Origin of the sequence: Halomonas sp. H33-56 (assembly GCF_040147035.1) — a bacterium.
In the GTDB taxonomy this organism is placed as follows: Bacteria; Pseudomonadota; Gammaproteobacteria; order Pseudomonadales; family Halomonadaceae; genus Halomonas; species Halomonas litopenaei.
On sequence record NZ_JAMSHP010000001.1, the window covers coordinates 2,687,650 to 2,744,716 of the forward strand.

At 64.8% G+C, this 57,067-nt stretch carries 51 protein-coding genes (1 of these 51 cut by a window edge); 18 read left to right on the forward strand and 33 right to left on the reverse strand.

Features of this window, described 5'->3' with window-relative positions:
- Positions 1–179 precede the first annotated feature (179 nt).
- Both arfB and NFH98_RS11525 read right to left on the reverse strand, forming a co-directional pair.
- On the reverse strand, positions 180–590 hold the full coding sequence (gene arfB / locus NFH98_RS11520) for an alternative ribosome rescue aminoacyl-tRNA hydrolase ArfB (RefSeq protein ID WP_045992488.1): 411 nt from the start codon (positions 588–590) through the stop codon (positions 180–182).
- Between the two features lie 165 nt (positions 591–755).
- Positions 756–1,154, reverse strand: coding sequence for a DCC1-like thiol-disulfide oxidoreductase family protein (locus NFH98_RS11525; protein ID WP_348826551.1), 399 nt, complete (start codon positions 1,152–1,154; stop codon positions 756–758).
- A 111-nt stretch (positions 1,155–1,265) separates the two neighbouring features.
- On the opposite strand from NFH98_RS11525, the gene NFH98_RS11530 reads away from it, so the two are divergent.
- Positions 1,266–2,249, forward strand: coding sequence for a YihY/virulence factor BrkB family protein (locus NFH98_RS11530; RefSeq protein ID WP_083970369.1), 984 nt, complete (start codon positions 1,266–1,268; stop codon positions 2,247–2,249).
- On the opposite strand, the gene NFH98_RS11535 is transcribed toward NFH98_RS11530, so the two are convergent.
- From NFH98_RS11535 to NFH98_RS11625, 19 genes are all read right to left on the reverse strand, one after another.
- The gene (locus NFH98_RS11535) at positions 2,185–2,406 is read right to left on the reverse strand and encodes a LapA family protein (RefSeq protein ID WP_045992490.1); all 222 of its coding nucleotides are present in this window, start codon (positions 2,404–2,406) and stop codon (positions 2,185–2,187) included. The genes NFH98_RS11530 and NFH98_RS11535 overlap by 65 nt on opposite strands.
- 189 nt (positions 2,407–2,595) lie before the next feature.
- Positions 2,596–4,038 (reverse strand): phospholipase D-like domain-containing protein, encoded by a 1,443-nt coding sequence (locus tag NFH98_RS11540; protein ID WP_222516526.1) that lies wholly within the window; start codon positions 4,036–4,038, stop codon positions 2,596–2,598.
- 169 nt (positions 4,039–4,207) lie between these two features.
- Positions 4,208–4,822, reverse strand: a complete 615-nt coding sequence (locus NFH98_RS11545; protein WP_108133082.1) for a HupE/UreJ family protein — start codon at positions 4,820–4,822, stop codon at positions 4,208–4,210.
- Between the two features lie 56 nt (positions 4,823–4,878).
- A complete protein-coding gene (ureG, locus tag NFH98_RS11550) occupies positions 4,879–5,529 on the reverse strand; it encodes an urease accessory protein UreG (protein WP_045992492.1) in 651 nt (216 codons plus the stop codon).
- Between the two features lie 101 nt (positions 5,530–5,630).
- Entirely contained in the window at positions 5,631–6,326 is a 696-nt protein-coding gene (locus NFH98_RS11555; RefSeq protein WP_349622730.1) for an urease accessory protein UreF, read from the reverse strand.
- The gene (gene ureE / locus NFH98_RS11560; RefSeq protein ID WP_222516527.1) at positions 6,326–6,967 is read right to left on the reverse strand and encodes an urease accessory protein UreE; all 642 of its coding nucleotides are present in this window, start codon (positions 6,965–6,967) and stop codon (positions 6,326–6,328) included. The genes NFH98_RS11555 and ureE overlap by 1 nt, the downstream gene beginning before the upstream one ends.
- Before the next feature lie 55 nt (positions 6,968–7,022).
- Complete coding sequence (ureC, locus tag NFH98_RS11565; protein WP_045992494.1) at positions 7,023–8,726, reverse strand: urease subunit alpha; 1,704 nt, start codon at positions 8,724–8,726, stop codon at positions 7,023–7,025.
- On the reverse strand, positions 8,723–9,076 hold the full coding sequence (locus NFH98_RS11570) for an urease subunit beta (protein ID WP_045992495.1): 354 nt from the start codon (positions 9,074–9,076) through the stop codon (positions 8,723–8,725). The genes ureC and NFH98_RS11570 overlap by 4 nt, the downstream gene beginning before the upstream one ends.
- A gap of 74 nt (positions 9,077–9,150) precedes the next feature.
- Positions 9,151–9,453, reverse strand: a complete 303-nt coding sequence (gene ureA, locus NFH98_RS11575) for an urease subunit gamma (protein ID WP_045992496.1) — start codon at positions 9,451–9,453, stop codon at positions 9,151–9,153.
- 61 nt (positions 9,454–9,514) lie between these two features.
- Positions 9,515–10,438, reverse strand: coding sequence for an urease accessory protein UreD (locus NFH98_RS11580; RefSeq protein ID WP_108133077.1), 924 nt, complete (start codon positions 10,436–10,438; stop codon positions 9,515–9,517).
- Positions 10,439–10,694: 256 nt separating this feature from the next.
- Positions 10,695–11,393: an urea ABC transporter ATP-binding subunit UrtE gene (urtE, locus tag NFH98_RS11585; RefSeq protein WP_045992498.1), complete on the reverse strand. Its 699-nt coding sequence runs from the start codon at positions 11,391–11,393 to the stop codon at positions 10,695–10,697.
- Positions 11,394–11,532: 139 nt separating this feature from the next.
- Positions 11,533–12,366, reverse strand: coding sequence for an urea ABC transporter ATP-binding protein UrtD (gene urtD / locus NFH98_RS11590; protein ID WP_045992499.1), 834 nt, complete (start codon positions 12,364–12,366; stop codon positions 11,533–11,535).
- Entirely contained in the window at positions 12,363–13,538 is a 1,176-nt protein-coding gene (gene urtC, locus NFH98_RS11595; protein ID WP_222516528.1) for an urea ABC transporter permease subunit UrtC, read from the reverse strand. The genes urtD and urtC overlap by 4 nt, the downstream gene beginning before the upstream one ends.
- 3 nt (positions 13,539–13,541) lie before the next feature.
- Positions 13,542–15,176 carry an urea ABC transporter permease subunit UrtB gene (gene urtB, locus NFH98_RS11600; RefSeq protein ID WP_222516529.1) on the reverse strand — a complete coding sequence of 545 codons (1,635 nt, stop codon included), beginning with the start codon at positions 15,174–15,176 and terminating at the stop codon, positions 13,542–13,544.
- A 101-nt stretch (positions 15,177–15,277) separates the two neighbouring features.
- Entirely contained in the window at positions 15,278–16,633 is a 1,356-nt protein-coding gene (gene urtA / locus NFH98_RS11605; RefSeq protein ID WP_349622731.1) for an urea ABC transporter substrate-binding protein, read from the reverse strand.
- A 396-nt stretch (positions 16,634–17,029) separates the two neighbouring features.
- Positions 17,030–18,124 (reverse strand): isocitrate/isopropylmalate dehydrogenase family protein, encoded by a 1,095-nt coding sequence (locus NFH98_RS11610; RefSeq protein ID WP_348826553.1) that lies wholly within the window; start codon positions 18,122–18,124, stop codon positions 17,030–17,032.
- Between the two features lie 110 nt (positions 18,125–18,234).
- On the reverse strand, positions 18,235–18,804 hold the full coding sequence (locus tag NFH98_RS11615) for a GNAT family N-acetyltransferase (protein WP_348826554.1): 570 nt from the start codon (positions 18,802–18,804) through the stop codon (positions 18,235–18,237).
- 214 nt (positions 18,805–19,018) lie between these two features.
- The gene (locus NFH98_RS11620; RefSeq protein WP_222516532.1) at positions 19,019–19,687 is read right to left on the reverse strand and encodes an FMN-binding negative transcriptional regulator; all 669 of its coding nucleotides are present in this window, start codon (positions 19,685–19,687) and stop codon (positions 19,019–19,021) included.
- Between the two features lie 61 nt (positions 19,688–19,748).
- Complete coding sequence (locus NFH98_RS11625; RefSeq protein WP_045992505.1) at positions 19,749–20,210, reverse strand: GNAT family N-acetyltransferase; 462 nt, start codon at positions 20,208–20,210, stop codon at positions 19,749–19,751.
- A 183-nt stretch (positions 20,211–20,393) separates the two neighbouring features.
- Between NFH98_RS11625 and pdxR the strand changes: the two genes are divergently transcribed.
- Entirely contained in the window at positions 20,394–21,854 is a 1,461-nt protein-coding gene (pdxR, locus tag NFH98_RS11630; RefSeq protein WP_222516712.1) for a MocR-like pyridoxine biosynthesis transcription factor PdxR, read from the forward strand.
- A gap of 124 nt (positions 21,855–21,978) precedes the next feature.
- Here the strand turns inward: pdxR and NFH98_RS11635 are convergent, their stop codons facing one another.
- The 3 genes from NFH98_RS11635 to NFH98_RS11645 are packed head-to-tail and all read right to left on the reverse strand — an operon-like array spanning position 21,979 to position 24,943.
- Positions 21,979–23,502 (reverse strand): tripartite tricarboxylate transporter permease, encoded by a 1,524-nt coding sequence (locus NFH98_RS11635; protein WP_108133069.1) that lies wholly within the window; start codon positions 23,500–23,502, stop codon positions 21,979–21,981.
- The gene (locus NFH98_RS11640; protein ID WP_045994006.1) at positions 23,502–23,957 is read right to left on the reverse strand and encodes a tripartite tricarboxylate transporter TctB family protein; all 456 of its coding nucleotides are present in this window, start codon (positions 23,955–23,957) and stop codon (positions 23,502–23,504) included. The genes NFH98_RS11635 and NFH98_RS11640 overlap by 1 nt, the downstream gene beginning before the upstream one ends.
- Positions 23,954–24,943 carry a Bug family tripartite tricarboxylate transporter substrate binding protein gene (locus tag NFH98_RS11645; RefSeq protein WP_045994007.1) on the reverse strand — a complete coding sequence of 330 codons (990 nt, stop codon included), beginning with the start codon at positions 24,941–24,943 and terminating at the stop codon, positions 23,954–23,956. Before NFH98_RS11645 ends, NFH98_RS11640 begins: the two co-directional genes overlap by 4 nt.
- A gap of 252 nt (positions 24,944–25,195) precedes the next feature.
- Between NFH98_RS11645 and NFH98_RS11650 the strand changes: the two genes are divergently transcribed.
- Genes NFH98_RS11650 through NFH98_RS11665 form a run of 4 tightly spaced genes read left to right on the forward strand, consistent with a single transcriptional unit; the run spans position 25,196 to position 29,065 of the window.
- Entirely contained in the window at positions 25,196–25,801 is a 606-nt protein-coding gene (locus NFH98_RS11650; RefSeq protein WP_213227107.1) for a helix-turn-helix domain-containing protein, read from the forward strand.
- Positions 25,798–26,457, forward strand: coding sequence for a response regulator transcription factor (locus tag NFH98_RS11655; protein ID WP_349622732.1), 660 nt, complete (start codon positions 25,798–25,800; stop codon positions 26,455–26,457). Before NFH98_RS11650 ends, NFH98_RS11655 begins: the two co-directional genes overlap by 4 nt.
- A complete protein-coding gene (locus NFH98_RS11660; protein WP_222516534.1) occupies positions 26,454–27,863 on the forward strand; it encodes a sensor histidine kinase in 1,410 nt (469 codons plus the stop codon). The genes NFH98_RS11655 and NFH98_RS11660 overlap by 4 nt, the downstream gene beginning before the upstream one ends.
- Complete coding sequence (locus tag NFH98_RS11665) at positions 27,860–29,065, forward strand: ABC transporter substrate-binding protein (protein ID WP_349622733.1); 1,206 nt, start codon at positions 27,860–27,862, stop codon at positions 29,063–29,065. Before NFH98_RS11660 ends, NFH98_RS11665 begins: the two co-directional genes overlap by 4 nt.
- 134 nt (positions 29,066–29,199) lie before the next feature.
- On the opposite strand, the gene NFH98_RS11670 is transcribed toward NFH98_RS11665, so the two are convergent.
- The 5 genes from NFH98_RS11670 to NFH98_RS11690 all read right to left on the reverse strand — a co-directional run bounded on the left by NFH98_RS11670 (position 29,200) and on the right by NFH98_RS11690 (position 34,357).
- Positions 29,200–29,520, reverse strand: coding sequence for a septal ring lytic transglycosylase RlpA family protein (locus tag NFH98_RS11670; RefSeq protein WP_371931866.1), 321 nt, complete (start codon positions 29,518–29,520; stop codon positions 29,200–29,202).
- A gap of 179 nt (positions 29,521–29,699) precedes the next feature.
- Positions 29,700–30,542 carry a uroporphyrinogen-III C-methyltransferase gene (gene cobA, locus NFH98_RS11675; protein WP_045994011.1) on the reverse strand — a complete coding sequence of 281 codons (843 nt, stop codon included), beginning with the start codon at positions 30,540–30,542 and terminating at the stop codon, positions 29,700–29,702.
- Positions 30,543–30,743: 201 nt separating this feature from the next.
- On the reverse strand, positions 30,744–32,210 hold the full coding sequence (locus NFH98_RS11680) for a sodium-dependent transporter (protein WP_045994012.1): 1,467 nt from the start codon (positions 32,208–32,210) through the stop codon (positions 30,744–30,746).
- Between the two features lie 236 nt (positions 32,211–32,446).
- Positions 32,447–33,535 (reverse strand): 4-hydroxyphenylpyruvate dioxygenase, encoded by a 1,089-nt coding sequence (gene hppD / locus NFH98_RS11685; RefSeq protein WP_213227115.1) that lies wholly within the window; start codon positions 33,533–33,535, stop codon positions 32,447–32,449.
- Positions 33,536–33,751: 216 nt separating this feature from the next.
- Positions 33,752–34,357 (reverse strand): LysE/ArgO family amino acid transporter, encoded by a 606-nt coding sequence (locus tag NFH98_RS11690; RefSeq protein ID WP_108133064.1) that lies wholly within the window; start codon positions 34,355–34,357, stop codon positions 33,752–33,754.
- Between the two features lie 153 nt (positions 34,358–34,510).
- Between NFH98_RS11690 and NFH98_RS11695 the strand changes: the two genes are divergently transcribed.
- Positions 34,511–35,401: a LysR family transcriptional regulator ArgP gene (locus NFH98_RS11695; protein WP_349622734.1), complete on the forward strand. Its 891-nt coding sequence runs from the start codon at positions 34,511–34,513 to the stop codon at positions 35,399–35,401.
- Between the two features lie 91 nt (positions 35,402–35,492).
- On the opposite strand, the gene NFH98_RS11700 is transcribed toward NFH98_RS11695, so the two are convergent.
- Positions 35,493–35,795: an MTH1187 family thiamine-binding protein gene (locus NFH98_RS11700; protein ID WP_349622735.1), complete on the reverse strand. Its 303-nt coding sequence runs from the start codon at positions 35,793–35,795 to the stop codon at positions 35,493–35,495.
- Between the two features lie 215 nt (positions 35,796–36,010).
- Between NFH98_RS11700 and cfa the strand changes: the two genes are divergently transcribed.
- The 3 genes from cfa (at position 36,011) to NFH98_RS11715 (ending at position 40,507) form a co-directional block, all read left to right on the forward strand.
- Entirely contained in the window at positions 36,011–37,177 is a 1,167-nt protein-coding gene (cfa, locus tag NFH98_RS11705) for a cyclopropane fatty acyl phospholipid synthase (protein ID WP_349622736.1), read from the forward strand.
- 332 nt (positions 37,178–37,509) lie between these two features.
- Entirely contained in the window at positions 37,510–38,442 is a 933-nt protein-coding gene (locus NFH98_RS11710) for a GGDEF domain-containing protein (protein WP_213227121.1), read from the forward strand.
- Between the two features lie 106 nt (positions 38,443–38,548).
- Positions 38,549–40,507: a RecQ family ATP-dependent DNA helicase gene (locus NFH98_RS11715; protein WP_349622737.1), complete on the forward strand. Its 1,959-nt coding sequence runs from the start codon at positions 38,549–38,551 to the stop codon at positions 40,505–40,507.
- A gap of 113 nt (positions 40,508–40,620) precedes the next feature.
- On the opposite strand, the gene NFH98_RS11720 is transcribed toward NFH98_RS11715, so the two are convergent.
- A complete protein-coding gene (locus NFH98_RS11720; protein ID WP_349622738.1) occupies positions 40,621–42,183 on the reverse strand; it encodes a sigma-54-dependent transcriptional regulator in 1,563 nt (520 codons plus the stop codon).
- Positions 42,184–42,467: 284 nt separating this feature from the next.
- Between NFH98_RS11720 and phhA the strand changes: the two genes are divergently transcribed.
- The 3 genes from phhA to NFH98_RS11735 are packed head-to-tail and all read left to right on the forward strand — an operon-like array spanning position 42,468 to position 44,969.
- On the forward strand, positions 42,468–43,388 hold the full coding sequence (phhA, locus tag NFH98_RS11725; RefSeq protein ID WP_349622739.1) for a phenylalanine 4-monooxygenase: 921 nt from the start codon (positions 42,468–42,470) through the stop codon (positions 43,386–43,388).
- A gap of 38 nt (positions 43,389–43,426) precedes the next feature.
- Positions 43,427–43,777: a 4a-hydroxytetrahydrobiopterin dehydratase gene (locus tag NFH98_RS11730; protein WP_045994020.1), complete on the forward strand. Its 351-nt coding sequence runs from the start codon at positions 43,427–43,429 to the stop codon at positions 43,775–43,777.
- 1 nt (position 43,778) lies between these two features.
- Complete coding sequence (locus NFH98_RS11735; RefSeq protein ID WP_349622740.1) at positions 43,779–44,969, forward strand: amino acid aminotransferase; 1,191 nt, start codon at positions 43,779–43,781, stop codon at positions 44,967–44,969.
- 321 nt (positions 44,970–45,290) lie between these two features.
- Here NFH98_RS11735 and narL read toward each other — a convergent pair whose 3' ends face one another.
- Complete coding sequence (gene narL, locus NFH98_RS11740) at positions 45,291–45,935, reverse strand: two-component system response regulator NarL (RefSeq protein ID WP_045994022.1); 645 nt, start codon at positions 45,933–45,935, stop codon at positions 45,291–45,293.
- A gap of 92 nt (positions 45,936–46,027) precedes the next feature.
- A complete protein-coding gene (locus NFH98_RS11745) occupies positions 46,028–47,869 on the reverse strand; it encodes a histidine kinase (protein WP_108448820.1) in 1,842 nt (613 codons plus the stop codon).
- A 249-nt stretch (positions 47,870–48,118) separates the two neighbouring features.
- Here NFH98_RS11745 and NFH98_RS11750 point away from each other — a divergent pair, with 249 nt between their 5' ends.
- The 5 genes from NFH98_RS11750 to narI form a co-directional block, all read left to right on the forward strand.
- Positions 48,119–50,830, forward strand: coding sequence for a nitrate/nitrite transporter (locus NFH98_RS11750; RefSeq protein WP_222516543.1), 2,712 nt, complete (start codon positions 48,119–48,121; stop codon positions 50,828–50,830).
- An 82-nt stretch (positions 50,831–50,912) separates the two neighbouring features.
- A complete protein-coding gene (locus NFH98_RS11755; protein ID WP_348814389.1) occupies positions 50,913–54,680 on the forward strand; it encodes a nitrate reductase subunit alpha in 3,768 nt (1,255 codons plus the stop codon).
- A complete protein-coding gene (gene narH / locus NFH98_RS11760; protein ID WP_108133051.1) occupies positions 54,677–56,233 on the forward strand; it encodes a nitrate reductase subunit beta in 1,557 nt (518 codons plus the stop codon). The genes NFH98_RS11755 and narH overlap by 4 nt, the downstream gene beginning before the upstream one ends.
- Positions 56,226–56,981 (forward strand): nitrate reductase molybdenum cofactor assembly chaperone, encoded by a 756-nt coding sequence (gene narJ / locus NFH98_RS11765; protein ID WP_349622741.1) that lies wholly within the window; start codon positions 56,226–56,228, stop codon positions 56,979–56,981. The genes narH and narJ overlap by 8 nt, the downstream gene beginning before the upstream one ends.
- A protein-coding gene (narI, locus tag NFH98_RS11770; RefSeq protein WP_108133049.1) for a respiratory nitrate reductase subunit gamma crosses the window boundary here: on the forward strand, positions 56,978–57,067 show its 5' portion. It continues 588 nt past the right edge of the window; only the first 90 of its 678 coding nucleotides appear in the window; it begins with the start codon at positions 56,978–56,980; its stop codon lies off the right edge, out of view. The genes narJ and narI overlap by 4 nt, the downstream gene beginning before the upstream one ends.

The following is a 57,067-nucleotide window of genomic DNA, read 5'->3' on the forward strand; positions in this document are numbered from 1 at the left end:
GACTGCGGGCGCGTCAGGGGTGTGCTCCATCAAAAATACGCGCTAGCGAGCATTAGAAAATTGCCGTGTACCCTATCCGAGCATGTTTTCCGCAGAGCGTCGAGCCCCATGACCGAAGCGCAGGAGTCTGCGGAAAGCCGCCCTCACAAGCGTTCACGATGCAGCACCTGTTCGACGCACTACGTCTCCGGCTTGCCGCGTAGCGACTTGAGCTTGCCACGCTGCTTCTTGCCTTCGAGGCGACGCCGCTTGGCCGCCTTGCTGGGCCGGGTGGCGCGACGCGCCTTGGGAATCACCAGTCCCTGCTGCAACAGCGATTTCAGCCTCGCCAGTGCCGCTGCGCGGTTGGCCTCCTGGGTGCGTTCCGACTGGGCCTTGATGATCACCACTCCGTCCTGGGTGATGCGATGATCATTGAGCGCCAAAAGGCGCTCCTTGACGTCGTCAGGCAACGACGATGCCTGAATATCGAAGCGCAGATGAATCGCCGAGGCGACCTTGTTGACGTTCTGGCCGCCGGCTCCCTGGGCACGAATCGCACTCATGGCGATCTCGCTATGAGGGACCGACAGACGTCGACTTAGTTGCATCTTGCCTCCCTCCTGGTGGCTTGATAAATGACGGTAGATGAACGGCGTTGGTGACCAGTATCGCTGGTCGGCGCCGATGCCCGGCGCTGATGCCCGTTGCCGATGCTCAATGTTGATGATCAACGCCAGGCCGTCGGCGGCCCCATCCGGTGGGAGCGACACACTTCAAGGCCTGATCGGACCGACGCCGAGCCCCTTGAGCATGACACGACGAACGGCCTTGAGCAGCGGATAGCTGAGGCGTGCTCGCCGTCTCGACGACAGCCACCACAGCATCCCACGCGACAGCGGACCTCGACCTCGCCCGGCCAGTGCCGCCATACGTACCGCCTGATCACCGTGGTAGCGCTCGTCGCCGAGCTCCAGCACCATACCCTCGTCCAGGCGACAGCCCAGACGCTCCAGACGCCGGACCTCTTCGGGGTGATGGCGCGCATCAACGAGATCCAGCCGTCCCTTGGACAGTCCGTAGCGCGACACGAAGCTCCGACACAATGGACACTGTCCATCGTAGATCAGCCTGGCGTCGGATTCGGTGCGGGATTCCTGGTCTGCAGATGCCACTCGTTCCTCCCGGCGTACACCCGCCCTTTGACCATCTGGTTGGGCAAGGGTTTGACGCTGACACTGGCTCCCAGCGTATCATGCCCTATCCCTCAAGGACGATTCGGGCCCATGACAGCACCGCGCTGGTACCAACACGCCGTCTTTACTCTGCTGCCACGGCTCGCCTTCTTCATGTGGCGGGTGCTGACCCACTTTCTGCATAATCGGGGAATGCTGCTGGCGGGCGGGGTCGGCTTCAATATTCTGCTGTCCACCATTCCGCTGTTCGCACTGATGGTGGTGGCGATGGCTCAGGTCGTGGACGAGCAGCAGCTGCTCAATGTGATCGCCATGCAGGCACGCCACATCGCTCCTACCCACGCCGAAGTGATGCTGGAGTCGGTGCGCGCACTGCTGGACTCCCGCGACGCGATCGGCATCTACGGCATCCCGGTGCTGCTGATCTTCAGCTCCTTCGCCTTTCGCATGCTGGAAGACGCCCTGGCGCTGATCTTCAGAAAGCCCGACGTCAAGGACACCCGCAGCCTCTGGGTGTCCTTCCTGTTGCCCTACGCCTTCATGCTGGTACTGAGTGCGGCGCTGCTGGCGCTGGCCATGGCGGTCAGCCTGGCCAGCACCCTCAATGGACTGTGGATGGCGCTATACGGCCGTGAGCTGCCCATGGCCTCGTTGTCGGAGCCGGCCCTCAACCTGACCAGCTTCGTCGGCGTCTTCCTGCTGTTCAGCGCCATCTACAAGGTCCTGCCGGTGGTACGCATTTCCCTGAGGCGCGCCCTGGCCGGGGGCTTTGCCGCCGCCCTGATGTGGGAAGGGGTCAGGATCGCCCTGGTCTACTACTTCGCCAACCTGTCACTGGTAAGCGCGGTCTACGGCCCCCTGGCGACCCTGATCGTGGTGCTGCTGAGCCTCGAGATCGGCGCCGTGATCCTGCTGCTGGGCGCCCAGGTCATCGCAGAGCTCGAGCACAACTGCCGCCTCGGCCTGCCCTGGCACCAGGACCCTCGCAAGCGCTCGCGGGTCGATGCCCTCAGCGGCGCTGCGGCTCCTTGCCCTGCAGGCGACGAATCAGCCCCATCAGGCCGCGACCGCTGATCATGCCCAGCAGGTAGATCACCACCACCAGCAGGGCCATCGGCATGGCAATGGTCCAGCCGAGCAGTTTCACCTGCACCATCTCGATGTTCTGCACCACCAGGATGGCGATCAGCGCCAGAATCACGACCTTTACCACCAACCAGAACTTTTCCATCGAAGACTCTCCTTGTGCCCGACACGGGCGTTGCGATGTCGCCACGCCGAGCTCGAAATTGTGTCAAATCGAGCGTCGGCCAGCGTGTGAAACATGGTCGCGGGGTGGCGGACTGTCAAGCTGGCCGGTCGAGGCATATCCTGCTCCCGCGTCGGTATCTCCACCGTCCTGCACAGCCCACCAGCGAGGTCAGAAGGTGGACAGGCCGCTGGCCTCCATCAATCGATAGCGCCAGCCATCGAACCAGCCAGCCTCGTCCCGCGGCGCCCAGGCTCGGCTGGTTCGACGTCCGTCGCTCGAGTCCCAGCGCTGGTCGAACCAGGCGCCGATTTCGTCGATGGCGGCGACCCCTCGCCCTTTTAGCAAGACGCTGCTTTCAAGATTGAAATCGTCGAGATTGCGTCGGGTCAGGTTGGCCGAGCCCAGAATCACGGCGTCTGCCAGCTCGTCCTGCGCCGGACCCCTTCTCACCAGCACCACCTTGCTGTGGCACTGCTCACCGTCGGTGACACACCAGCGCACCTGAACGCCCGCGTCCAACAGCTCTTCGGCCACCGGCTGGTTGGGCAGGCCTCCCTTTTCGAAACCGAAGGCCTCACGATTGGGGTCAAGCAGCACCCGAACCGCCACTCCTCGCTCGCTGGCCTCCTTCAGCGCCTGGACCACCCCGCGGTGGGCGACGTAGAAAGCGGCGACATCCAGCCGATCGCCAGCGACGGTGTCATCGACCTGAGCGTGCACAGCGTCACGGATGGCGGCTTCGGTCAGCAGTTGCGCCATCGCGCTATCCGATGGCTCGGCCTCGGGCGCTGGCGACTGCGATACCTCGACGCCGGACCAGGACGCCACCTCGGCCTCGGAGGCGATGACGTCACGGGCCACCGGCCCATCGATCCTCAGCGCCACGTTGGAGTGCAGGCTGCTGCCGTCGTGAGGATTGGCCGAGGTGATCAGTGTCGACCACCCTTCGGCGTGATCCACCGTCAGCGTCTTGCGATGATTGGCGCGAAAATTGAGCAGCGCCAGGTAGCTTCTCAGGGTCACCGGCTCGCCACCGAAGGCATTGGGCAGCCAGCCCCCGTCCGGGTCGTTGCCAAGCCGATCCAGTCCCAGATGCCAAAGGCCTGACCACAGCGGGTTGGAGGCGCGCAGGCGATCGAGACGGGTGATGGCAAGCTCGACCCCCGCCGCCTCGAGGCGCTGATAGAGCGGCACCCGCTGGCCTCCATAGAGAGTATTTAGGGGGTCGGTGATCACTACCACTCGCGGCGCCGGTTGGCGCTGGCGGGCGGCGATCAGCGCATCGGCAAGGCGTTCGGCCAGGGGCAGAAAGTCGCCCCCGCCACTGCCCTCGAGGCGATTGAACAGGAACATGTCGACGACGATCAGCCGGCGGGCACCCTCGATCATCGCCACCGCTTCGTCAAAGATGTGCTGATCAAGATGACGGCGGCCACCCTCGTCATACCAGGTTCGATCGGCGAGAAATTCGACCTCGCCCACTGGCCGCTCGGGCCAGGCCTTGCCGACGTTTTCCGGTAGTGGCTTGATACTCTGCCACAGCCCCATCCCCGCCCAGGCGACCAGCAGTACTGCCCCGCTCCATTTGATCGTGCGTCCCAGCCTGGCCATAGCGTCCTCTTGGCGAATTCATCCGTGGCGCACGAGCATAGCCCAAAACGTTTCACCCACACACGTACCCGTCTCCGCCGTCGCAGGCGGGACGATGCAGCAGCCTCAAACGCTCGCGCCCGGCACAGGGCCGGGCGCGAGAGACCATCGACGGTCAGTGGGAGATCGCTCAGCTCAGCGCCAGCACCCCACCGCAGACCGCGATGGCGGCGCCGAGGGCACGCACCAGGCGCTGTTCACGGCTGGCCAGCCAGCCACCCAGCACCCGCGCCAGCATGGTGATGGCAAGCGTCGAGGCCGAAAAGCCCACCACGTAGGCGACGAGTGAGGCGGCTGCGGGCATCTCGGCGCCGTGGGCGATGCCATGCATCGTCATCAGGGCGATCACCAGGCCTCCGCCAAGCGCTGCCGGCAGACGCATCAGCGCCGCCACCATGACCCCGGCGATCAGCACCGACAGGGCAATTCCCCCTTCCACACCGGGCAAGGCGCCGGCGGGAAGCGCGCCGGACAGCGCCAGACCAGCCCCGGCCAGCATGCCAGCCAGTGCCATCAGCGGGGTAAAGCGTCGCATGGCTGCCCCCTGCCCCAGACTCCACAGGCCAATAGCCGCCATCGCCAGCAGGTGATCGAGCCCCAACCAGGGATGCATCAGGCCGGCGGCAAGGCCGCCATGCTCGACGCCGTGGCCGGGGTGCGCCAGCGCCAGCGGTGCGACAAGGCCAGCGGCCATGGCGCCGGCGATCGCCAGGGAACGGGAAGAAACACGAGAACGCTGTGTCATGACAGACTCCTTGTTGACTGAGAACGCAACGCTTCGGCTGCGTGGTAACGGGCGATTCAGGCTTCCACTGCCTCGGCTCGCCGGTCGGGCAACATGCCCCGCTCGAGAATGAAACCGATGATGGTGTCGAGACCGACGCCGTCATACAGATTGGTGAAGACGAAAGGACGTTCGCCACGCATCTTGCGCGAGTCACGGTCCATCACCTCCAGCGAAGCATGCACCTGCTCGGCAATGTCGATCTTGTTGATGATCAACAGATCCGACTTGGTGATGCCCGGCCCGCCCTTGCGCGGGATCTTGTCACCCGCGGAGACGTCGATGACGTAGAGCGTCAGGTCCGACAGCTCAGGACTGAAGGTGGCCGACAGGTTGTCGCCGCCGGACTCCACCAGCACCAGTTCGAGCCCAGGATGGCGGCGGTGCAGCTCGTCGATGGCCGCCAGGTTCATCGAGGCGTCCTCGCGGATCGCGGTGTGCGGACAGCCGCCGGTTTCGACGCCGAGGATGCGATCCGGCGACAGCGCCTCGTTGCGGGTCAGGAAGTCGGCGTCTTCCTTGGTGTAGATGTCGTTGGTCACCACGGCGATATCGTAGTGATCACGCAGGGCCCGACACAGCTGCTTGAGCAGCGCCGTCTTGCCCGAGCCCACCGGGCCGCCCACGCCGACGCGCAGGCACTGGGAGGGAGTGGTTGAAGTGGTCATGGTGTTCTCCTGCCTGTCATGTAAGGCCATTCCCCGACGTGTCGAAGACCGGAGAATGGCGCCGTCGATACCCCGGTATCGATGGCATCGTTGTCACTCGCTCAGCTGCGAAACAGCCGCGAGTACTGGGTTTCGTGCAGGCCGCTGGCCAGGGCGAGCCCCGGCAGCGCCGGCCCCATGTCGTCATCGTCGATGATCAGGGCACGCCCCACCGCCTCGACCAGCGCCGGACGCAGCCGCTCGACCAGTCGCTGGGCCGCGGTATGCCCGAGCGGCAGCGCCTTGCAGGCTGCCGCCAGCTGGTCCTCGAGCCAGGCCCAGGCAAAGCCCAGCATGGCCTGGCGCGGCGGCAACCCGCGGGCTACCGCCAGGGCGCTGAAGGCGGTCACATAGCCAGGCTCGTCAGGCAACCCGGCTTCGGGCGCCAGCCCCAGGCTGCGCATCAGGCGCACCAGCGACGCGCCCAGCTGGCGATCCTCCTCGCGCAGCTCTCGGGTCTCGCGTACCGCCCCCAGCCAACAGTCCCAATGCGCCACCCTATCCTCGTCGCCCTGCTGCCAGGCCTCGACGAGTCGCGCCAGGGCAGGCAGTTCCGCCACCGCCAGGCCATCCTCCAGCACGCCCTCGAGCCAGTCGCCAAGACTCTTTTCATCGTGAACCCAGCCCAGTTCGAAGGCGCTCTCGAGCCCCTGGGACCAGGCGAAGGCGCCGATCGGCAACGCCGGGCTGACCAGCTGCAGCAGCCCCAGCAGGGCCAGATCATCGTGCGCCTGTGACGCAGACTCGATCCCGGCCATCAGGTGATCCCCTGAGCGTGGCTGTGTGAGGAGCCATGTGAGGAGCCATGTGAAGAGCCATGTGGCGAGCCGTGTGAATGGCCATGCCCGTGCGAATGCCCGTGCCCATGGTCATGGTCATGAGAATCGCTGTGCGAATGACCATGCGAATGCCCACCCATGGTGTAGGCGCCCGGCTCGGGATCAAACGGCGCCTGGTGGTGCTCGAGCCGCGCACCAAGCCGCTCGGCCAGCTCTTCCAGCACATGGTCCGGCGCAAAGCGCACGTAGCAGCAGGCGTCACCCTGGTACTCGCCCTCGCCGATACCGAGGGTCACGTGGCGGTTGCCCAGGTGGTAGCACAACCGAGCCAACGCAAGGCCGGCGTCCGGCCCCGGCGCTACCCAGGCGGTAACCACCGGTTCCGGCGCAGCGATGACCCGGACGCGGCTGCCGTCCTCGGCCTGAAGACCGTCGCCGTGGCGCAGCACCGGACCGCGTTCGAGAAACAGACCCGCCGCACGCCCGCTGTCCAGGGTCACCCGCAGGCGCCCCTTGATGCGATCGTCGTAGCTCAGGGTCAGGGTGTCCTGGACGCCGTCTTGCCCATCGCCGACGGGCAACGGCCCGAGCCGGCGGGTCAGCGACAATAGCGAACTCATGGATGACTCCTTGGTACTGTCAGCGGCACTGTCGAAAACCGTCATCATCGCTGACTCAAAAAAGGTGATAGCGCTGGGCCAACGGCAGCACGTCCAGCGGTTCACAGGTCAGAAGCTCGCCATCGCAGGTGACCTCGTAGGTCTGGGCGTCGACCTTGAGATCCGGGCAACGGTCATTGAGCTTCATGTCGCCCTTGCGCACCGCACGCACATCCCGGCAAGCCACCAGGCGGCTTTGAAGCCCCAGCCGATCCTTGAGCCCCGCATCCAGCGCGGCCTGAGAGACAAAGCTCACCCGGGTCGCCGCGGCGGCCTGGCCCAGCGCCCCGAACATCGGACGGTAGTGCACCGGCTGGGGTGTCGGGATAGAGGCATTGGGGTCGCCCATGGGGGCCATGGCGATCATTCCCCCCTTGAGCACCAGCGCCGGCTTGACGCCGAAGAAGGCCGGATCCCACAGCACCAGGTCAGCAAGCTTGCCCACCTCGACAGAACCGATCTCATCGGCCAGGCCGTGGGTGATGGCGGGGTTGATGGTGTACTTGGCCACATAGCGGCGGGCACGCAGGTTGTCGGCGCCACGTTCTTGATCTTCCGGCAGTAAACCACGCTGCACCTTCATCTTGTGAGCGGTCTGCCAGGTCCTGCACACCACCTCACCGACGCGTCCCATGGCCTGCGAATCCGAGGCGATCATCGAGATGACGCCGAGGTCATGCAGGATGTCCTCGGCGGCGATGGTCTCGCGGCGAATGCGCGAATCGGCGAAAGCCACGTCCTCGGGAATGTTGGGGTCGAGGTGATGACATACCATCAGCATGTCCAGGTGCTCGTCGACGGTGTTGACCGTGTAGGGCCGGGTCGGGTTGGTCGACGACGGCAGCACATAGTCCTTCGAGCAGGCGGTGATGATGTCCGGTGCGTGGCCGCCCCCGGCGCCCTCGGTATGGTAGGTATGGATGCCGCGCTGCTTGAACGCCGCCAGGGTGTCCTCGACGAAACCGGACTCGTTGAGGGTGTCGGTGTGGATCGCGATCTGAACGTCGTAGCGCTCGGCCACGCTCAGGCAGGTATCGATGGAGGCCGGGGTGGTACCCCAGTCCTCGTGCAGCTTGAGCCCCATGGCGCCCGCTTCGATCTGGGCCTCCAGCGCCTCAGGCAGGCTGGCGTTGCCCTTGCCGAGCAGACCGATGTTCATCGGCAGGCTGTCGCAGGCCTTGAGCATCTGATGGATGTGCCAGGCCCCCGGCGTGCAGGTGGTGGCGTTCGATCCGGTGGCAGGCCCGGTACCGCCCCCCAGCATGGTGGTGATGCCGCTGGCCAGGGCCTCGTCCACCAGCTGCGGACAGATGAAGTGCACGTGGGCGTCGATGGCGCCGGCGGTGAGGATCTTGCCCTCGCCGGCGATGACCTCGGTGCCGGGTCCGATCACGATGGTGACGTCCGGCTGGGTGTCTGGATTGCCGGCCTTGCCGATGGCGGCGATGCGACCCGCCTGAAGGCCCACGTCGGCCTTGACGATGCCCCACCAGTCAAGGATCAGGGCATTGGTGATGACGGTGTCCATCACCGTCTGGTCGAGACGCTGGCTCTGCCCCATACCGTCACGAATGACCTTGCCACCACCAAACTTGACCTCGTCGCCGTAGTGGGTGGCGTCCTTCTCTACCTCGATCCACAGCTCGGTGTCTCCCAGGCGCACCCGGTCTCCGACGGTGGGGCCATAGATGTCGGCATAAGCCTGACGACTGATCTTCATCGGGCGTCCTCCTGGCCGCTGTCGCCGCTGGGTGCACCGGCATCGTCCAGCGCGCCCATGACTTCACCGCGAAAGCCGTAGATATGACGACGTCCGGCGAAGCTCACCAGGGTGACCTCACGGCTCTGCCCCGGCTCGAAGCGCACCGCGCTGCCGGCGGCCACGTCCAGACGAAAGCCCCGCGCCCTGTCGCGATCGAACGCCAGTGCCGGGTTGGTCTCGGCGAAGTGATAGTGGGATCCGACCTGAATCGGTCGATCTCCGCGATTGGCCACCTCCAGCGTGACCCTGTCGCGACCCTCGCACAGGGCGATGTCACCGTCCTTCAGTTGGTATTCTCCGGGGATCATCCCGCGCCCTCCCTATTGGTATCAGCGTATGAGCCTGTCGCGTCGCCCCCGGATCAAGCCGGGGCCTGGCAGCGTCACGAGATCGGGTTGTGCACCGTTACCAGCTTGGTGCCGTCGGGAAAGGTGGCCTCGACCTGCACCTCGTCGACCATTTCCGCCACCCCTTCCATCACCTCGTCACGCCCCAGTATCTGGCGCCCTCGGCTCATCATCTCGGCCACACTCAGGCCTTCCCGGGCACCCTCCATGATCTCGCAGCTGATCAAGGCCACCGCCTCGGGATAGTTCAGCTTGAGCCCCTTGGCGCGTCGCCGCTCGGCCACCAGGCCAGCGGTAAACAGCAAGAGCTTGTCCTTGTCACGCGGTGTCAGCTCCATCCTTTCATCCTCGATGTTGGTCAGGGTGGCCAGGGGTCGCCTGTCCCGCCCGGCATGACATTCAGGTAAACCAGATGCGTGGCACACAGGCCTCGCGATCCATCAGCATCGGACGCAGCAACGTCCAGGCCGCCTCGCACAGCGACCAGGCCTCGCGCCGCGAGTGACCGAGGTAGCGCAGCAGCAGGACGCCATCACGTACGGTGACGGCCCAGCGCTCGGCTTCACCAGCGCCGGGACTGCCGGCAAGGTCATTCCCTCCCTGCCCCAACCCTTGGCGCAGACGTTCGATCGCCGCGGACTCGTCTTCGAGCCCGACCGCCCACAGGGTTGCCTGGACGCTGCACCCTCGCTGCCCCCAGGCGCCGTGAAAACGACGATGGTCAGGGTCGAGGGGCTGGCGCTCGATCCACAGTGGTCGTCCGTCCCGGGATAACCGGAAGCGCTGTTCGAGGTGGCCGCTGGCAAACGGCAGATCACTGGCCGGCCGGCCCAGCGCCAGCACCTCCCAGCCCAGGCAGCGGGCGCTGCCGGAAAGCTCGATCTCGGTGGCCTGCACCCCTCGCGAGCCGTCGAAGGCGATGGTTTCCTGGGGCAACCACTCGAGCAGCCCGCCCTCCTCGACCACCAGACGAGTGCGCTGGGACCAGGCCACGGCGTTGCGGTCGGCCCGATACAGCTTGTTGGCCGCCGGTGTGGTCAGCAGCGCCCGCGCGCCCGCGCCCACCCGCGCCTGGATATCCAGGATATCGCCGCTGACCAGCCCCCCCGGGGGATGCAGCAGATAGACGTGGCAGGTGCCGTCGCGGCCTTCGGGGTAGAAGGGACGCTGCACCCGCAGGGGGCCGCGATGATCCACCCGATAGAGGCGAGTGGCCTGGCCATCATGGCGAAAGCCGAGATCGAGGCTGGCCTCCCAGCGCCGTCCCGCGTCGAAGCGATGGCCGTGCCGATCGGTCGAATCCTGTGTTGTCTGCGCGCTCATGGCTCTCCCGGGCGGTCCGTCGAGTCGGCGTGGCAAGCGAAAGTAAAAAAGGCCACCACCATTGCCCAATCAAGGTGCAAGCCCCGTACCAGCTTCTCGAATCTCTATTTTTCTACTTAATTTTCAATTTCTTATAGAACAACCAAGGATTGCACCAGAGAAAAGCACGCCTTTGGTCGCGCACAAAAAAAGTGCGCAACCTTACGATTGCGCACCATTGATGTGCAGCGATTCATCCTGATTGACGCGCTACCGCTCAGACGGTCAGGTAGCGCTTCACCACGGCGTCGTCGAGCTCACCGATATCACCGACGGCGACTCTCCGCCCGCGATCGAGGATGGCGAAGTGGTCGGCGAAGCGACGGGCAAAGGGCAGTTTCTGCTCCACCAGCAGCACGGTCAGCCCATCATCGGCGATCAACCGACGGATGACTTCGCCGATCTGGGCGACGATATTGGGCTGGATGCCCTCCCCCGGCTCGTCGAGGATCAACAGCTTCGGCTCGATCACCAGGGCGCGCCCGATCGCCAGCTGCTGCTGCTGACCGCCGGACAGATCGCCGCCACGCCGGTGACGCATCTCCTTGAGTACCGGGAACAGCTCATAGATCCGTTCGGGCACCTGGCGCAGGCCATCACCACGGGCGGCGAGGCCCGTGCGCAGGTTCTCCTCAACCGTCATCAGCGGAAAGATCTGGCGTCCCTGGGGCACATAGCCCACGCCCAGGCGTGAGCGATCCTCGAGGCGACGCTTCTCCAGCGCGACACCGTCGGCGTAGTGAAGCTCACCGCCGGTGATCGGCACCTCGCCCATGATCGCCTTCATCAGGGTGGTCTTGCCGACGCCATTACGACCCAGCACACAGGTACAGGCCGCCCTGGGCACGTCGAGATCGAGATCCCACAGGGTGTGGCTCTCGCCATAGAACTGATTGAGCCCGCGAATGCTCAGCATCGATCCACCTCCTTGCCTGTCTCTCGCGCCCACCGGCCGCAGACCTTCGCCCACAGCGTGGCCAGCCTGCCGCGGGATGCGCCGTCCGCCCAGTACAGCGCTCTTACCGAAGACTGCTGAGGTACTCGCTCCAGTCCGATCATGCCGCCTCCTCGTCGCCACCCAGGTAGACCTCGATCACCCTGGGGTCGCTTGCCACCTTGTCCATACTGCCCTCGGCCAGCACCGAACCCTGATGCAGCACCGTCACCGTGCGGGCGATCGAACGCACAAAGCCCATGTCGTGCTCCACCACCACCACCGAGTGCTTGCCGGCGAGGCTCAACAACAGCTCTGCGGTACGCTCCATCTCCTGCTCGGTCATCCCCGCCACCGGCTCGTCGACCAGCAACAGTCGAGGGCGCTGCATCAACAGCATGCCGATCTCGAGCCACTGCTTCTGTCCGTGGGACAGGATGCCCGCCTGGCGGCGACTGAGCGACGCCAGGCCCACCGTCTCGAGCACCTCCTCGATTCGCGCCAGCACCTCCCCGGTCATGCGCGCCTTGAGCGTCGGCCACAGACTCTTGTCCATGGCCATCGCCAGCTCGAGGTTCTCGAACACCGTCAGCGCCTCGAACACCGTGGGCTTCTGGAACTTGCGCCCGATGCCGAGCCGGGCGATCTCCGGCTCGTTCTTGGTCAACAGGTTGTGGCGGCTGCCGAACCACACGCTGCCCTGATCCGGGCGCGTCTTGCCGGTGATGATGTCCATCATGGTGGTCTTGCCAGCACCGTTGGGGCCGATGATGCAGCGCAGTTCGCCGTCGTCGATGGTCAGGTTGAGATCATTGATGGCCTTGAAGCCGTCGAAGCTCACCGACACGTCCTCGAGATAGAGGATCGGGCCGTGGCGCACGTCGACCGGCGATTGTTCCGGGACCAGGAAGTCGAAGACCCGATCGCGATCGGCCAGGCTCTGAAGAAAGCTCATGGGGTGGCCTCCCTGGGGGTTGCATCCAGCGTGTCGGTTGGCGTGTCGGGTTGCGTGTCGCTGTCATCGTCGCTGCCTTGCTGGCGAGAGCGTGACAAAAGCCCGGCGATGCCCTGGGGCAGCAGCACCGTCACCAGCACGAACAGCGCACCGAGCGCGAACAGCCAGGCCTCCGGCATCACCCCGGTGAACACGCTCTTGGCGTAGTTCACCGCCAGCGCACCGATCACCGCGCCATAGAGGGTGGCACGGCCACCCAGGGCCACCCACACCACCACCTCGATGGAGAACAGCGGCGAGAACTCGCTGGGGTTGATGATGCCAACCTGGGGCACATAGAGGGCGCCGGCGACCCCGGCCAGCATGGCCGAGACGACGAACACGAACAGCTGATAGCGCTCCACCCGGTAGCCGAGAAAGCGGGTGCGGGACTCGGCGTCGCGCACCGCCACGCAGACCCGCCCGAGCTTGCTGACCACGATGGCGCGGCACAGCAGGAAGCCCAGCGCCAGCGCCACGCCGGATGCAATGAACAGCCCCAGTCGTGTGGCGTCGGCGGACAGGTCGAAGCCCAGCAGTTCCTTGAAGTCGGTCAGGCCGTTGTTGCCGCCAAAGCCCATCTCGTTGCGGAAGAACGCCAGCATCAGCGCAAAGGTCAGCGCCTGGGTGATGATCGACAGATAGACCCCGGTGACCCGCGAACGGAACGCCAGGAAGCCGAACACCAGCGCCAGCAGGCCCGGCGCCAGCAGCACCATCACAAAGGCAAAACCGGCCATATCGAAGCCAAGCCAGTACCAGGGCAGACTGTCCCAGTCGAGGAACACCATGAAGTCCGGCAGCAGTGGATCGCCGTAGACACCGCGGTCGCCGATCTGGCGCATCAGGTACATGCCCATGGCGTAGCCGCCGAGGGCGAAGAAGGCGCCGTGGCCCAGGCTGAGAATCCCCAGGTAACCCCAGACCAGATCCACCGCCACCGCCAGCAGCGCGTAGCACAGGTACTTGCCCAGCAAGGTAACGGTATAAGTAGAGACATGCAGCGGATGCTCCGGCGCCAGCAGCAGATTTGCCGCCACCACCAGCGCCATGGTGGCACCGAGCACCGCCAGGAAGATCAGAGTCGACCGCTCGCCAAACGGGCGAGCCAGCCATAGTCGGGATGATGGCATCGCTCAGCCCTCCGCCGCGCGGCCCTTCTGGGGAAAGAGTCCCCTCGGGCGCTTTTGAATGAACAGAATGATGAACACCAGCACCAGGATCTTGGCCAGTACCGCCCCGGCCCAGGGCTCCAGCACCTGATTGATCACCCCCAGCGAGAGCCCCGCCACCAGGGTGCCCCACAGATTGCCGACCCCGCCGAACACCACCACCATGAAGGAGTCGATGATGTAGTTCTGGCCGAGGTTGGGACCGACGTTGGTGAGCTGTGACAGCGCCACCCCGGCAAGGCCAGCCACCCCCGACCCCAGCGCGAAGGTCAGGATGTCGACGCGGGTCGCGCGAATGCCCATGGAGCGTGCCATGGCACGGTTCTGGGTTACCGCCCGTACCTCCAGTCCCAGCCGGGTGCGGCGCATCACCAGCATCAGGGCGGCAAACACCAGGATGGCGAAGCCGAGCACATAGAGGCGATTGAGGGTCAGCGACAGCGCCTCGTTGATCACCAGCGAGCCGCTCATCCACTCGGGCGTCACCACGGTACGGTTGAGCGGTGAGATCAGGGTGCGCACCAGCTGCTGCAGGATCAGGCTGACGCCGAAGGTCGCCAGCAGGGTTTCCAGCGGACGCCCCTTGAGGAACTGGATGACGCCTCGCTCGATGGCCACACCCACCAGCGCCGCCACCAGAAAGCCCGCCGGAATCGCCAGCAGCAGCGCAAGCCCCGGCTGCCCCGGCAACAGCTGCTGCATCGCCCAGGTGGTGTAGGCCCCCAGCATGATCAGCTCGCCGTGGGCCATGTTGATCACCCCCATGACGCCGAAGGTGATAGCCAGGCCGATCGCCGCCAGTACCAGCACCGAGCCCAGCGACAGGCCGAAGTAGAGCGTCTCGGCGGCGCGGTTGAGCTTGAGCGCCTGCTCGCTCTCGGCCAGCGCCGCCTGGGCGGCTTCCGCCAGCGCCACGTCGTCGCTGCGGCTGGCCTGCATCAGCGCGGCCCTGGCCTGGCCATTGAGGCTGCCGGACAGCGCCTCGACCGCCGCGACGTCCCCCTGCTCGACCCGTGCGATGGCAATGGCCTGCTCCAGGGTCGCGGCCACCTCGGGGTCGCTCTCGGCGGCGGCCAGCTCGCTCAGCGAATCGACGGCCTCGGCCTCGACCTCGCCCAGCAGATCCCGCGCCGCCGCCAGCCGCTGGGCGGGGTCGTCGACACGCAGGTCGATCAGCGCCAGGGTGCTGTCCAGATAGCCCCTGAGACTGTTGTTGATGGAGACGCGGTCGAGCTCGCGGCGCGATATTTTGCCCGCCGGTTCCAGCGTCAGGGCGTCGGCCACGGGCCAGTTGCGACCGCGATTTTCCAGTACCACGACGATAGCGCCGCTGTCCTTGACGCGGGCGAGCTTGCCCTCGGCGAAGCTCTCGAGCCAGCGCCGGGCGCGCTCGTCACCGCTCTCGGCGATGGCGTCGATGGCCGCTTCCTTGTCGCGGAAGCTGGACTCGGCCAGCGCCGACAACAGCGCCGGCCCCTGGTCGGAAGACGCGGCCTTAGAAGCGCCGGCGTCCTGAGCCCAAGCCTGGCCCAGCCCCAGGGCGACGAGGCAAAGCAGCACCAGCGCGCTCAGCCAGTGACGACCTGCAATTAAATTCATGGTGAGGTCCCTTGAGACACCCGGGTGCCGACGGCACCACGGGCAGGGTTGGCGTGATCCGGGCCGGTGCGCCGTGCACACCGGCCCCTTGTCGTTATGTTCTATTCGCTGGAGGCGACGTCTGAGCCACCACCGCAGCTACCCTGCACCACGTTGTAGTTGCCGCACTCAAGCGGAGCACGCCAGTCGCTGATCAGATCGCGGGAGCCTTCCAGATAGTCGGACCAGGCGTCGCCGGCCACGGTGGACGGGGTCTGCCACACCACCGAGAACTGGCCGTTGTCCTGGATCTCGCCGATCAGCACCGGCTTGGTGATGTGGTGGTTGGGCATCATGGTGGCGTAGCCACCGGTGAGATTGGGCACCGACACACCGATGATCGCTTCCTTGACCGCATCTACATCGGTGGTCTCGGCCTTGCGCACCGCCTCGGCCCACATGTTGAAGCCGATATAGTGGGCTTCCATGGGGTCGTTGGTGACGGCGTTGTCGTCGCCGGTGTAGTCGTACCAGGCGTCGATGAAGTCGTAGTTGACGTCTTCATCCACGCTCATGAAGTAGTTCCAGGCCGCCAGGTGGCCGACCAGCGGCGCGGTGTCGAGACCGGACAGCTCCTGCTCGCCCACCGAGAAGGCCACCACCGGGATGTCCGAGGCCTCGACGCCCTGGTTGGCCAGCTCCCGGTAGAAGGGCACGTTGGCGTCGCCATTGATGGTGGAGACCACCGCCGTCTTCTTGCCGGCACCACCGAACTGCTTGATCTCGGAGACGATGTTCTGCCAGTCGGAATGACCGAAGGGGGTGTAGTTGACCATGATGTCCTCGTCGGCCACGCCCTGTGATTTCAGGTAGGCTTCGAGGATCTTGTTGGTCGTGCGCGGATAGACATAGTCGGTACCGGCCAGCACCCAGCGCTCAACACCGACCTCGTTCATCAGGTAGTCCACCGCAGGAATCGCCTGCTGGTTGGGCGCAGCGCCGGTGTAGAAGACGTTTTCGGAGGATTCCTCGCCTTCGTACTGCACCGGATAGAACAGCAGACCGTTGAGCTCCTCGACCACCGGCAGCACCGACTTGCGCGACACCGAGGTCCAGTTGCCGAAGATCACGTCGACCTCTTCCTGCGCCAGCAGCTCGCGGGCCTTCTCGGCAAACAGCGGCCAGTTGGAGGCCGGGTCCACCACCACCGGCTCAAGCTCGCGGCCGAGCAGGCCACCCGCTTCGTTCTGCTGCTCGATCAGCATCAGCATGGTGTCTTTCAGGGTCGACTCGCTGATCGCCATGGTACCGGACAGGGAATGCAGGATACCGACCTTGATCGGGTCCTCCTGGGCGAGCGCCGGTGCGGCGATGGCCAGCGACAGCGTGGACACGGCCAGGCTGGCCAGCGCCTTTCTAGAAAGCGCTTTGGAACGGTGGGCACAAACCTGCGTAGAAGACATCGAAGCGGTGGGCATGGGAAACCTCCAGGGGTTGCCTTGTCGTTGTGATGGACCATCGTCGAGAGGGAGCCAAACGGTTCAGGTAAAACCGCTGTATCGCTCAGGCCTGACGTCTTGCGACGTCGACCTCCATCACCACTTCAAGCAAGTCCCATGCCAGCCATATAAAACATTTATAAATTCCGACATTACGTCGGCCAAGACGGGGGCTTACCCACCCTGCCTTGCGCCACAGGAGAGCATCTCGCGCCACAGGTGCGCACCATTGCACCATGCATGGTGCACTTCGCTCCCCCGCCCCCTGCTTCTGCACCACCACAGCGCCAAGCACCGGTGCAGCCCGCCACGGCCGGCACCAGAATGGACCGCATATTACTGGCCCACTCTGTTCAATCTGCCGCGTTAGTACCATTACGCTGGCAGACGGTCGAGCTGGCGGAGCACCTGTTCGGTAAAGGCGCTGCAGCCGGTATCGCCGCCGAATTCCCGGGGCCGATACCGGCCATCGGACAGTACGCCGTCCACCGCTTGACGCAACCGACCGGCGGCGTCAGACAAACGATCGTCGGCGTGCTCCACCGCCAGCCATTCGAGCATCATGGCCCCGGACAACAGGGTGGCGATGGGGTTGGCGGCGTCCTGCCCGGCGATATCCGGGGCGCTGCCGTGGGCCCCCTGGAACAGACCGTGGCGATCGCCCAGTTCGGCAGACGGCGACACCCCCATCCCGCCGACGGTGGCCGCCCCCAGGTCCGAGATGATGTCACCGAACAGATTCTCGGCAACGATCACGTCATAGAAGTCCGGGCGCTTGACCAGGTGCACCGTCATGGCGTCAACGTAGGCATAGTCGAGTTCGACGTCGTTGAACTCGGCGCCTACCTCGTCGCATACCCGACGGAAGAAGGCGTAGCTTCTGAGGATGTTGGCCTTGTCGCAGACGGTGAGCCGCCGCTTGCCGTCCTTCGGTGCGCCCTGACGTCGCCGTGACAGCTCCAGGGCGAAGCGCGCGACTCGCTCGGTGCCCTTGCGGGTGATCACCAGGCTGTCGCTGGCCATCTCGTCTCGCAGCACCACCCCGGCGCCGCGGCTGGCGTAGAGGCCTTCGGTGTTCTCGCGCACGATGACATAGTCGATGGTACCGGGCTGATGGTGTCTCAGCGGCGACTCGACCCCGGGCAGCAGGCGGATCGGACGCACGTTAGCGTAAAGGTCCAGTCCGAAGCGCAGCTTGAGGTGCAGGTCGTTGCCCACCTCGGTACCGTCGTCGTAGGTCACCCCCGGCAGCCCGGCGGCTCCATGCAGGATGGCGTGACTGGCCCGACAGGCGTCCAGCGTCGACTGGGGCAGCACCTCGCCGGTCTTGTCATAGTGCCCCGCTCCACCGTCGAGCCAGTCGAAACGCAGCACGTCGCTACCCAGCAGCGCTTGCAGTACCTGCACCGTGGCGCCCGCCACCTCCGGGCCAATACCGTCACCAGCGATGGTGGCAATTCGATAACTCACAGAGATTCCCTCGTCTTGTTGTTGTCCATTGATGGTGGCCTCGCAGTATCGTGGTGCAGCGATGTTCTATCCATGGGACCTTATGGTCGATGGCGATGGCGATGGCTACGTCAGAGATCACGCCGCATGATCAGATCCCTGTCCACCACATCGCCCATCTGAAAACTGTGGGTGCCTACCTCGACAAAGCCCCGGGAGCGATAGAAGGCGATGGCGGGATGATTGTTTTCCCACACGCCCAGCCAGACGAAAGCCCTGGCCTGTTCTCGCGCCTCGGTGATGGCCTTGTCGTACAGCATCTTGCCAAGCCCTCGGCCCTGGGCCTCGGCCAGCAGATAGATGCGCTCGATCTCGAGACCATTGTGCTCGCTCAGATCGGTCTGGGCCTCCCCCCAGTTGAGCTTGAGATAGCCGACCGCTACGGGCCCCTTGGCAACGCCCTCGCGCTCCTTTCCCGCTTCACCCGTCTCGCTGCGGCCGGCCTCTTCCAGCAGCCAGAATCGCGACTGTGGGCAGGCCAACTCGCGCTGCACCCTTCCCAGGTCAAAGGCATCACTCAGATAGCGCTCCATGGTCGCCTTGGAGTAAAAGTCGACAAAGGTCTGGTAAAAGGTGCGGCGCCCCAGGGCGGCCAGCGTTTCGGCGTCCTCCAGCGTTGCCTGCCTCAGGCAGTCATTCATCTCGCGTCCTTACTCCATCGTTGTTCATACCCGCACGCAGGATCGTCGTCATGGGTCGCCACTGAGCACGGCGGCGGCGTGGTCAGCAAGCCCATCCCCTCGAAGGCCTTCGCGGATGCCCTCGCGTTCTTCCTGGGCTTGTGCTGCCGGGCTTGTACTAGTCAGCCAAGTGCTTGCCCACCAGTCGCCCGATCTCGAATGCCAGTCCAAGGGGTCAATCGCCTTCGTACCTTGGCGCTGGATCATCTCCACACAGCACGGCAGCGTCACAAGCCGAACGCCCATCCTCTCGAAGGCCTTCGCGGATACCCTCGCGTTCTTCCAACGGCTTGTGCTGGCTGGCCTTGTGTTTGCCCACCAGGCGCGTCACCTCAAGCTCTACCCCCACAATGCCACGACGCATCCCCTCCAGGTAGTCTTCGGGGGCGTCGTCCACCGCCCAGGGCGCTTCCCGGCCCGCCTCGAAGCGATCGACCAGCGACGTCAGGTGCGAGGTGAGCCAATCGCTTTCACGCGGGAAGACGAGCCGACCATGGGCATGCACCACCTGGTAGTTCCAGGTCGGCACCACGCGACCATGGCGGCGCTTGTCGGGATACCAGCCAGGCGAAATATAGGCGTCGGGGCCATGAAAGATCGCCACCGCCTCGATCGCTGCCGCGTCTGCTCGCTCACCCTCACCCAGCCGCCAGAGGGCATTGGCTCGGGCGATATGGCCACGCAGCACCAGCGCGCCCTGTGCCGTCTGCTCGACCATCAGGGGCAGGTGGTCGATACACACCCCCTGGTCACCGTCGGTGACCAGGGTCGCAAAGGGATAGGCTCGGACCACCGCCATCATGGCGTCTTCGTCGGTCATGGCGAAGTGTCTTGGCTGATACAAGGGTCACGCGCTCCTTCAGAGTGGTTGGCATCCATCAATGTTGACTGCGAGAAGTAGAAGTTTATGTGCCCGCAGGGTCATCCAGGTTCAGGGTATAGGCGTAGAAGGCGTCGTTGCGTTGCCAGTTAAGTGACTCATACAGCGCCTGGGCGGTGTGGTTGTGGGTCTGGGTATTAAGCGTCAACTGGCCCACTCCCTGCTCCCTCGCCAGGTTCGCGGCGGCCTCCATCAGCTCACGGCCGATCCCCTTGCCACGCGCCTCGGGCGCCACGAACAGGTCGGCCAGGGTCCAGCGCGGTCCCACCCGTACCGTGGATAGCGTCGGATAGAGCTGAACGAAGCCTTCGAGCACACCCTCGTTGTCGCTGACCAGCAGGCGCGAGTCGGCGAGCGCGAGGCGCGTCTGGAGAAAGTCGCGGGCAGCCTGGATGTCGCTTTCCTGTGAATAGAACACCCGGTAGCCATCGAGCAGCTCACTCAGGGGTTGTAGATCGGCGATACAGGCAGGACGAACATGGTTCATGAGTCACCTTTCACATTGGCGGTCGTGTGCGCCGGCTGGCCAGAGGCGCACCGGCTCGTCGGGATGACAGGCACCCAGTCTTGCGCAATAGTGGTCCCACCATAAGAACCAATACTGTCCAGAAAAGGGGAACCAGTGCCCAGCCTTCACCGTCACGCCGAATGGATCACCGAAGCGCTGGCCATGCGCCTGGCGCCACCCGCCGCCGAACCCCCGTCGGGTTCGCTGTCCCAGCGCCTGTACGCGGCCCTGCGCGAGTGGATACAGCAAGGTAGCTTGCCCGCCGCCAGCGCCCTGCCCTCGTCTCGACGGCTGGCCGCGGACCTCGGCATCGGCCGCAACACGGTGCTTGCCGCCATGGACCGCCTGGTGGCAGAAGGCTTCGTCGAGGCGCGCCCGGGGGCCGGGCTATTCGTGGCGTCTTTGGCGCTGCCCGAACCCAGCCCGTTGCCCGGCGCCCCCATCCAGGCGAGCCGCTGGCATTCTCGGCGAGGTCAGCGCCTGCTGGAGAGCTGCGGCGAGATGGAGGGCTCCCGGGATGCCTTCGCCCCGGGCGTCCCCGCCCTCGATCTGTTCCCGCGCGAGGCGTGGCAGCGCCTGCTACGGCGCCATCGCCACCAGGCCAGCCTGGATGCCTTCGGCTACGCCACCAGCGGCGGGCATCACGCCCTCAAGACGGCGCTGTGTGACTACCTGCGTCTATCGCGCTCGGTCAATTGCCAACCACATCAGATCCTGATTACCCAGGGCGCCCAGCAGGGCTTCGAGCTGATCGCCCGCCTGCTGGCCGACCCCGGTGACAGCGTCTGGGTCGAGGATCCCGGCTATGCCGGTGCCAAGGCCTGCTTCAACATGGCCGGGCTAACGCCCGTCCCGGTACCGGTGGACGCACAGGGCATGCAGCCTGAGGCTCTCGCCCCGGATAGCCCGCCACCTCGACTGATCTATGTCACCCCCTCGCATCAGTACCCCTGCGGCGTGACGATGCCGGTGGCACGGCGTCTCGCCCTGCTCGACTTCGCCCGCCACCACGGCGCGCTGATCATCGAGGACGACTACGACAGCGAATTTCGCTATACCACTGCGCCGGTGGCCTCCCTCCAGGGGCTGGCCGGGGGCGGTCCGGTGCTCTACGTCGGCACCTTCAGCAAGGTGCTCTACCCGGGCCTCAGGCTCGGCTACCTGGTACTTCCCGAGGCCCTGGTGGACGACTTTCGCCGCGCCAACGCGCGACTGCATCGGGAAGGCCAGTACGTCTCCCAGTCAGCGCTGGCAGACTTTATCGTCGAGGGACACTTCTCTCGCCACATCGCGCGCATGCGCCACTGCTATCGACAGCGTCAAGCCTGTCTAAGGGAGGCCCTGGCGCCTGCCGTAGAGCAAGGACTTGAACTGTCGGCCGGCCAGGCCGGCATGCACCTGGTGGCAAGGCTCGCCTCACTGAAACAGGAGCAACGCCTGATCGAGCGCGGACGGCGCGAAGGCGTCACCCTGTCGCCGCTATCGGGTCACTACCTGGCGCCTGATGCCATGCCTGGGCTGGTGCTGGGCTACGCCGGCTCGACACCGGGGCGGATCGCCGAGGCCGGCGGCTGGCTGGCCAGGACCTGGATCGATGACCGACAACACCAGCCGGCGGGCTGATATGCCTCCGCATACGCCCGCTCGGTCATGATGCACACAAAAAAAGGGCGCCCCATCGGGGCGCCCAAGGTCGTTAGTCGAGTCGAGCCCGAAGGCCTTCGTCAACCACCGGGAGCGGGGTCGCTCAATCGCCCGGTGTGGTGTGGCCGGTCTGAACCTCCATGCGCTTTCTCAGGATCGGGCCGACGATGTACGGCAGGATCAGGCCGAGACCGGCGAACAGCCACAGGCCGATGGCCAGGCCGCTGTCCCACAGGATCGTCCAGTCGCCGTCGGAGATGTCCATGGCGTGGCGCAGGTTCTTCTCCATTTCGGGGCCAAGCAGCAGACCCAGGATCACCGGCACCAGCGGGATCTCGAGCTTCCTGAGGATGTAGCCACCGACCCCGAAGGCCACCATGAAGTACAGATCAAAGGTGGTGTTGGAGATCGAGTAGATGCCGACGAAGGCCACCATGGTGACGATCGGCAACAGGTACATCGGCGGCACCGACAGCAGCTTGACGAAGATACCGACCAGCGGAATGTTGAGCACCAGCAGCAGGAAGTTGCCGATCAACAGCGCCGCGATCACCCCCCACACGATGTCCGCGTTCTGGGTGAACATCAGCGGACCAGGGGTGATATTCAGCGAGATCAGCAGCGCCAGCAGCACCGCGGTGGTGCCGCTACCCGGGACGCCCAGGGTCAGCATGGGCACCAGGGCACCGCTGGAGGCGCCGTTGTTGCCGGCCTCGGGGCCAGCCACGCCGCGCGGGTCACCTTCACCGAAGTAGCCCTTCTTGCCGACCACCTTCTTCTCGAGGGTGTAGCCGATAAAGCTGCCCAGCGAAGCACCGGCCCCCGGCAGGACGCCGGCGATAAAGCCGAGGATGCCGCCACGGATGCTCGAAGGCATGATGCCCTTGATGTCGGCCCAGGAAAGCTTGAGCTTGTTGACCTTGATGGTCTTCTTGCCCTTGCCGGCACGGTCCTCGATAAAGAACAGAAGCTCCGAGATGGCGAACAGGCCGACGATGGCGATGATGAAGTCGACACCCTCGTAAAGTTCGAGCACCTGGAAGGTGTAGCGCTGCACCCCGGTATTGTCGATACCGATGGTCGCGATCATCAGACCGATGCAGGCGGCCACCACGGTCTTCATCGGGTTCTTGCCGGTGATACCGCCAAGGGTCGCGAAGGCCAGCAGGAACAGCGCGAAGTATTCCGCAGGACCAAAGGTCAGGGCGAAATCGGCCAGGATCGGCGCCAGCAGGATCAGGCCCACGGTGGCGATCAGGCTGCCCATGAAGGAAGCTATGGCGGAGATCGCCAGGGCCTCGGCGGCCTTGCCCTTCTGGGCCATCGGATAGCCGTCGAGGCAGGTCATCATGGCCGGCTCGTCACCGGGAATATTCAACAGAATCGACGAGATACGCCCGCCGTACATGGCGCCAGCGTAGACCGCAGTGAGCATGATCAGGGCGGTCTCGGGCTTGAGCCCAAGGGTAAAGGCCAGCGGGATCAGGATCGCCACACCGTTGGCCGGGCCGAGTCCGGGCAGCGCGCCGATCAGGGTGCCGAGAAAGGCGCCCAGCAGCGCAAACATCAGGTTATGCGGGGCGAGCGCCACCCCGAAGCCATCGATCAGGTAGCCAAGGGTTTCCATCAGCCCACCTCCAGGAAGGACAGCACACCCAGGGGCAGGGGCAGGTCCAGCGCAAAGTTGAAGATCAGAAATACCACCACGCCGGAAATACCGCCGACAATGAAGGCCTTGACCGGCGGCGCGCCCATGCGCCAGCACAGGGTGCCCACCGCCAGCAGGGTCGCCAGGATAAAGCCGAGCGGCTGCAGCAGGGCCGCGTAGAGCACCAGCACCACCAGGGCGATGATCAGCTCGACGCCGGTGCGGCTCCAGGGCCAGGCATTGTCAGGATCCGGGCGCACCACCATGTACAGGCTGGACAGCCCCAGCACCACGGCCAGCAGGTAGGGGAAGGTTTCGGGGCCTACCGCCTCGGCCCCGCCAAAGGGTTCGGGAAACTGGGTGGCGCCCCAGCCGTACGCGACGGCCAGGACGATCATCAAGACCCCGAATACGCGGTCGTTGAACATGCTCATTGCTGGATCAGTCCGATATCTTTGGAGAGCTGGTTGATGTCGGCGATCTGCTCCTTGACGAAGGTCTCGAACTCACCGGCGCTCATGTGGAACGGCATCAGGCCGTTGCTTTCCATGACGTCCTTCCACTCCTGGCTCTCGTAGATGGTGTCCATGGCGTCGACCCAGTACTGCTTGGCGTCTTCAGGAATATCCGCCGGCATGTAGAAGCCGCGCCAGTTCGGACCCACGGCGTCGATGCCCTGCTCCTTGGCGGTGGGGATCTCGCTGAACTCGCCCGGCAGACGCTCCTCGGACAGCACCGCCACCACGCGCAGGTCACCGGACTCCATGAAACCCTGGGCCTCGGTGATGTCACCGGTGAAGGCGTCCACGTGGCCGCCGACCACCTGGGTCATGGCCTCGCCGCCGTTGTTGTAGGACAGGTAGGGGATCCTCGGCAGGTTCTCGACGCCGGCGGCCTGAGCCGCGATCAGCACCTTGAGGTGATCCCAGCCGCCCTTGGCGCTGCCACCGGCGAACTTCACCGCACGCGGGTCTTCCTTGATCGCGTCCATGATGGCGTTGAGGTCCTGGTACTCGCTGTCGGCGCTGACGGCGATGACCCCATAGTCCGCCCCCAGGGCGCCGACCCAGTTGACCATGTCGGCGGTCATTCCCGGGAACTGCCCCTGGGCCAGGCGTGTGGTGGTGGCGGTGGAAGCCGCGACCAGCAGCTGGTCATCACCGGCGCGCTTGCTGACGGTGTGAGCGTAAGCCACGCCACCACCGGCACCGGCCATGTTGACGGTCTGAACACCGCGCGGCACCAGGTCCAGCTCTTCGAGCACGGTACCGACGCTGCGGCAGGTGAAGTCCCAGCCGCCGCCCGGGTCGGCAGGCGCCAGGCACTCGACCTTGCCTTCGGGCTCAAAGGCAACGGCAGTGCTGGCTGCACCGGTGATGGCAGCGATGGCGATCAGTTTGACTGGCGTGTTCATGGACATGACGAAGTCCTCTGTTGTTGTCTGCTGACAGGAGGCACGAGCCGACATCCCGTCGCGATTGACGCCGAGACGGCGCCGAGATTTCCACTTGTTGGAAACTGACACCTGGCTTACAATTCTGTAAGGCAGAACGTCGTTCCCTTGGATGGAAAGCTAAGCCCGGACAGCATCCGGGTCAACGCGCGATCGCGTAATTCCGACCAAAGTTGAATGCCAGCGACATCATTCGCTATCACCGACAGGAAGGTTCACATGGCACAGGATCGCGTCGAGGCGGTCGAACGGGCCCTCTCGGTCCTGGAGGTCTTCGATACTCCTCAGGATAGTTTCAGTCTGGCAGAACTGGCCGACGCCACCGGCTTCTACAAGAGCACCCTGCTCAGGCTTCTGGCCTCGCTGGAACGCTTCGACTACACCCAGCGTGGAGAGGATGGCCGCTGGCGCATTGGCGGTGCTCCGGTGCGCCTCGCCCGTCGCCACGCCCCCAGTCGCGATCTCGCGGCGCTGATCCAGCCGCTGCTCGACGGCCTGGCGCGACAACTCGGCGACACCGCCAGCCTGCTCGAGGTGACCGCCGGCGTGGTTCACTGTCGCCTGGCCGCCCTGCCCGATCAGAGCCTGCGCCATGACCTTGTTCCCGGCAGCCAGTGGCCCCTGCGGGACACCGACGCTCCGGCGCCGGCCCTTGCGGGAGGCATCATGGTGTGTCGGCGGCTGCCGCTGGAAGGTCGTCACGAACTCTGGCTGGCCCTGTCCGGGCCCGAGGGACGGTTGGACACACAGGCCGCCGCGACACGGCTCGACGAGGCGGTGACACAGTTGATCGATCAGCGGGACACCCAAGGGAGGCGCGCATGACACTGCTGCTGGTGGAAGACGATCGGCTTCTGGCCGAGACCCTGGTCGATGCCCTCGGCATCGCAGGCCACGAGGTTGTGCATCTCGACAACGGCATCGACGCCCGCGTCCGCCTCCAGGGAAATCACCGACTGGACATGGTACTTCTGGATCTGAACCTTCCTGGGCTCGGCGGCCTGGAGGTGCTGGAGGCGTTGAGACGCCACGACAGCTCGACCCCGGTGCTGATTCTCACCGCTCGCGGCGCGGTAGAAGATCGCGTGCGAGGGCTCGACCTGGGTGCCGATGACTACCTGGCCAAGCCCTTCTCGCTGGAGGAGCTGGAGGCCCGGGTACGCGCCCTGATGCGTCGCCGCGCCCCCTCCGGCCTGATCACCGTGGGCGAACTCAGCTTCGATAGCCTGGCCCAGCGCTTCAGCCTGGGCGACGAGGCGCTGGCACTGCCTCCGCGAGAGCAGCGCCTGCTGGGATGCCTGATGCGACACGCCGGCCAGCCGGTGGACAAGGCTACCCTGGTGCGTGAAGCCTTCGGCGAGGAGGAACTCGGCGACAATGCCATCGAGGTCTACGTGCATCGTCTGCGCAAGCGCCTTCAGGGGCATCGAGTGAACCTGCGCACGGTGCGCGGTCTCGGCTACCTGCTGGAAGCACCATGAGCGGGGATTCACTGCATCGCCGACTGTTGACCTGGCTGCTGCTGCCGATGCTGATCGTCGGCTCGGTGGTGCTGTGGCGGGCCTGGCTGGACGCTCGCCAGACCGCCGACCGGGCCTTCGACCGACTGCTCGACGCCGCCAGTCTGTCGATCGCCGAACAGGCCCAGTGGCAGGACGATCGCCTCTGGCTCGATCTGCCCCCGGCGGCCCTGGAAATGCTCGCCTCGCGCCACGACGAACGGGTGTTCTATACCCTGGTGGACGCTCGCGGTGAGCGGGTCACCGGTAACGCCAACCTGCCCGGCATCGAAGGCGCCGCCCAGGACGCAAGCGACGTCGTCTATGGCGACGTTGACTACCACGATATGCCTCTGCGCCTCGGCGTGCGCCGCTCTCGGCTTGAGGACTGGCGCCTGCGCGAGCCCTTCGAGATCCGGGTCGCCCACACGCGCGAGGGGCGCGACGCGCTCAGCGGCGAGCTGTTTCGCCAGAGCCTCGCCTACCTGCTGGCGGTGGCGGTGCTGTCGGTGGCCGCCCTGCTGATCGCCATTCGCCTGGCGCTGGCACCGCTGACACGACTGCGACGCCAGATACGCACCCGTGATCCGCGCACCCTGGCACCGCTGGAATTGCCGCTGCCGCGAGAGCTGGCCGAGCTGCGCGACACCGTCAACGAGCTGCTGGCACGGATGCGTCGGGTCAAGGCCAACCAGGAACGCTTTATCGGCGACGCCTCGCATCAGCTCCGCACCCCCCTGGCGGGGCTTTCCGCCCGGGCCGAACTGGCCCTGCGCCAGGACGACCCCGCCATCTGGCACTCGGCCCTGGGCGCCATGCAGACCACCAGCCAGAGCGCCTCGCGCCTGGCCATGCAACTGCTGTCACTGACCCGCCTGGACAATCCCGAGTACCAGCCCGAACTGGCCCCCACCGATCTGGTTCAGGTCGCCCGTGAGGCGGTGATGGCCCATTGGCAACGCTGTCAGCGCGTCGGCGTCGACCTTGGACTGGAAGCGCCAGAGGCACCGGTGCACGTGCGGGGGCTCGACTGGCAGCTGGGCGAGGCGCTGGCCAACCTGATCGACAACGCCTGCCACTACGGTGCCAGGCACATCACCGTCGAGGTCAGCGCCAACCCGATCGCGCTGGCGGTCGTCGATGACGGCCCGGGCATCCCCCACGAGCGTCGACTGCTGGTACTGCGCCCCTTCCACCGCGGTGAGCACACCAGCGAAGGCTCGGGTCTGGGCCTGGCCATCGTCGACGGCATCGCCCGCACCCACGGCGCTCGACTGAGCCTCGGTGACGCCCGGCAAGCACCACCGCCGGGCCTGCGAGTCAGCCTGCAATTCGGCGAAGGCGTCGACAAGGGATCGACGTCCGCCCCTTCACGGAGCCAGCCATGATATCCCGCACCCTTGCGCTGCCCCCCTGGATGACCGCCGTTGTCACGCTGGTGGCGTCGCTGGCGCTGTGGTCGCTTCTGCCTGATGAGTCCCTGGCGCAATCCATACCCGAGGCAGGGGCCGACTCCCCCCTCGAGGCATACCCGGGGAACGCCTCGCAGCAGCCAGCCTACGATGAGGTCACCTTCGAAGGTACAGGAGAGTCGTCAGATGCGCTGGTGATCCACGCGGCCCTGGATATCCCCTACGCCCTGCCGCTACTCGAGGACTTCCATCGTCGTCATCCGCGCTACACCATCACCTACCGCAACTTCTCGACGCTGGACGTGCATCAGCGCTTTCTCGACGCCCCCGCAGAGGCCGATGTGGTCATCTCGTCGGCCATGCCCTGGCAGTACCTGCTGGTCAACGAGGGTCACGCCCAGAGCATCGACACCGCCATCACCCAGCGCTGGCCGGACACGGCCAAGTGGCGTCAGGAGCTGTTTGCCTTTACCTTCGAACCCATCGTGATGGTGGTCAGCCGCCGCCTCGAGCAGCGCCTCGGCCCCGTCGACAGCCGCGCCGATCTGCTCGGCCTGCTGGCCGAGGCGCGCTCGCCGCTGCAAGGACGCCTGGTCACCTACGACCCCACCTCCAGCGGCGCCGGCTACACCTACGCCATCGAGGAGTCGCGCCTGTCCCCGCGCTACTGGGACCTTGTGGCGGCGCTGGGCAAGGCAGATACCGCCCTGGTGAATACCACAGGCGCCATGCTGGAAGGCCTCAGGCAGGGTCGCTACGACATCGCCTACAACGTGCTGGGCAGCTATGCCCGGGAAAGGATCGCCGATGACCTCGAGCTCAGGCTGGTGATTCCTGACGACTATGCCCTGGTCATTCGACGTCTGGCCTTCGTGCCTCGCCAGGCGCCGCACGCGGGGGCAGCGCGCCGCTTTATCGACTACCTGCTGAGCGCCGACGGCCAAAGGGTCATCGCCGAGGCCGGCGAACTCGGCGCCCTGCACCCCCAACTGGATGGCCCGGGCACCGCCACCGCCATGCGCCGCGACTACCCTGACGGCCTGAGGCCGATTCCTCTGAGCCCCGGCTTGCTGGCGACCCTCGATGAGTTGAAGCGCACCGCCCTGCTCGCCCGCTGGCAGCGCGAATTTCACGATCAGCCGGTCGATACCCGGGCGATCGAGCAGTTCTCGCGGTGACGATGCGCCCTGCTATCGTTGCGCAGACACGACAAGGCCCGCCAGGCTTGCCTGGCGGGCCTTGGTCGATCACCTGCGATCGCACATCTTCGTTTCGACGTACCGATGCTTGTGGCCCCTGTTGGTGCCCCGGGTCACGCTCCGGGCAGGTAGGTCAGAAGGACCGGCGCGGTGCCGCGCTTGAGCATGCCTAGCTCGCGGGCGGCACGCTTGGACAGGTCGATGACCCGTCCCTTGACGAAGGGGCCGCGGTCATTGATCTCGACCTCGACGCTCTGGCCGGTATCACGACGGGTGACCAGCACCTTGGTACCGAAGGGAAGACTGCGATGGGCGGCGGTCAGCGCCTGCTGGTCGAAGGACTCGCCGCTGGCGGTTCGACGCCCCTGGAAGCGATCACTGTAGTAGGAAGCCTGGCCGCGCTGGGAAGCAACCTCTCCGTCGTCACGGGCCATTGCCGGCGCGCTCGCAAGCGACGCCATGGCCAGAACAACGGCGGCCGCCCAGGCGGCCATGGTCGATCGACCGGACAGCATACGACGCAGAGAAATGGACAACATCATCTTCACCTCAGGTGACCCGCGAGACGCGGGGATTCAGAGCCTGGTGCGAAGTCTCCAGCGATGGCGCACGTTCAATCCGAAGAACGTTCTCGGGGTGACGGATGCTTGCCGTGCATCCACCCACGACTCCCCGCTTGCGCATGATCGAACCAGGCCAGTTGCTCGTGCAGCGAAACCACGCTGCCGACGATGATCAAGGTGGGCGGTCGAATGATATCCCGATCATTCAACTTCGGCAAATTAGCCAAGCTGGATAGATGGACGCGCTGGCGCTGGGTAGTTCCCTGCTCGACCAGCGCCACCGGGGTGTCCGGACTCAGTCCCTCGCCGATCAGGCCCTGGCTGATGTAGTCGAGGCTGCCAAGCCCCATGTAGAACACCAGCGTCTGACCAGGGCTTGCCAGCGCCCGCCAGTCGAGTTCGCACCCCCCCTCCTTCAAGTGCCCGGTGATAAAGCGCACCGACTGGGCGTGATCACGATGGGTCAAAGGGATGCCGGCGTAGGCGCTGCAGCCGGAAGCCGCGGTGATGCCCGGTACCACTTCCACCTGAACGCCTTCGGCCACCAGGGTCTCAAGCTCCTCACCACCACGACCGAAGATGAAAGGGTCGCCCCCCTTGAGCCTGACCACACGCTTGCCCTGACGAGCCCAGTCGACCAGCGAGCGATTGATGTCCTGCTGGGGCAGGCTGTGATCGGAGCGAGCCTTGCCGACGTAGTAGCGATCCGCCGATGCCGGCACCAGCGCCAGGATTTCCTCACTGACCAGTCGATCGTGCAGCACCACCTCGGCCTCGCACAGTCGCCGCCAGGCTCGCAGGGTCAGAAGCTCAGGATCGCCGGGACCGGCACCGACGAGACTCACGCTACCGGCCGGAAAGCCACTGTGGGCAGGCAACTGGGAAGGGCTCATGACGGTGGACTCCAGAGTGAACAACGGGCGATGACAACGGGCATCATTATGCCATGTCGGAATTAAACGTCCACTTCGTTATTACCAAAAACACACTTCATTGCTGCTGCAAGGCGTCCTCACCCCAAACCAGAGCGCCGCCTTCCCCGACGGGGAAAGCGGCGCTCTGGCAGCTTTGGCAGGGTCAGTGGGGTGACTGTCTTACCCCTTGGCGCTCAGCGTCCGCCGCAGCCTCGGGCTGAGGGTTTCACCGAGACCGGTCATCACGACCAGGATCAGTGCCAGCCACAGCCAGTGGGCGGCGAAATCCACAGCGACGATGCCCAGCGCATCGACGAAGATCACCAGGATGCCCAGGGGACTGACGTAGCGCACCATGAACAGCCACAGGGCGTGCATGCCCGCCGGCAGATCCAGCTCATCGCGTACCGCTTCGCTCTTGAGGAAGAAACCGGCCAGCAGCGCCATGCCGAGTCCGCCCAGCGGCATCATCAGACGCGAGGTGAGGAAGTCGAGCCAATCGAAGAAGTGCTTGCCGGCCAGTGTCCAGTCGGCACCGATATTGAACGACAGCATCGCCAGGGTGCTCATCAGCCACAGCACGATGCCGGTGCCCCAGGCGGCCGCCTTGCGGCTGATGCCCTTGTTGTCGTTGAGCCAGGACACCGTGGCCTCGACCATCGAGATCGAGGAGGTCAGCGCCGCCATCGACAGCATGATGAAGAACAGGATGCCAAACAGCGTGCCCATCGGCATCGCCTGGAACGCCAGCGGCAGGCTCATGAAGATCAGGCCGGGTCCGCTGTTGGGCTCCATGCCGTTGGCGAAGATCACCGGGAAGATCGCCAGCCCCGCCATCAGCGCCACCAGGGTATCGGCCACCGCGACTGTCAGGGTGGTACGACCGATGGAAGCACGTCTCGGCAGGTAGCTGCCGTAGGTGAGGATGGCCCCGGAGGCCAGTGACAGGGTAAAGAAGGCATGGCCCATGGCGGCCAGCATGCCTTCGCTTGACAGACTGGAAGCCTTGAAGTCGAACAGGAAGTGGACGGCCTGACCGAAGCCACCGGAGAACATGCCGTAGACGATCATGATCAGCAGCATGATCACCATGCCCGGCATCATCCAGCCGACGCTCTTCTCGATGCCCTGCTGCACCCCCTTGCCGACGATCACCATGGTGGCCACGGTCACCAGGGTGCTCCAGCCGCCGAGGCTGAAGGGGTTGGCATTGTTGGCGCCGAAGATGGCCGCCATGTCATCGACGCTGGAACCGACCAGTCCGCCGGAGATCATCTTCCACAGGTAGGCGAAGGACCAGCCGGCGACCACCACGTAGAAACTCAGGATCAAAAAGCCGCAGAGCATCGCCATCCAGCCGAACAGCGACCACAGCGAACTGCCTCCGGATTCCTTGACCACCCGGCGAATGGCGTCGATAGGGCTGCCCCGACCACGCCGCCCCAGGGCGATCTCGGTCATCATGATGGGAACACCGACCGACAGAATACAGACCAGGTAGACCAGCACGAAGGCGCCGCCGCCGTACTCTCCGGTCATGTACGGAAATTTCCAGATATTGCCCAGGCCCACAGCGGAGCCGGTCGCGGCCAGAACGAAGCCCCAGCGGCCTAGCCACTGGGTGCGAGAGGGTTCATTGGTTGTCATGACTCACCAGAGATCGCTTGCGCACTTTTGTTTGTCCACCATGGCGGTGGCGCCCTGAAAACAGCCTGAAACAGCACAGACCCAGGGCATCCAGCGCGCCATTGTGACGGATTTTGTTGTGATTGGGCAGGCCGACGACGCAAAGTCGCGGCCAAGGGCCTACCTGGCGAAGGATCCGCTGCCGCTCACCTGGCCGACAAGACGCCAGTGACGACAGCGGCTGTAGCCGACCGATGTCAGTCGGCGTCGAGGACACCGCGGCGAATCTGATCTTCCTCGATGGATTCGAACAGCGCCTTGAAGTTGCCCTCGCCGAAGCCGTCGTTACCCTTGCGCTGGATGATCTCGAAGAAGATCGGACCGATCACGGTCTCGGTGAAGATCTGCAGCAGCACCCCCTGATCCGGACCGCCATCGATCAGCAGGCTCAACTCACGCAGATCCTCGACCCGCTCTTCGTGGTTGGGCACCCGCACATCGACCTTCTCGTAGTAGGTGTCGGGGGTGGACAGGAAGCGAATGCCGTTGGCCTTCAGCGCGCGCACCGTAGCGTAGATGTCGTCGGTGGCCATGGCCAGGTGCTGGATACCCTCGCCGTTGTACTCGCGGATAAACTCGGCGATCTGGGAGTTGTCGTCGGCGGACTCGTTGATCGGGATATGCATCTTGCCGCAGGGTGCGGTCATGGCGCGGGAATGCAGCCCGGTCTTCTTGCCCTCGATGTCGAAATAGCGATTCTCACGGAAGTTGGCGATACGGGTATAGAAGTCGGCCCAGGGATCCATCTGACCCCGCGCCACGTTGTGGGTCAGGTGATCCAGCACCTTGAGACCAACGCTGTTGTCCTGAGCCGAGGTGCCGGCGATGGGCTCGAAGTCGATGTCGTAGATGGTACGTCCCTGTTCGTCGACCCGATCATCGACGAAATACAGCAACGAACCACCAATACCCTCCACCGCCGGAATGCCGACCTCGCCAGCACCGACAGGGTTATCGACCTGACGGGCGCCCTGATCGATGGCGTAGGACAGTGCCTGACGAGCATCCGCTACCTTCCACGCCATGGCGCAGGCGCCCGGACCGTGAATCTCGGCGAACCTGGCGGCGTGACTGCCGGGTTCCGCGTTGAGCACGAAGTTCACCCCCTCCTGCTGAAACAGGGTGACCCGCTTCGAGCGGTGGCGGCGCGTCTCGGTAAACCCCATGGCGAGAAACAGCTCGCGCAGGGCGTCGATGCCAGCCTGATCCGGGGCGCTGTATTCGACGAACTCGAAGCCATTGGTGCCGATGGGGTTGTGGGTATCGATGGGAGCGACTGCGGTCATGTGGGCCTCCGTCATTGTGATTGTCACTCCCCATCCTAGGCTCCTCGACACGCGCCCCCCATCCCCCCGGAGCGGCTTGAGGTGGTAGCGCACACGCCCCGGCGTCGGCCCGCTGTAGCGCTGGCGTGACACCCCGTGTGCGCTCTGCACCCCAGGCGTCACGAAATCCTTACACGACGTCACGCTGGCATGACAGGCTGCCTATCGCTGGGACCTTTACAGCGTCAGCGTCACCAGCTGCCACGCCACCAGCAGCATGATCACGGCGATGATCCCATCCACCCACTGCCATGCCCTCGGGCTCTTCAGCCGCGGTGCCAGGGCGCCGGCGGCGCTTACCAGGCCGAAGAACCAGACAAAGGAAGCAATGGTCGCCCCCACGTAGAACCCCACCGGGCTCTCTTGCAGCGAACCGATGGCGCCCAGCATCACCAGGGTGTCCAGATAGACCTGGGGGTTGAGCAGCGTCACCGCCAGGGTCGCCAGCACCACCTGGGCAAGGCTGGCACTGGAGGCAGACGATGCAACGTCCATGCCCCTGGGCCGTCGAACCCGACCAATGGCCAGCCAGGCCTGCCAGGCAAGAAAGGCGGCGCCGCCGTAGCGCGCCAACAGCATGGCCCCTTCACTCTGGGCGATCAGGGCGCCGAGACCCATCACCCCCAGGCCGATCAGCACGGCATCGCACAGGGCGCAGATCCCCGCCACCCACCAGACGTGTTGTCGCCTCAGTCCCTTGGACAACACAAAGGCGTTCTGCGCGCCGATGGCGATGATCAGTCCCGCTCCGGTGCCCACGCCCTGGATCAGTGAAAGCCACATGGTCTGTCCTTCCTCACGATGATTGTCGACGCTGCGCCGATGTTGCGCGCTGCTGGATGTGGCAGAGACTAGGGCAAGCTGGTAAATAAGAGAAATCACTTCTCCCACTGCCTCATTACCATTTCTTATACTCAAGGACATGGATAGACGCCCATGCTGGACTACAAACTGCTCGATGCACTGGCCGCCGTGCTGACCCACCAGGGCTTCGAGCGCGCGGCCCGCGCGCTGGGGCTGACCCAATCGGCGGTATCCCAGCGCATCAAGCTGCTGGAGGCTCGCCTGGGACAGCCGGTGCTGGTGAGGGGCTCCCCGCCGACACCGACCGAACTGGGTCAACGGCTGTTGAACCACGTCCAGCAGGTACAACTGCTGGAGGGCGAGTTGATCCAGGATGCACCGCAGCTGGCACTGGGCCACCGTCAGCTACGTATCGCCATCAATGCCGATAGCCTCGCCACCTGGTGGCCGGGCGCCATCGCCGGCTACCTCAAGCATCAGGCGATTACCCTGGATCTGGTCATCGAGGATCAGGAGGTCGGACTTGAACGCATGCGCCTGGGCGAAGTGGCTGCGTGCCTGTGCGCCAGCGACATGCCGGTCCAGGGCGCCAGGGTCATCGCCCTGGGCGTGATGCGCTACCGCGCACTGGCGAGTCCCGACTTCATGGCCCGACACTGCCCCCAGGGCGCGGACGCCGGTTCTCTAGCCCAGGCGCCGGCCATCATCTTCGGGCCCAACGATCAACTGCAACACCGCTTCATGGCGGCCCATGGCGTCAACGGCCCCTTCCCGCACCACCGCTGCGCCAGCGTCGAGGGATTTCTGCGCCTGGCCCACGCGGGCCTCGGCTTCGGGCTCATTCCCGAAATCCAGGCGAATCGGGAGCTCTCGACGGGGGAGCTTGAGGACGTGGTGCCGGGCTGGCATCTGGACGTACCGCTGTACTGGCACTACTGGCGCCACGGCGGCGAGCCGCTGGAGCGACTCGGCCGCCACCTGGCCGACCAGGCCGGTCACCATCTGTTGCCACCTGCGGACTGACGGGGCCCGGCAAGGTACGCGCCCCGTCTCATGCAGAAAGACGCGTCGCGAGGACGGGGCAGGCGGTGAAGTGCGCTCTCGAAGTGAGCCGTCAGTCACCCAGGCGTCGTGCCACGCTCTCGACCTTGTCTGCCATGCTCTGATTGCGGTCCGTCCGGGTACCGAGTTTCAAGGTGGTGGTGATGCGTGGCGCCCCCATCTCGTGCACCACCTCATGGCAGCGCTTGACCACCGCCATGACCTCATCCCAGGGACCTTCGATATTGGTGCCATAGGCGTGCATCTGGTGGCTGAGACCGGACGCCTGGATCTCCCGCTGGCAAGCGGCCACGTGGTCGGAGACCGAAACGCCCACACCCAGGGGGACCACGCAAAGATCGACGATAACGTGCATAACTTAAGCCTCCTTGATTCTGTGCCAACCCGCCCGCGTTCTTCGCTGGAAAGGCATGCCAGCTGAACTATGCTGTTTTGCAACAATAAAGATTGCCGAAGGTGATCCAGGCGCCTGCCGAGGTGGCGGTCCTGGCCTCACTTCGGAGCGGGCAACTCTCCTGCCCGCTTGTCGTTTCCCCGGACATGCCGCCTGCACGGACACCAGGAGGCCACATGACCAGCGACGCCCGCCCCCATCCCATCGCACTGCCGAACAATCGCCCTCGACGGATCATCGAGCAGTTGCTCGAGGGCTCGGGCATTCGCCTCAACGGACCTGAACCCCACGATATCCAAATCTATCATCCCGATCTGTTCGCCCGCATCCTGCACCAGGGCACGCTGGGGCTCGGGGAAGCCTACATGGATGGCTGGTGGGAGGCGCGGCGTATCGACCAGCTTGCCCATCGCCTACTGCGCCACGGTCTGGGCCAACGCTCGCGTAGCGCCGCGAGCCACCTCTTCTATCGCCTGCAGGCGGGCTTCTTCAACCTCCAGAGTCGCGCCCGAGCCTATCAGGTCGGCGAGGTTCACTACGACCTCGGCAATGACCTGTTTCGGTATATGCTGGACGACACCATGTGCTACTCCTGTGGCTACTGGCGCCAGGCAACGACGCTGCATCAGGCCCAGCTCGCCAAGCTCGATCTGGTCTGTCGAAAGCTGGCCCTGCGCCCTGGCATGCACCTTCTCGACATCGGCTGCGGCTGGGGCAGCCTGGCCGAGCACGCCGCACGTCACTACGGCGTCAGCGTGACCGGCATCACCATATCCCGGGAGCAGGTGGCACTGGCCAGAGAGCGCTGCCAGGGCTTGCCCGTCGATATCCAGTTGGCCGACTACCGCGACCTGCAAGGCCAGTACGACCGGATCGCCTCGATCGGCATGTTCGAACACGTAGGACAGCGCAACTACACGACCTTCTTTCGGACGGTGGCCGACCTGTTGCCGGATGACGGACTCTTCCTGCTGCATACCATTGGCTCCAATACTTCTCGCATCACCGCAGACCCCTGGATCCATCGTTACATCTTTCCCAACGGCGTGTTGCCGTCCGCCCGCCAGATCTGCCAGCACAGCGAGGAGACGTTGATGGTGGAAGACTGGCAGAACTTCGGCTCCGACTACGATCCCACCCTGCTGGCGTGGCTGGCCAACCTTGACGCCTGCTGGCATGACATTGCACGTCACTACAACACACGGCACTGCAATGAACGCACCTATCGGATGCTGCGCTACTACCTGGCGATCTGTGCCGGAGCCTTCAGAGCGCGCTACCTGCAACTGTGGCAGGTAGTCTTTTCCAGGGGGCGAGAGCTTCGCTATGACGCACCCCGGTAGCCACGAGGTCGCCGGAAATGCGCGCGCTTTCGGTGAATCATGACGGGAACCTGCCTAGTCACTCTCGCTTCGGCATATCCTTGATCAAGCCCTCACGCCGATGTCTGCCGATCGATCAGCGACCGGCTCCACGGCCACAACGCCCGCTATCAGCGGCCTGGCGAGAACGTTCAAGCCTTTCCTCCCTATGGCGCAATCCACAAATGCAGAGTTTTGTCTGATATTTCTTAGTCCCTTGGACTGATATACCCGCAATACCCTGCCTTTAAGATGGTGGTGAAGGCCCGATACCTCGGGTTGACCCGCCATCCCGTGGCCAAGGACTGCCTGCTATGGAAGATCGTGACCCGCCGTCACCCTCCCCGACCTGCAATGAAAGCGCGAGTCTTGCCTGTCTCAAGCGTGTCCCGGGGGTGCTGTTCACCCTGAAGCGAGACGCTCGCGGCCGCCTGCAGCTTCCCGCCCTGACAGGTGAAGACCCGATGACGGCTCGCCTTGAGCCACTGCTGTCGATCAACGACGTGCGTCAGCGGCTCGGCGATCTGCTGGGTGACGCCTATGGTGAATTCATCCGGGCCATCGAACACTCTGCGCACTGGCTGTCGCCGGTATCCACGCGACTGCGCCTGCCGATCGGCGAACTCACCCCGCACTGGTATTCGCTGGAGGCACTGCCGGAGCGCTCGGACGAAGGCATCCTGTGGCACGGCCTGCTGGTGGACATCGAGGATCAGGTCGCCGAAGAGCAACGTCTTCGCTACCTGTCCGGCACCGACGAACTCACCGGGCTGACCAACCGACGTTCGATGATGGGACACATCGACAAGATCGCCTCCATGTCCAACCGCCATGGCACGCCGCTATCGCTGTTGCTGATCGACCTGGACCACTTTGCCCTGATCAACGACACCTGGGGGCGCGGACTCGGTGATCGGGTGCTCTGTCAGATCGCCGCCCTGGCATCCAGCCAGTTGCGCCAGGAGGACATGCTGGCACGCATGGGCAGCGACGAATTCGCCCTGCTGCTGCCGATGACACCCGCTGGCAGAGCGCGCGAGCTGGCGGAGCGCCTGCGCGAGAGCATCTCTCGTCAGGACTTCGGCATCGGTCGCCACAAGGTCACCGTCAGTATCGGTGTCTCCGACTTTGTTCGTGGCTTGAGCAGCGCGCAACTGATGCAGCAGGTCCACACCAACCTGATGGAAGCCAAGCAACAGGGCCGCGATCGCGTGATCCAGCGCTGGCTGCCCCAGGGATCATCCTGACACCGCCAGCTGAGCTGGCACGTCGTCGCTTCATGCCGGTGACTGTTTTGGGTACCCTTGCCCCCGATCCTGCCGCTGTCACAGGGCCCGCCATCAGGGAGCCAGCATGTCCACCACCATCGACCAGACCCTCGAGAACGTCTTCGGCCACCGCCACTTCAGGCCAGGACAGCGGGAGACCATCAACGCCATCGCAGAAGGCCGCAGCGCAGCGGCGATCTTCCCGACCGGCTCGGGCAAGTCGCTGTGCTATCAGCTGCCGGCATTGCACCTGCCCTACCTCACCCTGGTGGTATCCCCTCTACTGGCGCTGATGCAGGACCAGCTGGCGACGCTGACCTCGCGCGGTATCGCCGCCGCCAGCATCGATTCGAGTCAGGATCGCGATCAGGCTCGGGAGGTCATGGCAGCGGCCCGCAACGGCCAGCTCAAGGTCCTGATGGTATCGGTCGAGCGCCTGCGCAATGAACGCTTTCGCGCCTTTCTGCGCGACGTGCGGGTCTCCTTGATGGTGATCGACGAGGCCCACTGCCTGTCGGAATGGGGACATAATTTTCGACCGGACTACCAGAAACTGCCCGACTATCGCCGGGAGTTCGGCATCGATCAGGTGCTGCTGCTGACCGCCACCGCCACGCCCAAGGTCATCGATGACATGCGTCGAGGCTTCGATATCGCGCCTGACGATGTCATCACCACCGGCTTCTATCGCGCCAATCTGGACCTTGCCGTCTCCCCGCTGCCCGCCGACAACAGGGCTCGCCATCTGGCCAGTTGGCTGGCGCCAAAACTCGGCAACGGCGGCACCATCGTCTACGTCACCCTGCAGCAAAGCGCCGAGCGCCTGGCGGCCTACCTCAAGGCCGCCGGGCTAGAGGTCGCCGCCTACCACGCCGGACTCGACAGTGAGACCCGCCAGCGACTGCAGGCGGACTTCATGAGCGGACGCCTGCCCGGCATCGTCGCCACCATTGCCTTCGGCATGGGCATCGACAAGGCCGATATCCGCCAGGTGGTGCACTTCGACCTGCCCAAGTCCATCGAGAACTACAGCCAGGAGATCGGACGCGCCGGGCGCGACGGCAAGCCGTCGGAGTGCCTGATGCTGGCCGGACGTGAACACCTGCCAGTGCTCGAGAACTTTATCCATGGTGACGTACCACCGCTGTCGGGCATCGAGGCGGTATTGACCGACCTGGCGGATGCCTCCGACACCTGGGAGCTGTCGCTCAACGCCCTGTCACGCCTCTCGGACATCCGCGAGCTGCCGCTGAAGACGCTGCTGGTCAAGCTGGAACTGGCCGGCGTGGTGCGCGCCAGCCACAGCTACTTCGCCGAGTATCGCTTCAGCCTGGCGATCGAACCCGAAGCCCTGCTCGCCCGCTTTCCCGGCGAGCGCGGCGCCTTTCTCGGCGCACTGCTCGATGCCTCGCACAAGGCCCGTACCTGGTATCGGCTGGACTTCGAACGCCTCGACCAGCTGGGCCAGGAACGCGGCCTCGACACCTCCCGCCCGCGGGTGCTCAAGGCGCTCGACTACCTGGCGGAACAGGGGCTGATGCGCCTGGAAAGCAAGCAGATGACCGAGGTCTACCACAAACTCGCGGCCGTGGACCCCGGACGGCTGGCCCCCGAGCTGCATCAGCAGTTCGTCGAGCGCGCAGGGGTCGAGCTCGAGCGACTCGACGCCATGCTGGCGCTGTTCGAGGCCGACGACTGCATCAGCGCGCGACTCGCCGACTGGTTCGGTGACCCCAATGCCCCCCGACGCTGTGGCCACTGTTCGGCCTGTCGCGGCGAGACCGCCAGCCTGCCGCCCGCACCGACTCCGGCGCTCCCCGACGAGGGCGAACTGCGAGCCTGGCTGACGGGCCTGGCCCAGGCACTGGAAAGTGTCGAGCCAGGCAAGCCGCTGGACCTGGAGCTTGCTACCCGCTTCCTGTGTGGCGTCATCAGCCCGCGCCTGAGTCAGGCCAAGGCGCGACGCCTGCCGGGATTCGCCAGCCAGGAAAGCGCCCGCTATACCGACGTCAGGCAGGCCATCGCGCCACTATTCGAAGGCTAGCCTTGCGACCGCCAGCTATTCGAACGCCAGCTATTCGACCGTGAGCAGTGGGCCTCGATGCCTCGTCGGTGCCTCGAGCCCCCTCAGTCTCACTTTCACTCTCACACTCACCGTCAGCCTTCGCTGCCGGTGATGCCATAGCGATTCAGCTTGTTGGCGATGGTGGTGTGGGATACGCCAAGGCGTCGCGCCAACTGGCGACTGGACGGATGCTGGGGGTACAGCGAGGCCAATACGCGCCGCTCGACCTCGCCCAGGATGTCGTTGAGCGAGCCGTCCAGATCGATACCGGCAAGACCCGCCGGCGCCCCCGAGGCCGGCAGCCGCAGATGGGCCGGCTCGATGACCCCGGTCTCGCACAGCGACACCGCCTGGAACAGCACGTTCTCGAGTTGCCGCACGTTGCCGGGCCAGTGATAGCTGGCCATGCGCGCCAGTGCCGCGGGGGAAAGCGCAGGCAGCGCGCAGCCGATCTGGCGCGCGGCTCGGTCGACAAAGTGCCCGGCCAGAGCCTCGATGCCATCCAGACAATCCCTCAGTGGCGGAACGCTCAACGACAGCACGTTGAGGCGATGATAGAGGTCCTGACGAAACAGTCCCTGGCCGCACAGGGCCAGCAGATCCTGCTGGGTGGCACAGATCACCCGCACGTCCAGGTAGGTCTCGTCATCGGCGCCGACCCGGCGAAAGCCACCGTCCTGCAGAAAGCGCAACAGCTTGGCCTGCAGCCGCGGACTCATCTCGCCGACCTCATCGAGAAAGATGGTGCCACCGGCGGTCAGCTCCAGCAGACCCAGCTTGCCCTCGGGGCGAGCGCCATCGAAGGCGCCCGGGGCATAGCCAAACAGTTCGGTCTCGGCCATGGACTCCGGCAGGCCGGCGCAGTTCAGCGCCATGAACGGCGCCTGACCGCGCTGGCTGGCCAGGTGACAGGCCCGCGCCAGCACCTCCTTGCCGGTGCCGGTCTCACCAAAGATCAACAGCGGCGCGTCCAGCGGCGCCATGCGCCGCGCCTCGTGGATCAGGGAGGCGAGTCGGGGGCTGGCCGCGAACATCGCCTCGAAGCCGCGCATCTCCTGGCGCTGCACCTGATAGATACGCTCGCCGATACGATCGGCGCTATGCAGCGTGACCACAGCCCCGGCCAGCGAGGCCACGTCGTCGTGGTGTTCGCGATGCAGCGGCGCGATATCGGCCAGGTAGGTGGCGTCCTTGAGCCGGATCCTGAGGCCATTGACCCGAGCATTGTTGCGACGAATCACTTCCGGCAGGTCGAGCTCCGGCAGGTAGCGATTCAGCGACAGCCCGGGCACCTCGTCGACGCGCACGCCGAGCAACTGGCTCGCCGCCCGGTTGGCCGCCACCAGGTGCCCCTCCATGTCGATGGACATCACCGGGTCGGAGAGTGACGACAGCAGCGCCTCCAGCTCGAGCTGGTGGCGCTCGCTGGGCATCAGGCTGACCCGGCGCACCCCGAATACGCCGGACACCTGCTCGAGGCTGGGCTTCAGCGTCGCCAGCTGGGCGTGCAACAGTTGCGGCACGTGCAGATAGATGGCGTTGCCGTGCTCGCCGCCCACCTCGCCCCGGGCCACGTTCACCCCATAGTCGGCCAGCAGGGCCACTATGTCGCGAAGGATGCCGACACGATTCTGGCAGTGAACTCTCAGGCGCATGAAGGGAATGGCTCCGCAAAAGGGTCACACCATCTGAAGTTTCCGTCAGGCTGGTCTGACTCGTATGTCAAGATTTCGTTACAGCCTATCGAAGACAGAGGAGCGCGTCCTGCATCTTTGGTCGATAGACACCATCTCGAGCACCAGCTGTAAAGATTTCCTGACAGAAAAGGGCCGCCTTCTGGTGCCTATCCCCCCGATGCACGGCTGCGTGACGAAAGCCCCCATGCCTAGACTCGACTCAGTCTCGATACCACAACAGTCGACAATCGCCGGGAGACACCATGCACGCACCTTCTTCGTCCACCCCGTCCACCAAGGGCACCGCCTATCAGGCCCGTGAGCCGGATGCCGACGGCATCATCCATTGGAGCGAGGTCGAGAACCGGACCTGGCAGACGCTGATGGAACGCCAGCTGACGTTGATCGAAGGGCGCGTGTGCCAGCAGTATCTGGACGGCCTCGAGCGCCTCGGCCTGCCCAGCGATCGTATTCCGCAACTGGGCGACGTCGATCGGGTGCTACAGCAAGCCACCGGCTGGCAGACCGCCCAGGTACCGGCCCTGATCCCCTTCGACACCTTCTTTCAACTGCTGGCCAACCGTCGTTTTCCGGTCGCGACCTTCATCCGTACCCCCGAGGAGCTGGACTACCTCAAGGAACCGGACATCTTCCACGAGATCTTCGGCCACTGCCCGATGCTGACCAACGAGGCCTTCGCCGAGTTCACCGCCACCTACGGCCGCATCGGCCTCGCCGCCGAACCCAAGGACCGGGTCTACCTGGCCAGGCTCTACTGGATGACCGTGGAATTCGGCCTGGTGGACACCCCGCAAGGCCGGCGCATCTATGGCGGCGGTATCATCTCCTCGCCCAAGGAGACCCTGCACGCCCTGTCCGACACCCCTGCACATGCGCCCTTCGACGCCCTCGACGCCCTGCGCACCCCCTACCGCATCGACATCCTGCAGCCCCTTTACTACGTTCTGGACAGCCTCGACAGGCTTCAGGAACTGTCCCGGCGCGACCTGATGGCACTGGTCGAGGAAGCCAAGGCGCTGGGGTTATTCGAACCGCGCTTTCCGCCCAAGCCCAATTCAACGACCAAGCCCAATTCAACGACCAAGCCCAAGCCAACGCCCGGCGAGAACGGCCCATCCGCCCACGACGGTGCCGACAACGACCGACGCAGCGAACACGCCTGAACATCCACACTCCCTCACCGACACCACCAGGAGACAGCATGAACGACACCACCCAGACCCTCACCGAGCAGTCCTGCGAAGCCTGCAGCTGGGACGCCCCCCACGCCACCGAGGACGAGATCGAACAGTGGCACGCGCAGATCCCCGAGTGGCGGATCGTCGAGCGCGATGGCATCATGCAACTGGAGCGGAGCTACAAGTTCCGCAACTTTCGGCAGGCCCTTGCCTTCACCAACAGCGTCGGCGAGATCGCCGAGGAAGCCGGCCATCACCCGGCCCTGTTGACCGAGTGGGGCAAGGTCACCGTGACCTGGTGGTCCCACGAGATGAAGGGCCTGCACAAGAACGATTTCATCCTAGCGGCCAGAACCGACGAGGTAGCAAGCTAAAATGTTCGAGAAGATTGAGCGGGTTCCCGGGGATGCCATCCTCGGGCTCATCGAGGCCTTCAAGAAGGACACCAATCCCCAGAAGGTCGATCTTGGCGTCGGCGTCTACCGCGATGCAAAGGGCAACACTCCGGTGATGCGTGCGGTCAAGGAGGCCGAAGCCCTGCTGCTCAACAACGAGACCACCAAGACCTACATCGGCTCACACGGCGCCGCCCAGTACGGTGCCGTGGTGCTGCCGATGGTGCTGGGCCAGGACTCCCCCGTGCTCGAGGCCGGCCGCGCCAGCGTTACCCAGTCCCCCGGCGGTACCGGTGCCCTGCGCCTGGCGGCGGACTTCGTCGCGACCCAACTGCCTGGCAAGGGCATCTGGGTCAGTGACCCGACCTGGCCGAACCACCACGGCATCTTCACCGCCGCCGGCATCGAACTGCACAAGTATCCCTACGTCGACGCCGACAACCGTCTCGACTTCGACGGCATGCTGGAAGCCCTCAAGCAGATCCCCCAGGGTGACGTGGTGGTGCTGCACGCCTGCTGCCACAACCCCACCGGCTTCGACCTGAACCACCAGCAGTGGCAACAGGTGCTCGAAGTGATCCAGCAGCGCGACCTGCTGCCGCTGGTCGACTTCGCCTACCAGGGCTTCGCCGAGGGCCTGGACGAAGACGCCTACGCCGTTCGCCTGCTGGCCGAGAACCTCGACAACGTGCTGATCACCAGCTCCTGCTCGAAGAACTTCGGCATCTACAACGAGCGCACCGGCGCGCTGATCGTGGTGGCGAAGAACAGCGAGGAGATGGAGAACGTCCGCTCGCAGATCGCCATCGTCGCCCGCGAGAACTACTCCAACCCGCCCGCCCATGGCGGCAGCATCGTGGCCGAGATCCTCAACTCAGCGGAACTCGCCGCAGTGTGGCGCGAGGAACTCACCGAGATGCGCGATCGCATCAACACCCTGCGTCGTGACTTCGTCGAGGCCTTGAAGCCCTACGGGCTGGACCACAAGTACGCCCACATCGCCGAGCAGCGTGGCATGTTCTCCTACACCGGCCTGACGCCGGAACAGGTGGACCGCCTGCGTGACGAGTACGGCATCTACATGGTGCGCTCGGGCCGCGCCAACGTCGCCGGCTTCTCCCAGGAGAACCTGCCGTACCTGGCCAAGGCGGTGGCCGCCGTCAACGACTGACGCCCTGCCAGCGGGCTGTGCCAGCCAGCAAACGACGCCCGGGCCTGTCCCGGGCGTTGTCGTATCCGGACGCCCCCCCGGCGCTATCGTGAGGAGTCACGGTTCCTGCAAGCCTGTTTCTGCAAGCCATCGGCTCTGTCCGAAAAGTCGACGAGCGTAGGCAGGTTTCGCAAAAGCCCTAGGCGCAGTCCGAAAAGTCGACGAGCGAAGGTTAGACAAGGCAAAAATCGGTGAGAAAGCGCAGTTTACGGGGTGTAAATGAGCATTTTGATCCGATTTTTAACGCCGTATTACCGAGCGCAGGCACTTTTCAGACAAGCCCTAGCCCAGGCCATGCTTGGTGGCCCACACCGCTGCTTCCACCCGTGAGCGAAGATCCAGCTTCTTGAACAGATGCTTGACGTGGACCTTGACGGTGCCCTCGGCGATGTCCAGCTCACGGGCGATCATCTTGTTGGACAGGCCGCGAGCCAGGGTGCGCAGGATGTCTCTCTCACGAGCGGTCAGGCACGACATGCCGTCGTCGCCCCCTGCCGGCAGCTCGCCCTTGACCACGCTGGCCAGCAGCGACGCCATCTGTGGCCCCAGCACCACCTGACCCTGGGCCGCCTCGCGAATCAGCCGCAGCACCTCCTCGGGGTCCATGTCCTTGAGCAGATAGCCATCGGCGCCTTCCTTGAGCGCGCGCACCACGTCGTCGTCGGAGTCGGACACGGTCAGGATCACGATACGGCTCTTGACCCGGGCGTCACGCATCCGCCGGAGCACCTCGATGCCGTCGATGGGCTGCATGTTGAGGTCGAGCAGGATCAGGTTGGGTTGCAGATCGACGGCCTTGCGCACCGCCTCGGCGCCATCCGAGGCTTCACCGACCACCACCAGACTAGGATCCATGTCCACCAGTTGACGCACCCCACGCCGGAAAAGGGGGTGATCGTCCACGATCATCAATCGAAGCATGCTCATAGTGCTATCTCCAGAGTGGTTTCACCCGACCCGCTGCCGGGCAACACGTTCAGCAGGCCACGTCGTCGCGACCTCGCGCCCGTGAAAGCCCATCACTCGGACGCCACAGGTAACTGCGCCAACAGACGCGGCAGAAAGCGGACGGTCACCACGGTGCCGCAGGGCTTGATGCCCCTGACCGTGAGCTTTCCACTCAGGCTTCGTGCCCGCTCCTCCATGATCGCCATCCCGTGGGACATGGAAGGATCGGATTGCGGTCCGATGCCTACACCGTCGTCCGTGACCGAAAGTTGATAGTGCCCCGTGTCGTCGACGGCGAGGCTGATGGTGCAGTGCCGAGCACGTGCATGGCGGGCCACGTTGGACAGCGACTCGCGCACGATCTGCAGCACATGAATTTCCTCGTTGGGGGTCAGCGACAGCCCGCTCCACTGGCCTTTCAGGGTCAGCTCGAAGTCGCCCCGCTTGGAGTACTCCAGCACCGTTTCCTCCAACGCCGCTTCCAGACCCGACTCATGGATGCGCAGACGAAAGGTGTTGAGCAGCTCCCTGAGCTGGCGGTAGGACGAATTGAGACCGTGCCGGAGTTCCGCGACCACCTGCGCCACCTGCTCGTGGCGTTGCTGATCGAGCTGCATCTGTAGACGGGTGACCTGGATCTTCAGGTAGGACAGCGACTGAGCCAGCGAGTCGTGAAGCTCTCGCGCAATCACCGCGCGCTCATCCATCAGCGCCAGCCGACGCTGCTCGTCGGCTTTCTCGGACAGCGACAAGGCCGCGGCAATCAGCCCGGCCACCGTCTCCACCAGCTCGATCTTCCACTGGGCAAGCATATGGCCGGGAGGCTGATGGACACGCAACTCGCCAAAATCCCGACCCGCTTCGCGCACCCTGACCGCGTATTCATTGCCGTTGGCATACAGTCCGGCAGCCGCCTTGTCTGATATTTCACGCCCGCGCGATGGTTCCTGAACGAAAGCGCTTTCCGCGCCGGGGCGAGAGCTGAGTCTGACAATATCCTTGCCATTGCCTCCCATGGACAGGCGCAGCTCGAAGGGGCCTTCGTCGGTCACCGCCTCAAGCTGGCGCAGCACTTCCTCGAGCTCTTCCCGGGTCAGCGGAGTGACCCCATTGAGACGCCGCGCGGTCAGATAAAGCATACGCAACGCATCATTGCTGCGCTTCAGTTCATGGGTCTTCGCCGCGACACGCTTTTCCAGCTGACCGTACATTTCCGACAGGCTGGCATTCATCTTGTTGATTGTTCTGGATAACAAGCCTAACTCGTCGTTACCTCGGTAGATGGTTCTCCCCGAAAAGTCACCGACCATTACGCCATTTACAACACGAATAAGGTCACGAAATGGCGGCATGACACCGCAGACTATTCGATAGACAACCATCACCATAAATATCACGAGAACGGCGAGTGATGCCCCCTGAAAAACCTCAAGAAATACGACCTTTGACTCGGCATATTCTTGAAGCCTTCCCACCAGAATATCGACCTTGTCGACGAACTCGGCGACCTTGTCATCCAGCCGAAAGACGTCACCACCTTCGAAATCCACCGTGTTGGGACGCAGGGTTTCGTGCCAGCACTCCACCACCCTGTCGTAGGCCTCTCTGAGCGGATCATCGGCGTCCACCGGAATCAGCGCGATGATCGCGCCGGCAGCCAGCGTGGCCTCCATCTGTTCGTGCTGCCAGCGTCGCCTGGGATGATCCGCCGGCAGCAACTCCGACGTCGCCAGCAGTCGATAGGCCTGCATTCGCAGCGAGCCCGCCTGGTTGATGGCGTCGGCGTAACCTCCCGCGCTCTTTGCGATGACGATGGAGCCCAGCAGGCTGACCAGGGCCAGACAGGATATCGCCGCCATGGCGACCAGCATGCGCAGCATCAGTGATCGGCGCAGGTAAAAGGCGCCGTTCATCTACTACACCTTCCCTTTTTGACCCAGATCAAGGGTTTCATCATCTAGAAATTTCCGGAATGTCGCATCCATCTGAGAGGGCAGATAATACGTGACGAACACCTCAAAAACACCCGGATACCTCCATGGAGGTAATTAAGCAAATGCGCTGGATATAGCACGCAATTCTCTTGACCACAATCAAGTGCCATACAGATACATTGTAGCAAGGTTTAGGGGCCGAACCGGCACCCCTAAAGAGGAAAGCACATGCTCCAACATGACACCGTACCCCGGCGTCAGCAGAACAGAGCGCTAGGCCTATCCACACTCGCCTTCACTCTCTGCTTCGCCGTCTGGACCCTGTTCTCGATTCTCGGTATCCAGATCAAGGAGGACTTCGCGCTCTCCGACACCCAACTTGGCCTGCTGATGGCCACTCCCGTGCTGACGGGTTCGATCAGCCGACTCTTTCTCGGTGTACTGACTGACCGCTTCGGGGGCCGCTGGGTCTTCGGTCTGCTCATGCTGGTCACCGCTACCTGTGTCTACCTGCTGACCTTCGCCAACAGCTACGTGATGCTGCTGGTCGGCGCACTGGGTATCGGCCTTGCCGGTGGCTCCTTCATCGTCGGCGTGGCCTACACCTCGGCCTGGTTCGAGAAGGAACGCCAGGGTACGGCGCTGGGCATCTTCGGGGCCGGTAACGTCGGTGCCGCCGTCACCAACTTCGGCGCGCCCTTCCTGCTGATGGCAATGGGCTGGAAAAGCACCGCCCTGGTCTACGCCACCATCATGGCGATCATGGGCGTGGCCTTTATCCTGCTGGCCAAGGAAGACCCCCAGAATCAGTCGCGCAATGCCGTGCGCCTGCCGCTGTCCGAGCAGTTCGCGCCCCTGGCCGACCTGCGCGTGTGGCGCTTCTCGCTCTACTACTTCTTCGTCTTCGGTGGCTTCGTCGCCCTCGCCCTTTGGCTGCCCCACTACCTGATCGAGGTCTACGGCCTGAGCCTGTCAGCGGCGGGTATCGTGGCGGCGCTGTACACCATCCCGGCCTCGCTGTTCCGTATTCTCGGCGGTTGGATGTCCGACCGCTACGGCGCCCGTCGCGTGATGTACTGGACCTTCCTGGCCTCGGTCATCTGCACCTTCCTGCTGAGCTATCCGCCCACCCAGTACGTCGTCGATGGCGTCCGTGGTCCGGTCGAGTTCACCTTCGCCATGCCGCTGGTCGGCTTCATCCTGTTGACCATGGTGCTGGGCTTCTTCATGTCGCTGGGCAAGGCCGCCGTGTACAAGCACATCCCGGTCTACTATCCCAAGAGCGTCGGCCTGGTCGGTGGCGCCGTCGGCATGGTCGGTGGCCTCGGCGGCTTCTTCCTGCCGCTGACCTTCGGCATGCTCAACGATGTCATCGGCATCTGGCAGAGCTGCTTCATGCTGATGTTCGTCGTGGTTGCCGCCGCGCTCATGTGGATGCACTTCGCCATCCGCAAGGCCGAGCGTATCGAGGCCCGCGATCGCTGCGAGTCCACCGACCTGCCCGAGCTGTCCACCCCGAGCCGTTTCGTGCTCGAGGACTGGCGCCCCGAGGACGAGTCCTTCTGGCAGTCCACCGGTCGCAAGATCGCCACGCGTAACCTGTGGATCTCCATCCCCTGTCTGCTGCTGGCCTTCTGCATCTGGATGGTGTGGTCCATGGTCGTGGCCAAGCTTCCCCAGGTAGGCTTCGAGTACAGCCCGAACCAGCTGTTCTGGCTGGCGGCCCTGCCGGGTCTTTCCGGTGCCACCCTGCGGATCTTCTACAGCTTTACCGTACCGATCTTCGGCGGCCGTCGCTTCACCGCGATTTCCACCGCCTCGCTGCTGCTACCTGCCCTGTGGATCGGCTTCGCCGTCCAGAATCCCGAAACGCCCTACCTGGTGATGGCGATCATCGCCCTGCTGTGTGGCTTCGGTGGCGGCAACTTTGCGTCCTCCATGGCCAACATCGCCTTCTTCTATCCCAAGCGTGAGAAGGGCAAGGCCCTGGCCATGAACGCCGGCCTCGGCAACCTCGGCGTGTCGGTGATGCAGTTCCTGGTGCCCGTGGTCATCTCCACCGGCAGCTTCGTGATGTTCACCGGCAGTGGCCAGCCGATGTCCGACACTGATCTTCTGTGGCTGCAGAACGCCGGCTTCGTGTGGGTGCCGTTCATCGTCATCGCCACCGTCGCCGCCTGGTTCGGCATGAATGACATCGCCAGCGCCAAGTCCTCCTTCAAGGAGCAGTCGGTCATCTTCAAGCGCAAGCACAACTGGCTGATGTGCATCCTCTACACCGGCACCTTTGGCAGCTTCATCGGCTTCTCCGCCGGCTTCCCGCTGTTGACCAAGACCCAGTTCCCGGCCATCGATGCCCTCCAGTACGCCTTCCTCGGCCCGTTCGTCGGCGCCCTGAGTCGTGCCTGGACCGGTGGACTGGCCGACCGCTTCGGTGGTGCCCGGGTCACCTTCTGGACCTTCCTGACCATGATCGGCGGCGTGATCGGCGTGCTGTTCTTCCTGATGAACAAGGACATGTCGATCGCCTTCTACGGCTTCTTCGCCTCCTTCATGCTGCTGTTCTTCGCCACCGGCGTCGGCAATGCCAGCACCTTCCAGATGATCCCGTCGATCTTCCGCAAGGAAGTGCCGCGGCTGATGCCGAACCTGACCGCCGCCGAGCAGCTGGTCCACGCCGAGCGCGAATCCGCTGCCACCATCGGCTTCACCTCGGCCATCGCCGCCTACGGCGCCTTCCTGATTCCGAAGTCCTTCGGTACCTCGATCTCGCTGACCGGCGGTGCCGAAGCGGCACTGATCGGCTTCATCGTGTTCTACGTGTTCTGCACCGCCCTGACCTGGTTCTACTACAGCCGCAAGGGCGCGGAGATCGAACTGAACCTGGATGCGGGTCCCACCCGCAAGCCAAGCGCCGGTGCGGCCCAGACCCAGCACTGACGTTCCCGTCAAGACCGTGACATTCGAGTCCGCAAGGACCGCCTAGCCAGGCCCCCTTCGGGGGGCCTTTGAGGAGACCTCCATGAGTCATTTTCTCGATCGCCTGAGATACCTGACCAAACGTCCTCCGGAATTCGCCAACGGACACGGCGAAACCCGCGAAGAGACACGTGACTGGGAAGACGGCTATCGCGCCCGCTGGCAGCACGACAAGATCGTGCGCTCCACCCACGGGGTGAACTGCACCGGCTCGTGCAGCTGGAAGATCTACGTCAAGAATGGCCTAGTCACCTGGGAAACCCAGCAGACCGACTATCCGCGTACCCGCGCCGATCTGCCCAACCACGAGCCCCGCGGTTGCCCACGTGGCGCCAGCTACTCCTGGTACCTGTACAGTGCCAACCGCCTCAAGTACCCGCTGATTCGCCAGGAGCTGGTCAGCCTGTGGCGACGCGCGCTGGACAAGCACGCCGACCCGGTGGATGCCTGGGCCTCCATCGTCGAGGACCCGGTCCTGGCCAATCAGTACAAGCGTGCCCGCGGCATGGGCGGCTTCGTCCGCGCCGACTGGGACGAGGCGCAGACCCTGATCGCGGCGGCCAACGTCTACACCGCCAAGACCTACGGCCCCGACCGCATCATCGGCTTCTCGCCGATCCCGGCCATGTCGATGGTCTCCTACGCCGCCGGCGCCCGCTACCTGTCGCTGATCGGTGGTGTCTGCCTGTCGTTCTATGACTGGTACTGCGACCTGCCGCCGGCCTCCCCCCAGACCTGGGGCGAGCAGACCGACGTGCCGGAATCCGCCGACTGGTACAACTCCGGCTACATCATCGCCTGGGGCTCCAACGTGCCGCAGACGCGTACCCCGGACGCCCACTTCTTCACCGAGGTGCGCTACAAGGGCACCAAGACGGTGTCGATCACCCCGGACTACGCCGAGGTCTCGAAGCTCACCGACGAATGGCTGTCCGCCAAGCAGGGCACCGACGCCGCCCTGGCCATGGCCATGGGCCACGTCATCCTGAAGGAATTCCACCTCGCCTCGCCCAGCGTCTACTTCACCGACTACGTCAAGCGCTACACCGACATGCCCTTCCTGGTGGCCCTCGAGCCCCGCGAGGACGGCACCTACGCCCCGGGCAAGCAGCTGCGTGCGGCCGACTTCGACGCCTCGCTCGGCCAGGACAACAACCCCGAGTGGAAGACCGTCGCCTGGGACGAGACGCGTGACCAGCTGGTGGTGCCGCGCGGTTCCATCGGCTTCCGCTGGGGCGAGAACGGCGACGACGAAAAGGGCAAGTGGAGCCTTGAGTCACTGGACGCCGACGGCCAGGAGATCGACCTGCGACTGTCGCTGGCCGACGCCCACGACAGCGTCGCCAAGGTGGCCTTCCCCTACTTCGGTGGCATCGCCCACGAGCACTTCGACCACGTCGAAGGCAACGAGGTGCTGCACCACTGCCTGCCGGCCAAGAAGCTGACCCTGGCCGATGGCAAGGAAGTGCTGGCGGTCACCGTGTTCGACCTGATGTGCGCCAACTACGGTATCGACCGTGGCCTCGGCGGCGAAGGCGAGGACGACGGCGCCACCGCACTGGACCAGCTGCGTCCCTACACCCCTGCGTGGCAGGAAAAGATCACCGGCGTGCCCGCCAACCAGTGTATCCGCATCGCCCGCGAGTTCGCCCACAACGCCGACAAGACCCAGGGTCGGTCCATGATCATCGTCGGTGCCGGGATGAACCACTGGTACCACATGGACATGAACTACCGTGGCCTGATCAACATGCTGGTGCTGTGCGGCTGTATCGGTCAGTCCGGCGGCGGCTGGTCCCACTACGTGGGCCAGGAAAAGCTGCGTCCACAGACCGGCTGGACCCCGCTGGCCTTCGGCCTGGACTGGCAGCGTCCGCCGCGCCACATGAACGGCACCTCGTTCTTCTACAACCACTCGAGCCAGTGGCGCTACGAGAAGCTCGAGGTCAAGGAACTGCTGTCGCCGCTGGCCAAGGCCGACAAGTACGACGGCAGCCTGATCGACTTCAACGTGCGCGCCGAGCGCATGGGCTGGCTGCCGTCGGCGCCGCAGCTCGGGGTCAACCCGCTGCGCCTGGCAGGCCCCGCCAGTGAAGCGGGCATGTCCACCGCCGACTACGTGGTCAGCCAGCTCAAGCAGGGCCGTCTTGGCTTCGCCGCCGAGGACCCGGACAACCCCCAGAACTTCCCCCGCAACATGTTCGTGTGGCGCTCCAACCTGCTGGGCTCCTCGGGCAAGGGTCACGAGTACATGCTCAAGTACCTGCTGGGCACCCGCCATGGGCTGCAGGGCAAGGACCTGGGCGAATCCGGCGGCGCCATGCCCCGGGAAGTCACCTGGCACGACGAGGCCCCCGAGGGCAAGGTGGACCTGTTCACCACCCTGGACTTCCGCATGTCGACCACCTGCCTGTACTCCGACGTGGTGCTGCCCACCGCGACCTGGTACGAGAAGGACGATCTCAACACCTCGGACATGCACCCCTTCATCCACCCGCTGACCGCCGCCACCGATCCGGCCTGGGAAGCGCGCAGCGACTGGGACATCTACAAGGGCATCGCCAAGAGATTCTCCCAGGTCTGTCCCGGCCACCTGGGCGAGGAAACCGACCTGGTCACCTTACCGCTGCAGCATGACAGCCCCGGCGAGCTGGCCCAGCCCGAAGTGCTCGACTGGAAGCGCGGTGAGTGCGAGCCGATCCCCGGCAAGACCATGCCGAGCCTGATCGAGGTCAAGCGCAACTACCCCGAGACCTACGAGCGCTTCACCTCGGTGGGCCCGCTGCTCGAGAGCATCGGCAACGGTGGCAAGGGCATCGGCTGGAACACCGACAAGGAAGTCGAGCTGTTGCGTGGCCTCAACCACGTCAAGCTCGAGGGTCCGGCCAAGGGTCAGCCAAGACTCGAAAGCGCCATCGACGCCGCCGAGATGATCCTGGCGCTGGCACCGGAGACCAACGGTCAGGTGGCGGTGAAGGCCTGGGACGCGCTGTCGAAGATCACCGGACGCGACCACACCCACCTGGCGATTCCCAAGGAAGAGGAGAAGATCCGCTTCCGCGACGTGGTGGCCCAGCCGCGCAAGATCATCTCCAGCCCGACCTGGTCTGGCCTGGAGGACGAGCACGTGTCCTACAACGCCGGCTACACCAACGTCCACGAGCTGATTCCCTGGCGTACCGTCAGCGGCCGCCAGCAGTTCTACCAGGATCACGCCTGGATGCGTGACTTCGGCGAGAGCCTGCTGGTCTACCGTCCGCCCATCGACACCAAGGCCACCAAGGCCATGGCGATGCCGCGGCCCAACGGTAACCCGGAGATCGCGCTGAACTGGATCACCCCGCACCAGAAGTGGGGCATCCACTCCACCTACTCCGACAACCTGTTGATGCTGACCCTGTCGCGTGGCGGCCCCATCGTCTGGCTGTCCGAGGAGGACGCGGTCGCCATCGGTGTCGAGGACAACGACTGGATCGAGCTGTACAACGCCAACGGCGCCATCGCCGCCCGCGCAGTGGTCAGTCAGCGGGTCAAGACCGGCATGGCGATGATGTACCACGCCCAGGAGCGCATCGTGAACGTGCCCGGCTCCGAGGTCACCGGTACCCGCGGCGGTATTCACAACTCGGTCACCCGCGTCTGCCCCAAGCCGACCCACATGATCGGCGGCTACGGACAGCTCTCCTACGGCTTCAACTACTACGGCACCGTCGGCTCCAACCGCGATGAGTTCGTCATGGTGCGCAAGATGAAGCACGTCAACTGGTTGGACGGCGAAGGACAGGACAGCGCCCAGGAGGCAGTGAAATGAAGATCCGTTCCCAAGTGGGCATGGTGCTCAACCTCGACAAGTGCATCGGCTGTCACACCTGTTCGGTGACCTGCAAGAACGTCTGGACCAGTCGTGAAGGCGTCGAGTACGCCTGGTTCAACAACGTCGAGACCAAGCCGGGCATCGGCTATCCCAAGGAGTGGGAGAACCAGGCGCGCTGGAAAGGCGGCTGGCTGAGGCGCGAGGACGGCACCATCGAGCCGCGCATCGGTGGCAAGTGGCGGGTGCTGGCGAACATCTTCGCCAACCCCGACCTGCCGGAGATCGACGACTACTACGAGCCGTTCACCTTCGACTACCAGCACCTGCACCAGGCCAAGAAGGGCCGCCACCAGCCGGTGGCGCGCCCCCGTTCGCTGATCTCCGGTCAGCGCATGGAGAAGATCGAGTGGGGCCCGAACTGGGAAGAGATTCTCGGCACCGAGTTCGCCAAGCGCCGCAAGGACGCCAACTTCGACAAGATCCAGGCGGACATCTACGGCCAGTTCGAAAACACCTTCATGATGTACCTGCCGCGCCTGTGCGAGCACTGCCTCAACCCGGCCTGTGTGGCCAGCTGCCCGAGCGGTGCGATCTACAAGCGTGAAGAGGACGGCATCGTCCTGATCGACCAGGACAAGTGCCGCGGCTGGCGGATGTGCGTATCCGGCTGTCCGTACAAGAAGATCTACTACAACTGGAAGTCCGGCAAGTCCGAGAAGTGCATCTTCTGCTACCCGCGTATCGAGTCGGGCCAGCCGACGGTGTGCTCCGAGACCTGCGTCGGTCGCATCCGCTACCTGGGCGTGCTGCTCTACGACGCCGATCGCATCGAGGAGGTCGCCGCCTCCCAGGACGAGCGCGACCTGTACAAGCGCCAGTGCGAGATCTTCCTCGACCCCAATGATCCCGAGGTCATCGCCCAGGCCAAGCGTGACGGCATCGATGACAACGTGATCAAGGCGGCCCAGGAGTCCCCGGTCTACAAGATGGCCATGGACTGGCAGCTGGCACTGCCGCTGCACCCGGAGTACCGCACCCTGCCGATGGTCTGGTACGTACCGCCGCTGTCGCCGATCCAGTCGGCGGTGGACGGTGGCCACGTGGAAACCGACGGCGTGCTGCCCAAGGTCGAATCACTGCGTATCCCGGTGAAGTACCTGGCCAACATGCTCACCGCCGGTGACGAGGCGCCGGTGGTTCGCGCGCTCAAGCGCATGATGGCGATGCGTGAGTACATGCGCGGCAAGCACGTGGACGGCGAGTTGCGCCACGACGTCCTCGACGAGGTCGAGCTGAGCGAGGCCCAGGTCGAGGAGATGTACCGCTACCTGGCCATCGCCAACTACGAGGACCGCTTCGTCATCCCGACCAGCCACCGCGAGCAGGCTCGCGAGGCCTTCCCGGAGCGTGGCGGCTGCGGCTTCACCTTCGGCAACGGCTGCCAGGGCGGCAGCGACAAGACCAGCCTGTTCGGTGGACGCAAGCAGACCACCACCCTGGTCAACGTCGAGCAGTACGACCCAAGCCATCCGGAGGTCGAGCATGACTAATCCACTCGCCCAGGGTCTGCGCGCCCTGGCCCGGCTGCTCGACTATCCCGACCGGGAACTGATCGAGGGGCTTGTCGAGGTCAAGGCAGCGATCGCCGCCATGCCACTGCCGGGGGGAGCCCCCCGGCAGGCACTGCTCGACTGGTGTGATCGCCTGGCGGATGCCCGCCTGCTGGACGTCCAGGCGGCCTACGTCGCCCAGTTCGATCGTGGCCGCGCCACCTCGCTACTGCTGTTCGAGCACGTCCACGGCGAATCCCGCGACCGCGGCCAGGCGATGGTCGACCTGCTCGGCGAGTACGAGGACGCCGGCTTTGCCCTCGACAGCCGCGAGCTTCCCGACCACCTGCCGCTGCTGCTCGAGTTCCTCTCCACCCGCGAGGGTGACGAGGTGGCCCGCTGGATCGGTGACGTCAGCCATATCCTGGCGCTCATCACCGCCCGCCTGGAGGCCAAGCAGTGCGACCAGGCGCTGGTGCCCCTGACCCTGCTGTCGCTGATCGGCGCCGAGGATCAGGTGGACCTCCACCGCGAGGCGGTCAAGGAAGAACCGGCCGACAACACCCCTGCCGCCCTCGACGCCGTGTGGGAAGAGGAGGCCGTGCGTTTCTCGGCCGAATCCGACCAGGACTGCGCGCTGACCTCCGCCGAGGGCAAGCGCCTCGCCGAACGTCGGGGCAGTGTCCAGCCCGACACCGTTCGCCTCCCCGATGCCATGCCCTCTCGACCCACTGGAGGTCTGTCATGAACTACCTGCACACCCTGCTGTTCGGCCTCTATCCCTACCTGGCGGGCAGCGTCTTTCTGATCGGTAGCCTGTTGCGCTTCGACCAT

What these genes read in the sequence shown, in the direction of transcription:
- arfB (WP_045992488.1), bottom strand. Translation starts at nt 590, where the DNA reads ATGCAACTAAGTCGACGTCTGTCGGTCCCTCATAGCGAGATCGCCATG.
- NFH98_RS11530 (WP_083970369.1), top strand. Translation starts at nt 1,266, where the DNA reads ATGACAGCACCGCGCTGGTACCAACACGCCGTCTTTACTCTGCTGCCA.
- NFH98_RS11535 (WP_045992490.1), bottom strand. Translation starts at nt 2,406, where the DNA reads ATGGAAAAGTTCTGGTTGGTGGTAAAGGTCGTGATTCTGGCGCTGATC.
- NFH98_RS11540 (WP_222516526.1), bottom strand. Translation starts at nt 4,038, where the DNA reads ATGGCCAGGCTGGGACGCACGATCAAATGGAGCGGGGCAGTACTGCTG.
- NFH98_RS11545 (WP_108133082.1), bottom strand. Translation starts at nt 4,822, where the DNA reads ATGACACAGCGTTCTCGTGTTTCTTCCCGTTCCCTGGCGATCGCCGGC.
- ureG (WP_045992492.1), bottom strand. Translation starts at nt 5,529, where the DNA reads ATGACCACTTCAACCACTCCCTCCCAGTGCCTGCGCGTCGGCGTGGGC.
- NFH98_RS11555 (WP_349622730.1), bottom strand. Translation starts at nt 6,326, where the DNA reads ATGGCCGGGATCGAGTCTGCGTCACAGGCGCACGATGATCTGGCCCTG.
- ureE (WP_222516527.1), bottom strand. Translation starts at nt 6,967, where the DNA reads ATGAGTTCGCTATTGTCGCTGACCCGCCGGCTCGGGCCGTTGCCCGTC.
- ureC (WP_045992494.1), bottom strand. Translation starts at nt 8,726, where the DNA reads ATGAAGATCAGTCGTCAGGCTTATGCCGACATCTATGGCCCCACCGTC.
- NFH98_RS11570 (WP_045992495.1), bottom strand. Translation starts at nt 9,076, where the DNA reads ATGATCCCCGGAGAATACCAACTGAAGGACGGTGACATCGCCCTGTGC.
- ureA (WP_045992496.1), bottom strand. Translation starts at nt 9,453, where the DNA reads ATGGAGCTGACACCGCGTGACAAGGACAAGCTCTTGCTGTTTACCGCT.
- NFH98_RS11580 (WP_108133077.1), bottom strand. Translation starts at nt 10,438, where the DNA reads ATGAGCGCGCAGACAACACAGGATTCGACCGATCGGCACGGCCATCGC.
- urtE (WP_045992498.1), bottom strand. Translation starts at nt 11,393, where the DNA reads ATGCTGAGCATTCGCGGGCTCAATCAGTTCTATGGCGAGAGCCACACC.
- urtD (WP_045992499.1), bottom strand. Translation starts at nt 12,366, where the DNA reads ATGAGCTTTCTTCAGAGCCTGGCCGATCGCGATCGGGTCTTCGACTTC.
- urtC (WP_222516528.1), bottom strand. Translation starts at nt 13,538, where the DNA reads ATGCCATCATCCCGACTATGGCTGGCTCGCCCGTTTGGCGAGCGGTCG.
- urtB (WP_222516529.1), bottom strand. Translation starts at nt 15,176, where the DNA reads ATGAATTTAATTGCAGGTCGTCACTGGCTGAGCGCGCTGGTGCTGCTT.
- urtA (WP_349622731.1), bottom strand. Translation starts at nt 16,633, where the DNA reads ATGCCCACCGCTTCGATGTCTTCTACGCAGGTTTGTGCCCACCGTTCC.
- NFH98_RS11615 (WP_348826554.1), bottom strand. Translation starts at nt 18,804, where the DNA reads ATGAATGACTGCCTGAGGCAGGCAACGCTGGAGGACGCCGAAACGCTG.
- NFH98_RS11625 (WP_045992505.1), bottom strand. Translation starts at nt 20,210, where the DNA reads ATGAACCATGTTCGTCCTGCCTGTATCGCCGATCTACAACCCCTGAGT.
- pdxR (WP_222516712.1), top strand. Translation starts at nt 20,394, where the DNA reads ATGCGCCTGGCGCCACCCGCCGCCGAACCCCCGTCGGGTTCGCTGTCC.
- NFH98_RS11635 (WP_108133069.1), bottom strand. Translation starts at nt 23,502, where the DNA reads ATGGAAACCCTTGGCTACCTGATCGATGGCTTCGGGGTGGCGCTCGCC.
- NFH98_RS11640 (WP_045994006.1), bottom strand. Translation starts at nt 23,957, where the DNA reads ATGAGCATGTTCAACGACCGCGTATTCGGGGTCTTGATGATCGTCCTG.
- NFH98_RS11645 (WP_045994007.1), bottom strand. Translation starts at nt 24,943, where the DNA reads ATGTCCATGAACACGCCAGTCAAACTGATCGCCATCGCTGCCATCACC.
- NFH98_RS11650 (WP_213227107.1), top strand. Translation starts at nt 25,196, where the DNA reads ATGGCACAGGATCGCGTCGAGGCGGTCGAACGGGCCCTCTCGGTCCTG.
- NFH98_RS11655 (WP_349622732.1), top strand. Translation starts at nt 25,798, where the DNA reads ATGACACTGCTGCTGGTGGAAGACGATCGGCTTCTGGCCGAGACCCTG.
- NFH98_RS11660 (WP_222516534.1), top strand. Translation starts at nt 26,454, where the DNA reads ATGAGCGGGGATTCACTGCATCGCCGACTGTTGACCTGGCTGCTGCTG.
- NFH98_RS11665 (WP_349622733.1), top strand. Translation starts at nt 27,860, where the DNA reads ATGATATCCCGCACCCTTGCGCTGCCCCCCTGGATGACCGCCGTTGTC.
- NFH98_RS11670 (WP_371931866.1), bottom strand. Translation starts at nt 29,520, where the DNA reads ATGGCCCGTGACGACGGAGAGGTTGCTTCCCAGCGCGGCCAGGCTTCC.
- cobA (WP_045994011.1), bottom strand. Translation starts at nt 30,542, where the DNA reads ATGAGCCCTTCCCAGTTGCCTGCCCACAGTGGCTTTCCGGCCGGTAGC.
- NFH98_RS11680 (WP_045994012.1), bottom strand. Translation starts at nt 32,210, where the DNA reads ATGACAACCAATGAACCCTCTCGCACCCAGTGGCTAGGCCGCTGGGGC.
- hppD (WP_213227115.1), bottom strand. Translation starts at nt 33,535, where the DNA reads ATGACCGCAGTCGCTCCCATCGATACCCACAACCCCATCGGCACCAAT.
- NFH98_RS11690 (WP_108133064.1), bottom strand. Translation starts at nt 34,357, where the DNA reads ATGTGGCTTTCACTGATCCAGGGCGTGGGCACCGGAGCGGGACTGATC.
- NFH98_RS11695 (WP_349622734.1), top strand. Translation starts at nt 34,511, where the DNA reads ATGCTGGACTACAAACTGCTCGATGCACTGGCCGCCGTGCTGACCCAC.
- NFH98_RS11700 (WP_349622735.1), bottom strand. Translation starts at nt 35,795, where the DNA reads ATGCACGTTATCGTCGATCTTTGCGTGGTCCCCCTGGGTGTGGGCGTT.
- cfa (WP_349622736.1), top strand. Translation starts at nt 36,011, where the DNA reads ATGACCAGCGACGCCCGCCCCCATCCCATCGCACTGCCGAACAATCGC.
- NFH98_RS11710 (WP_213227121.1), top strand. Translation starts at nt 37,510, where the DNA reads ATGGAAGATCGTGACCCGCCGTCACCCTCCCCGACCTGCAATGAAAGC.
- NFH98_RS11715 (WP_349622737.1), top strand. Translation starts at nt 38,549, where the DNA reads ATGTCCACCACCATCGACCAGACCCTCGAGAACGTCTTCGGCCACCGC.
- NFH98_RS11720 (WP_349622738.1), bottom strand. Translation starts at nt 42,183, where the DNA reads ATGCGCCTGAGAGTTCACTGCCAGAATCGTGTCGGCATCCTTCGCGAC.
- phhA (WP_349622739.1), top strand. Translation starts at nt 42,468, where the DNA reads ATGCACGCACCTTCTTCGTCCACCCCGTCCACCAAGGGCACCGCCTAT.
- NFH98_RS11730 (WP_045994020.1), top strand. Translation starts at nt 43,427, where the DNA reads ATGAACGACACCACCCAGACCCTCACCGAGCAGTCCTGCGAAGCCTGC.
- NFH98_RS11735 (WP_349622740.1), top strand. Translation starts at nt 43,779, where the DNA reads ATGTTCGAGAAGATTGAGCGGGTTCCCGGGGATGCCATCCTCGGGCTC.
- narL (WP_045994022.1), bottom strand. Translation starts at nt 45,935, where the DNA reads ATGAGCATGCTTCGATTGATGATCGTGGACGATCACCCCCTTTTCCGG.
- NFH98_RS11745 (WP_108448820.1), bottom strand. Translation starts at nt 47,869, where the DNA reads ATGAACGGCGCCTTTTACCTGCGCCGATCACTGATGCTGCGCATGCTG.
- NFH98_RS11750 (WP_222516543.1), top strand. Translation starts at nt 48,119, where the DNA reads ATGCTCCAACATGACACCGTACCCCGGCGTCAGCAGAACAGAGCGCTA.
- NFH98_RS11755 (WP_348814389.1), top strand. Translation starts at nt 50,913, where the DNA reads ATGAGTCATTTTCTCGATCGCCTGAGATACCTGACCAAACGTCCTCCG.
- narH (WP_108133051.1), top strand. Translation starts at nt 54,677, where the DNA reads ATGAAGATCCGTTCCCAAGTGGGCATGGTGCTCAACCTCGACAAGTGC.
- narJ (WP_349622741.1), top strand. Translation starts at nt 56,226, where the DNA reads ATGACTAATCCACTCGCCCAGGGTCTGCGCGCCCTGGCCCGGCTGCTC.